Annotated in this window: 52 protein-coding genes and 1 riboswitch (2 of these 53 cut by a window edge); of the genes, 32 read left to right on the top strand and 20 right to left on the bottom strand. The window is 71.7% G+C overall.

The window, feature by feature from the left end:
* The 3 genes from sucB to OOK31_RS23810 all read right to left on the bottom strand — a co-directional run.
* Positions 1-1,102, bottom strand: the 5' portion of a protein-coding gene (gene sucB, locus OOK31_RS23820; protein ID WP_267089331.1) for a 2-oxoglutarate dehydrogenase, E2 component, dihydrolipoamide succinyltransferase. The gene continues 659 nt to the left of window position 1, outside the view; the window shows 1,102 of its 1,761 coding nt (coding positions 1-1,102); its start codon is at positions 1,100-1,102; its stop codon lies beyond the left edge, outside the window.
* 54 nt (positions 1,103-1,156) lie between these two features.
* The gene (gene lpdA / locus OOK31_RS23815) at positions 1,157-2,545 is read right to left on the bottom strand and encodes a dihydrolipoyl dehydrogenase (protein ID WP_267089330.1); all 1,389 of its coding nucleotides are present in this window, start codon (positions 2,543-2,545) and stop codon (positions 1,157-1,159) included.
* 312 nt (positions 2,546-2,857) lie between these two features.
* Positions 2,858-4,384 (bottom strand): leucyl aminopeptidase, encoded by a 1,527-nt coding sequence (locus OOK31_RS23810; protein ID WP_267089329.1) that lies wholly within the window; start codon positions 4,382-4,384, stop codon positions 2,858-2,860.
* 357 nt (positions 4,385-4,741) lie between these two features.
* Between OOK31_RS23810 and OOK31_RS23805 the strand changes: the two genes are divergently transcribed.
* From OOK31_RS23805 to cutA, 6 genes are all read left to right on the top strand, one after another.
* A complete protein-coding gene (locus OOK31_RS23805) occupies positions 4,742-6,769 on the top strand; it encodes a hypothetical protein (protein ID WP_267089328.1) in 2,028 nt (675 codons plus the stop codon).
* Between the two features lie 111 nt (positions 6,770-6,880).
* On the top strand, positions 6,881-8,410 hold the full coding sequence (pelF, locus tag OOK31_RS23800; RefSeq protein WP_267089327.1) for a GT4 family glycosyltransferase PelF: 1,530 nt from the start codon (positions 6,881-6,883) through the stop codon (positions 8,408-8,410).
* Positions 8,407-10,008 (top strand): hypothetical protein, encoded by a 1,602-nt coding sequence (locus OOK31_RS23795; RefSeq protein ID WP_267089326.1) that lies wholly within the window; start codon positions 8,407-8,409, stop codon positions 10,006-10,008. The genes pelF and OOK31_RS23795 overlap by 4 nt, the downstream gene beginning before the upstream one ends.
* Before the next feature lie 4 nt (positions 10,009-10,012).
* Complete coding sequence (locus tag OOK31_RS23790; RefSeq protein WP_267089325.1) at positions 10,013-10,717, top strand: spherulation-specific family 4 protein; 705 nt, start codon at positions 10,013-10,015, stop codon at positions 10,715-10,717.
* A complete protein-coding gene (locus OOK31_RS23785) occupies positions 10,714-11,529 on the top strand; it encodes an endo alpha-1,4 polygalactosaminidase (RefSeq protein ID WP_267089324.1) in 816 nt (271 codons plus the stop codon). The genes OOK31_RS23790 and OOK31_RS23785 overlap by 4 nt, the downstream gene beginning before the upstream one ends.
* A gap of 613 nt (positions 11,530-12,142) precedes the next feature.
* A complete protein-coding gene (gene cutA, locus OOK31_RS23780) occupies positions 12,143-12,460 on the top strand; it encodes a divalent-cation tolerance protein CutA (RefSeq protein ID WP_267089323.1) in 318 nt (105 codons plus the stop codon).
* Here cutA and OOK31_RS23775 read toward each other — a convergent pair.
* Complete coding sequence (locus tag OOK31_RS23775; protein ID WP_267089322.1) at positions 12,457-13,116, bottom strand: XRE family transcriptional regulator; 660 nt, start codon at positions 13,114-13,116, stop codon at positions 12,457-12,459. The two genes, cutA and OOK31_RS23775, sit on opposite strands and share 4 nt — an antisense overlap.
* Before the next feature lie 7 nt (positions 13,117-13,123).
* Entirely contained in the window at positions 13,124-13,732 is a 609-nt protein-coding gene (locus OOK31_RS23770) for a helix-turn-helix transcriptional regulator (protein ID WP_267089321.1), read from the bottom strand.
* Positions 13,733-14,022: 290 nt separating this feature from the next.
* On the opposite strand from OOK31_RS23770, the gene OOK31_RS23765 reads away from it, so the two are divergent.
* Positions 14,023-14,277, top strand: coding sequence for a hypothetical protein (locus OOK31_RS23765; RefSeq protein ID WP_267089320.1), 255 nt, complete (start codon positions 14,023-14,025; stop codon positions 14,275-14,277).
* A 502-nt stretch (positions 14,278-14,779) separates the two neighbouring features.
* Here OOK31_RS23765 and OOK31_RS23760 read toward each other — a convergent pair.
* From OOK31_RS23760 to OOK31_RS23740, 5 genes are all read right to left on the bottom strand, one after another.
* Positions 14,780-15,955 carry a sensor histidine kinase gene (locus OOK31_RS23760; protein WP_267089525.1) on the bottom strand — a complete coding sequence of 392 codons (1,176 nt, stop codon included), beginning with the start codon at positions 15,953-15,955 and terminating at the stop codon, positions 14,780-14,782.
* Between the two features lie 81 nt (positions 15,956-16,036).
* On the bottom strand, positions 16,037-16,717 hold the full coding sequence (locus OOK31_RS23755) for a hypothetical protein (RefSeq protein ID WP_267089524.1): 681 nt from the start codon (positions 16,715-16,717) through the stop codon (positions 16,037-16,039).
* Positions 16,718-16,770: 53 nt separating this feature from the next.
* Positions 16,771-18,663 carry a phosphatidylglycerol lysyltransferase domain-containing protein gene (locus OOK31_RS23750; RefSeq protein ID WP_267089319.1) on the bottom strand — a complete coding sequence of 631 codons (1,893 nt, stop codon included), beginning with the start codon at positions 18,661-18,663 and terminating at the stop codon, positions 16,771-16,773.
* A gap of 80 nt (positions 18,664-18,743) precedes the next feature.
* Positions 18,744-19,808, bottom strand: coding sequence for a nicotinate-nucleotide--dimethylbenzimidazole phosphoribosyltransferase (gene cobT / locus OOK31_RS23745; protein ID WP_267089318.1), 1,065 nt, complete (start codon positions 19,806-19,808; stop codon positions 18,744-18,746).
* 144 nt (positions 19,809-19,952) lie between these two features.
* Positions 19,953-21,167, bottom strand: coding sequence for a bifunctional adenosylcobinamide kinase/adenosylcobinamide-phosphate guanylyltransferase (locus OOK31_RS23740; protein ID WP_267089317.1), 1,215 nt, complete (start codon positions 21,165-21,167; stop codon positions 19,953-19,955).
* Positions 21,168-21,259: 92 nt separating this feature from the next.
* Between OOK31_RS23740 and OOK31_RS23735 the strand changes: the two genes are divergently transcribed.
* Positions 21,260-21,469 carry a hypothetical protein gene (locus tag OOK31_RS23735; RefSeq protein WP_267089316.1) on the top strand — a complete coding sequence of 70 codons (210 nt, stop codon included), beginning with the start codon at positions 21,260-21,262 and terminating at the stop codon, positions 21,467-21,469.
* Positions 21,470-21,527: 58 nt separating this feature from the next.
* On the opposite strand, the gene OOK31_RS23730 is transcribed toward OOK31_RS23735, so the two are convergent.
* Both OOK31_RS23730 and OOK31_RS23725 read right to left on the bottom strand, forming a co-directional pair.
* Entirely contained in the window at positions 21,528-22,238 is a 711-nt protein-coding gene (locus OOK31_RS23730; protein ID WP_267089315.1) for a bifunctional 2-polyprenyl-6-hydroxyphenol methylase/3-demethylubiquinol 3-O-methyltransferase UbiG, read from the bottom strand.
* Between the two features lie 110 nt (positions 22,239-22,348).
* Positions 22,349-22,957 carry a DUF3043 domain-containing protein gene (locus tag OOK31_RS23725; protein WP_267089314.1) on the bottom strand — a complete coding sequence of 203 codons (609 nt, stop codon included), beginning with the start codon at positions 22,955-22,957 and terminating at the stop codon, positions 22,349-22,351.
* A 290-nt stretch (positions 22,958-23,247) separates the two neighbouring features.
* Between OOK31_RS23725 and OOK31_RS23720 the strand changes: the two genes are divergently transcribed.
* Both OOK31_RS23720 and OOK31_RS23715 read left to right on the top strand, forming a co-directional pair.
* The gene (locus OOK31_RS23720) at positions 23,248-24,042 is read left to right on the top strand and encodes a PspA/IM30 family protein (RefSeq protein WP_267089313.1); all 795 of its coding nucleotides are present in this window, start codon (positions 23,248-23,250) and stop codon (positions 24,040-24,042) included.
* Between the two features lie 13 nt (positions 24,043-24,055).
* Positions 24,056-24,334: a hypothetical protein gene (locus OOK31_RS23715; RefSeq protein WP_267089312.1), complete on the top strand. Its 279-nt coding sequence runs from the start codon at positions 24,056-24,058 to the stop codon at positions 24,332-24,334.
* 74 nt (positions 24,335-24,408) lie between these two features.
* Here OOK31_RS23715 and OOK31_RS23710 read toward each other — a convergent pair whose 3' ends face one another.
* Positions 24,409-25,191: a hypothetical protein gene (locus tag OOK31_RS23710; RefSeq protein WP_267089311.1), complete on the bottom strand. Its 783-nt coding sequence runs from the start codon at positions 25,189-25,191 to the stop codon at positions 24,409-24,411.
* Positions 25,192-25,261: 70 nt separating this feature from the next.
* Between OOK31_RS23710 and OOK31_RS23705 the strand changes: the two genes are divergently transcribed.
* The 3 genes from OOK31_RS23705 to OOK31_RS23695 all read left to right on the top strand — a co-directional run bounded on the left by OOK31_RS23705 (position 25,262) and on the right by OOK31_RS23695 (position 30,118).
* On the top strand, positions 25,262-26,095 hold the full coding sequence (locus tag OOK31_RS23705; protein WP_267089310.1) for an adenosylcobinamide-GDP ribazoletransferase: 834 nt from the start codon (positions 25,262-25,264) through the stop codon (positions 26,093-26,095).
* A 37-nt stretch (positions 26,096-26,132) separates the two neighbouring features.
* A complete protein-coding gene (locus OOK31_RS23700; RefSeq protein ID WP_267089309.1) occupies positions 26,133-26,849 on the top strand; it encodes a response regulator transcription factor in 717 nt (238 codons plus the stop codon).
* 155 nt (positions 26,850-27,004) lie between these two features.
* Positions 27,005-30,118 carry an efflux RND transporter permease subunit gene (locus OOK31_RS23695; RefSeq protein WP_267089308.1) on the top strand — a complete coding sequence of 1,038 codons (3,114 nt, stop codon included), beginning with the start codon at positions 27,005-27,007 and terminating at the stop codon, positions 30,116-30,118.
* A 75-nt stretch (positions 30,119-30,193) separates the two neighbouring features.
* Here the strand turns inward: OOK31_RS23695 and nadA are convergent, their stop codons facing one another.
* On the bottom strand, positions 30,194-31,378 hold the full coding sequence (nadA, locus tag OOK31_RS23690; protein ID WP_267089307.1) for a quinolinate synthase NadA: 1,185 nt from the start codon (positions 31,376-31,378) through the stop codon (positions 30,194-30,196).
* 334 nt (positions 31,379-31,712) lie between these two features.
* Here nadA and erpA point away from each other — a divergent pair, with 334 nt between their 5' ends.
* A complete protein-coding gene (gene erpA, locus OOK31_RS23685) occupies positions 31,713-32,069 on the top strand; it encodes an iron-sulfur cluster insertion protein ErpA (protein ID WP_030010511.1) in 357 nt (118 codons plus the stop codon).
* A gap of 79 nt (positions 32,070-32,148) precedes the next feature.
* Here the strand turns inward: erpA and OOK31_RS23680 are convergent, their stop codons facing one another.
* The gene (locus OOK31_RS23680; protein WP_267089306.1) at positions 32,149-33,579 is read right to left on the bottom strand and encodes a hypothetical protein; all 1,431 of its coding nucleotides are present in this window, start codon (positions 33,577-33,579) and stop codon (positions 32,149-32,151) included.
* A 79-nt stretch (positions 33,580-33,658) separates the two neighbouring features.
* Positions 33,659-33,877, bottom strand: a complete 219-nt coding sequence (locus tag OOK31_RS23675; RefSeq protein WP_267089305.1) for a hypothetical protein — start codon at positions 33,875-33,877, stop codon at positions 33,659-33,661.
* 131 nt (positions 33,878-34,008) lie between these two features.
* On the opposite strand from OOK31_RS23675, the gene OOK31_RS23670 reads away from it, so the two are divergent.
* Positions 34,009-34,992 carry a carbohydrate kinase family protein gene (locus tag OOK31_RS23670; protein WP_267089304.1) on the top strand — a complete coding sequence of 328 codons (984 nt, stop codon included), beginning with the start codon at positions 34,009-34,011 and terminating at the stop codon, positions 34,990-34,992.
* Positions 34,993-35,321: 329 nt separating this feature from the next.
* Here OOK31_RS23670 and OOK31_RS23665 read toward each other — a convergent pair whose 3' ends face one another.
* Positions 35,322-36,704 (bottom strand): cysteine desulfurase/sulfurtransferase TusA family protein, encoded by a 1,383-nt coding sequence (locus OOK31_RS23665; RefSeq protein ID WP_267089303.1) that lies wholly within the window; start codon positions 36,702-36,704, stop codon positions 35,322-35,324.
* A 283-nt stretch (positions 36,705-36,987) separates the two neighbouring features.
* On the opposite strand from OOK31_RS23665, the gene coxB reads away from it, so the two are divergent.
* The 4 genes from coxB to OOK31_RS23645 all read left to right on the top strand — a co-directional run bounded on the left by coxB (position 36,988) and on the right by OOK31_RS23645 (position 41,470).
* Complete coding sequence (gene coxB / locus OOK31_RS23660) at positions 36,988-37,962, top strand: cytochrome c oxidase subunit II (protein WP_267089302.1); 975 nt, start codon at positions 36,988-36,990, stop codon at positions 37,960-37,962.
* Complete coding sequence (gene ctaD, locus OOK31_RS23655; RefSeq protein WP_267089301.1) at positions 37,959-39,686, top strand: cytochrome c oxidase subunit I; 1,728 nt, start codon at positions 37,959-37,961, stop codon at positions 39,684-39,686. Before coxB ends, ctaD begins: the two co-directional genes overlap by 4 nt.
* A complete protein-coding gene (locus tag OOK31_RS23650) occupies positions 39,683-40,081 on the top strand; it encodes a cytochrome c oxidase subunit 4 (RefSeq protein WP_267089300.1) in 399 nt (132 codons plus the stop codon). Before ctaD ends, OOK31_RS23650 begins: the two co-directional genes overlap by 4 nt.
* Before the next feature lie 141 nt (positions 40,082-40,222).
* Complete coding sequence (locus tag OOK31_RS23645; RefSeq protein WP_267089299.1) at positions 40,223-41,470, top strand: Ig-like domain-containing protein; 1,248 nt, start codon at positions 40,223-40,225, stop codon at positions 41,468-41,470.
* A gap of 86 nt (positions 41,471-41,556) precedes the next feature.
* On the opposite strand, the gene OOK31_RS23640 is transcribed toward OOK31_RS23645, so the two are convergent.
* Positions 41,557-41,958, bottom strand: a complete 402-nt coding sequence (locus tag OOK31_RS23640; protein WP_267089298.1) for a hypothetical protein — start codon at positions 41,956-41,958, stop codon at positions 41,557-41,559.
* 187 nt (positions 41,959-42,145) lie between these two features.
* Here OOK31_RS23640 and OOK31_RS23635 point away from each other — a divergent pair, with 187 nt between their 5' ends.
* From OOK31_RS23635 to OOK31_RS23605, 7 genes are all read left to right on the top strand, one after another.
* Positions 42,146-42,766 carry a heme-copper oxidase subunit III gene (locus OOK31_RS23635; RefSeq protein ID WP_008738823.1) on the top strand — a complete coding sequence of 207 codons (621 nt, stop codon included), beginning with the start codon at positions 42,146-42,148 and terminating at the stop codon, positions 42,764-42,766.
* Between the two features lie 77 nt (positions 42,767-42,843).
* Complete coding sequence (locus tag OOK31_RS23630) at positions 42,844-43,653, top strand: c-type cytochrome (RefSeq protein WP_267089297.1); 810 nt, start codon at positions 42,844-42,846, stop codon at positions 43,651-43,653.
* Positions 43,650-44,708: a Rieske 2Fe-2S domain-containing protein gene (locus OOK31_RS23625; protein ID WP_267089296.1), complete on the top strand. Its 1,059-nt coding sequence runs from the start codon at positions 43,650-43,652 to the stop codon at positions 44,706-44,708. The genes OOK31_RS23630 and OOK31_RS23625 overlap by 4 nt, the downstream gene beginning before the upstream one ends.
* Positions 44,705-46,330 (top strand): cytochrome bc complex cytochrome b subunit, encoded by a 1,626-nt coding sequence (locus OOK31_RS23620; RefSeq protein WP_267089295.1) that lies wholly within the window; start codon positions 44,705-44,707, stop codon positions 46,328-46,330. The genes OOK31_RS23625 and OOK31_RS23620 overlap by 4 nt, the downstream gene beginning before the upstream one ends.
* A 155-nt stretch (positions 46,331-46,485) precedes the next feature.
* Complete coding sequence (trpD, locus tag OOK31_RS23615) at positions 46,486-47,550, top strand: anthranilate phosphoribosyltransferase (RefSeq protein WP_267089294.1); 1,065 nt, start codon at positions 46,486-46,488, stop codon at positions 47,548-47,550.
* 105 nt (positions 47,551-47,655) lie between these two features.
* Positions 47,656-47,772, top strand: a riboswitch (SAM riboswitch).
* Between the two features lie 223 nt (positions 47,773-47,995).
* Positions 47,996-49,384, top strand: a complete 1,389-nt coding sequence (locus OOK31_RS23610) for an aminotransferase class V-fold PLP-dependent enzyme (protein ID WP_267089293.1) — start codon at positions 47,996-47,998, stop codon at positions 49,382-49,384.
* Positions 49,385-49,397: 13 nt separating this feature from the next.
* Entirely contained in the window at positions 49,398-49,991 is a 594-nt protein-coding gene (locus tag OOK31_RS23605) for a ferredoxin (protein ID WP_267089292.1), read from the top strand.
* Positions 49,992-50,158: 167 nt separating this feature from the next.
* Here the strand turns inward: OOK31_RS23605 and OOK31_RS23600 are convergent, their stop codons facing one another.
* Complete coding sequence (locus OOK31_RS23600; RefSeq protein WP_008738815.1) at positions 50,159-50,440, bottom strand: Lrp/AsnC family transcriptional regulator; 282 nt, start codon at positions 50,438-50,440, stop codon at positions 50,159-50,161.
* Positions 50,437-51,171, bottom strand: a complete 735-nt coding sequence (locus OOK31_RS23595; protein ID WP_267089291.1) for a rhomboid family intramembrane serine protease — start codon at positions 51,169-51,171, stop codon at positions 50,437-50,439. The genes OOK31_RS23600 and OOK31_RS23595 overlap by 4 nt, the downstream gene beginning before the upstream one ends.
* A gap of 112 nt (positions 51,172-51,283) precedes the next feature.
* Here OOK31_RS23595 and OOK31_RS23590 point away from each other — a divergent pair, with 112 nt between their 5' ends.
* The 6 genes from OOK31_RS23590 to OOK31_RS23565 form a co-directional block, all read left to right on the top strand.
* Positions 51,284-51,523, top strand: coding sequence for a hypothetical protein (locus OOK31_RS23590; protein ID WP_249771655.1), 240 nt, complete (start codon positions 51,284-51,286; stop codon positions 51,521-51,523).
* Between the two features lie 39 nt (positions 51,524-51,562).
* Entirely contained in the window at positions 51,563-52,927 is a 1,365-nt protein-coding gene (locus tag OOK31_RS23585) for an NYN domain-containing protein (RefSeq protein ID WP_267089523.1), read from the top strand.
* A 296-nt stretch (positions 52,928-53,223) separates the two neighbouring features.
* Positions 53,224-54,273, top strand: coding sequence for a C40 family peptidase (locus OOK31_RS23580; protein WP_267089290.1), 1,050 nt, complete (start codon positions 53,224-53,226; stop codon positions 54,271-54,273).
* A 243-nt stretch (positions 54,274-54,516) separates the two neighbouring features.
* On the top strand, positions 54,517-55,572 hold the full coding sequence (locus OOK31_RS23575; RefSeq protein ID WP_267089289.1) for a C40 family peptidase: 1,056 nt from the start codon (positions 54,517-54,519) through the stop codon (positions 55,570-55,572).
* Between the two features lie 34 nt (positions 55,573-55,606).
* Positions 55,607-56,728, top strand: coding sequence for a hypothetical protein (locus OOK31_RS23570; RefSeq protein WP_267089288.1), 1,122 nt, complete (start codon positions 55,607-55,609; stop codon positions 56,726-56,728).
* Positions 56,729-56,751: 23 nt separating this feature from the next.
* A protein-coding gene (locus OOK31_RS23565; protein WP_267089287.1) for a glycosyltransferase family 4 protein crosses the window boundary here: on the top strand, positions 56,752-56,813 show its 5' portion. The gene runs 1,081 nt beyond the window's last position; 62 of the gene's 1,143 nt are visible here — the first part of the coding sequence; it begins with the start codon at positions 56,752-56,754; its stop codon lies off the right edge, out of view.

Raw genomic sequence — 56,813 nt, 5'->3', positions numbered from 1 at the left:
TCATCATGTTGTCGCCGATGACCTTGCGCATGCGGGTCATCTTGACGGTCTGACCGCGCAGCTCGGAGACCGCGGCGGCCGGAGCCTTCGCGGCGGGAGCGGCGGCCGGAGCCGGGGCGGCAGCGGCGGCCTTGGCGGCCTCGGCGGCGGCCAGGACGTCCTGCTTGCGGATACGGCCACCGACACCGGTGCCCGAGACCGTGGACAGGTTGACGCCGGACTCCGAGGCGAGCTTGCGCACCAGCGGGGTCACGTACGCGCCCTCGTCACCGGCGGAGACCGGAGCGGCGGGGGCGGCAGGGGCGACCGCAGCCGGAGCGGCGACCGGGGCCGGAGCGGCCACGGGAGCCGGGGCGGCGACCGGAGCCGGGGCGACCGGAGCCGGGGCGACCGGAGCCGGGGCGGCCACGACCGGAGCCGGGGCAGCGGCGGCGGGAGCCGCGACCGGGGCCGGGGCAGCGGCGGCGGGAGCCGCGGCCGGAGCAGCGCCCGCGACACCGATGACGGCCAGACGGGCGCCGACCTCGGCGGTCTCGTCCTCGCCGACCACGATTTCCAGCAGGGTGCCGGAGACCGGGGCGGGGATCTCGGTGTCGACCTTGTCGGTCGAGACCTCCAGCAGCGGCTCGTCGGCCTCGACCGACTCGCCGACGGCCTTCAGCCAGCGGGTGACGGTGCCCTCGGTGACGGACTCGCCCAGGGCGGGGAGCACGACATCGGTGCCGGACGCGGCGGGCGCGGCGGCAGCGGGGGCGGCAGGGGTCTCGGCCGGTGCGGGGACGGCCGGGGCCTCGGCGACCGGCGCCGGAGCGGCGGCCGGGGTCTCGACGGCGGCCGGAGCCGCGGCCGGGACCGGGGCGCCGGAGCCGTCGTCGATGACGGCCAGCTCGGCGCCGACCTCGACGGTCTCGTCCTCGGCGACCTTGATGGAGGCCAGGATGCCGGAGACGGGGGAGGGGATCTCGGTGTCGACCTTGTCGGTCGAGACCTCGAGCAGCGGCTCGTCAGCCTCGACGCGCTCGCCCTCGGCCTTCAGCCAACGGGTGACGGTGCCCTCGGTGACGCTCTCACCGAGCGCCGGAAGGGTTACGGAAACCGACATGGTTTCTGTTGCTCCTAACGAAAGTGCGGAAGTGGTCGTCGCGCCCAGTGACGATTAGTCGTGTGCGTGCAGCGGCTTGCCGGCGAGGGCCAGGTGGGCCTCACCCATCGCCTCGTTCTGCGTCGGGTGCGCGTGGATGAGCTGCGCGACCTCGGCCGGCAGGGCTTCCCAGTTGTAGATCAGCTGGGCCTCGCCGACCTGCTCGCCCATCCGGTCACCGACCATGTGGACGCCGACCACGGCACCGTCCTTGACCTGGACGAGCTTGATCTCGCCCGCGGTCTTGAGGATCTTGCTCTTGCCGTTGCCCGCAAGGTTGTACTTCAGGGCCACGACCTTGTCCGCGCCGTAGATCTCCTTGGCCTTGGCCTCGGTGATGCCGACGGAGGCGACCTCGGGGTGGCAGTACGTGACGCGCGGAACACCGTCGTAGTCGATCGGGACGGTCTTCAGACCGGCCAGACGCTCCGCTACCAGGATGCCCTCGGCGAAGCCGACGTGCGCGAGCTGGAGGGTGGGGACGAGGTCACCGACGGCCGAGATGGTCGCCACGTTGGTCTGCATGTACTCGTCGACCAGGACGTAGCCGCGGTCCATCGCGACGCCCTGCTCCTCGTAGCCCAGGCCCTGGGAGACGGGGCCGCGGCCGATGGCGACCAGCAGCACCTCGGCCTCGAAGGTCTTGCCGTCGGCCAGCGTGACGCGCACGCCGGTCTCGGTGTACTCGGCCTTCTCGAAGAAGGTGCCGAGGTTGAACTTGATGCCCCGCTTGCGGAACGCGCGCTCCAGCAGCTTGGAGCTGTTCTCGTCCTCCACCGGAACGAGGTGCTTGAGGCCCTCGATGACGGTGACGTCGGTGCCGAAGGACTTCCACGCCGAGGCGAACTCGACGCCGATGACGCCGCCGCCCAGGATGATCGCGGACTGCGGCACGCGGTCCAGGACCAGCGCGTGGTCCGAGGAGATGATGCGGTTGCCGTCGATGTCCAGGCCCGGCAGCGACTTCGGCACGGAGCCGGTCGCCAGCAGGACGTGGCGGCCCTGGATGCGCTGGCCGTTGACGTCGACGGAGGTCGGCGAGGAGAGGCGGCCCTCACCCTCGATGTACGTCACCTTGCGGGAGGCGACCAGACCCTGCAGACCCTTGTACAGGCCCGCGATGATCTCGTCCTTGTACTTGTGCACACCCGCGATGTCGATGCCCTCGAAGGTGGCCTTCACACCGAACTGGGCGGCTTCGCGCGCCTGGTCCGCGATCTCGCCCGCGTGCAGCAGAGCCTTCGTGGGGATGCAGCCGTTGTGCAGGCAGGTGCCGCCGAGCTTGTTCTTCTCGATCAGCGCAACGTCGAGACCCAGCTGGGAGGCGCGCAGCGCCGCGGCGTAACCGCCACTGCCACCGCCGAGGATCACTAGGTCGAAAACGGTGCTGGCGTCGTTCGCCACGTCACGTCCTCCATGCATGTGCGCCGGGCACCGGTCCTCTGTGACCGGGCGGCGGCTGGTAATCGGCCGCTTGTTTCTTCGGCCCTGTGGTGGGGGCCCTGTCCTGCCGAGAACCCATCTTCGCATTTGTCGGGGGAACGCGGGACGCCGGGCCCCGGGTGTGGACCGTCGTTCCGCCCGAAGTGGGGGTTACCACTGCGTAGAAACCTACCGACCCTCCAGGTTTCTTCCAGAGCGAACGCGCCCCGGGACCCCGACGGGGGTCCCGGGGCGCGTTCGGCCGGCTGCGCGGCGTCCCGGCAGGCGGGTGCGTCAGCCCAGGTCGCCCGTGGCAGTGCGCTCGGCGAGGCGCACCAGGGTGCGCACGGCCGAGCCGGTGCCGCCCTTGGGGGTGTAGCCGTACGGGGCGCCCTCGTGGAAGGCCGGACCCGCGATGTCGAGGTGGGCCCAGGTGATGCCCTCGCCGACGAACTCCTGGAGGAAGAGGCCGGCGACCAGGCCGCCGCCCATCCGGACGCCCATGTTGGCCATGTCGGCGGTGGGGGAGTCCATGGTCTTGCGCAGGTCCTCGGGGAGCGGCATCGGCCAGGAGGCCTCGCCGACCTCCTCCGCGATCTCGTGGATCGAGGTGCGGAAGGCGTCGTCGTTGGCCATGATCCCGAAGGTGCGGTCGCCGAGCGCCAGCACCATCGCACCCGTCAGGGTGGCGACGTCGACGATCGCGTCCGGGTTGTCCTCGGAGGCCTTGGTCAGGGCGTCGCCCAGGACGAGGCGGCCCTCGGCGTCGGTGTTGAGGACCTCGACGGTCTTGCCGCTGTACATGCGCAGGACGTCGCCGGGCTTGGTGGCGGAGCCGGACGGCATGTTCTCGGCGAGCGCGAGCCAGCCGGTGACGTTGACCTGGAGGCCCAGCTTGGCGGCCGCGACGACGGCGGCGAAGACGGCGGCGGCGCCGGCCATGTCGCACTTCATCGTCTCGTTGTGGCCGGCCGGCTTCAGGGAGATGCCGCCCGAGTCGTAGGTGATGCCCTTGCCGACGAAGGCGAGGGTCTTCTCCGCCTTGGCGTGGGTGTAGGAGAGCTTCACCAGGCGCGGCGGGTTCTCGGAGCCCTTGCCGACGCCCATGATGCCGCCGTAGCCGCCCTTGAGGAGGGCCTTCTCGTCCAGGACCTGGACCTTGATGCCGTTCTCCTTCGCGGTCGCGGAGGCGACGGCGGCGAAGGCCTCGGGGGTGAGGTCGTTCGGCGGGGTGTTGACCAGGTCGCGGGCGATGTTGACCTCGGTGGCGACGACGGAGGCGCGCTCGGCCGCGGCCTTGTGCTCCTTGTCGCGCGGCTTGGCGCCCAGCAGGGCGACCTCGGCCAGGGGCTGCTTCGGGCCGGAGTTCTTGCCCTTCTTGTCGCCGCCCTGGTAGGCGGTGAAGGCGTACGCGCCCAGCAGCGCGCCCTCGGCGACGGCGGTGACGGCGGAGGCGTCGTCCAGGGGGAGGGCGAAGGCGGCCTTCTTGGCGCCGTGCAGGGCGCGGGCGGCGGCGCCGGCGGCGCGGCGCAGGGCCTCCTCGTCGAAGGACTCGTCCTGCTCGGGGGCCGAGCCCAGTCCGACCGCCAGCACGACCGGGACCTTGAGACCGGCCGGGGCGGGCAGCTTGGTGACCTCGCCTTCGGCGCCCGAGGCACCGAGGGCTTCGAGCACGGCGGCGAGCTTTCCGTCGAACGCCTTGTCCACGGCCTCCGCGCCGGCGGCCACGACCGGACCCTTGGGGCCCTTCGCGACGCCGACCACGAGGGCGTCGGCGCGCAGCGTCGCTGCGCCGGCAGTGCTGAGAGTCAGAGCAGTCACGGTGGTGAAGTCTCGCTTCCGTTTGTGTGGGTGGGGGCTGCGGTCACGTCGGGGTCGCCGGCGGCTCCGCAGCGATCGTATTCCGGCCCTATGGCCGCCGGAAATGAGCCTACGCGTACGTACTCGCCCGTACGTCACTCGAAGGTTTGTCAACTTGTTCGATCAATGCGATACCAGGTTCACCCATCTGTGGACTCTGCTCCAGGTTTGCCTCTTAGACCTGACGAGGTCCGAGAGACTCGAGCCACTCTCGCAAGGGGACGCGGGGTTCCTTTGCATGATTTCCACAGAGCCTCCCCGGTCCGGCCCTCCGCCTAGGGTCGCGACCGAGGGACGCCTGCGGGGGGAAAGGCCGAAATGGTCAACAAGAACCGGATGAACAGGGTCGCCGCCGCCATGGCCGCGGCAGCTCTGATGTCCGTGGCAGTACCCGCCGCGACCGCCCAGGCGGCCGCGGTGACACCGCGCGTCGACCTGAGGGTGCTGGTCGTCGACGACGGCGGCAGCTCCGTCGGGGCGATCACCGCGCAGCTGAAGGACACGGGCGTGCCGTTCACCCGCGTCGACCTGGGCAGCGCGAGCCGCCCGGTCATCAACGCGGCGTTCCTCAGCGACACGGTCGACGGCAGGCCGAGGGCGAAGTTCCAGGGGGTCGTCCTGCCGAACGAGAACCCCTTCGGCGCGGGTTCGGCCGAACTGGCCGCGCTCACCGCGTACGAGACGACGTACGGGATCCGCCAGGTCGACGCCTACACCTGGGCCCACCCGGAAGTGGGCCTGGAGTACACCGACAACGGGGGCTACGCCGGCACCCTCGACGGCACTCCGGCCGCCGTCACCGCCGCCGGCAAGGCGGGCCCCTTCGGCTACCTCGGAGGCCAGGTCACCTTCGAGGACAACTCCCCCCTGGTCCCGGAGAGCTACGGGTTCATGGGGAAGCCGCGCGCCGGGTACACCAGCTACCTCGACGCCCCCGTCGGCTCCGGACGGGCCTCGCTCGTCGGCGAGTACACCCACGACGGGCGCAGCGAACTGGTCGTCACCTTCGGCTACAACCAGTACCAGCAGCAGTTCCGGCTGCTCGCCCGGGGCATCGTCGAGTGGCTCACCCAGGGGGTCCACCTCGGCCAGGAGCGCAGCTACTTCGCCGTCCACGTCGACGACGTCTTCGCCCCGGACGCCCGCTGGGACAAGGCCCTCAACTGCACGCCCGGCGACTACGCCTGCGCGGGCGGCGAGGGCAAGGAGAGCACCATCCGCATGACGGCCGCCGACGCCCAGTACGCGGCGCAGTGGCAGACCGGCAAGAACTTCAAGCTGGACATGCTCTTCAACGCCGGCGCCGGCGAGGAGTGGAAGACCGAGAACGGCGGCACCGACGCCCTCACCGCGCAGCTGGTCGCCGACCGGGCCAAGTACCGGTGGATGAACCACACCTACTCCCACCCCTTCCTCGGCTGCGTCCAGGACGTCAGCACCACGCCCTGGACCTGCACCAAGAACGCCCAGGGCGCGATCAACTACATGAGCCGGGCGGAGATCTCCGCCCAGATCCGCGACAACAACAACTGGGCCGCGTCCAAGGGCATCACCACCGACCGCACCGAACTGGTCACCGGCGAGCACTCCGGCCTCAAGACCCTCCCGCAGCAGCCCCAGGACAACCCCAACCTGGCCGGCGCCCTCGCCGACAACGGCGTCAAGTGGGCGGGCAGCGACAACTCCCGCGAACCCGCGCAGCGGGCCGTCGGCGCCGCCCTCACCGTCCCCCGGTACCCGATGAACGTGTACTACAACACGGGCACCAACGCGGAGATGGCCGACGAGTACAACTGGATCTACACCAGCCGCGCCGACGGCGGCAGCGGCATCTGCGAGGACAACCCGGCGACCTCGACCTGCCTGCCGGCCCCGCTCGACGTCAACACCGGCTACCTGGACCACATCGTCCCCGCCGAGGCCCGCACCGCCCTGCGGCACGTGCTCGCCAACGACCCGAAGCCGCACTACGTCCACCAGTCCAACCTCGCCGAGGACCGCACCCTCTACCCGGTGCTCAACCAGGTCCTCGACACCTACCGCGGCCTCTACGCCCCCAGCGCGCCGATCGTCAACCAGAGCATGAAGGACACCGGCGTCGAGCTCAGCCGCCGCGCGGCCTGGGACAAGGCCCTGGCCGCCGGCCAGGTCACCGCGTACCGCATCGGCAAGGACGTCACGATCAAGGCGCCGGGCGGCGTCGTCGCCCCCGTCACGGCACCCAACGGAACGAAGAAGCAGCTCCTCCTCGGCACCGCCGACTTCGGCACCGCCTACGCCGGCACCCGCTCCACCTGGACTGCTCCCGAGCTGCTCCAGTCGGCGGTCACCCTCAAGCTCCTCTGACCGGGCCGAACCGCCAGTAAGCCCGCAAGCCGCCACTCGCACCACCCAGCGCCGGCGCTCCGCGAACCCGACGGGCGCCGGCCCCTTTCCGTCCTGGGGGGACACACACCTATGAGCCATGGGCGTCACGTCACCATGCTCACCGAAGGCACCTACCCGCACGTCCACGGGGGCGTCAGCACCTGGTGCGACCAACTGGTCCGCGGTATGCCGGAAGTCGACTTCAACGTCATAGCCCTGACCGGCTCCGGACGCGAGCCGGTCACCTGGGAACTGCCGCGGAACGTCTACCGCCACACCGCCGTACCGCTCTGGGGCCCGACACCGCCCCGCACCCGCCGTACCGCCCTGCGCGGCAAGGCCCGCCGCCGCTTCACCGAAACGTACGAAACCTTCCTGCTGTCCCTCATAGACCCGGCCGCCGGCGGCTTCTCCGAGGCCCTCGGCGAACTCGCCCAGCTGGCCCGCGCCGGCCGGCTCGCCCCCGCCCTGCGCTCCGAATCGGTCCTGCGCCTGCTGACGACCGTCTGGACCCGCCCGGGCCTGGTCACCGCCGAGGCCGCGCCCACCCTCCACGACGCGCTCACCGCCACCGACCTGCTGGAACACGCCCTGCGCCCGCTGTCCGTGCGGATCCCGCCCGACAGCGTCGCCCACGCCGTCAGCAGCGGCCTCGCCACCCTCCCCGCCCTCGCCGCCAAACGGCTCGACGGAGTGCCCTTCCTCCTCACCGAGCACGGCATCTACCTCCGCGAGCGCTACCTCGGCTACCGCACCGCCGCCCAGCGCTGGCCCGTCAAGGCCCTCATGCTGGGCTTCTACCGCGAGCTCAACTCCGAGGGCTACCGGCAGGCCGACCTCATCACCCCGTGCAACCAGTACAACCGCCGCTGGGAGGAACGCGGAGGCGCCGACTCCGACCGCATCCGCACGGTCTACAACGGCGTCGACCCGCACGCCTTCCCCGAGGCCGGCCCCGAGCCGGAGGTGCCCACCCTCAGCTGGTGCGGCCGCATCGACCCGATCAAGGACCTCGAAACCCTCATCCGCGCCTACGCGTTCATGCGCGAGGAACTGCCCGCCCTGCGCCTGCGCCTCTTCGGCCCCGTCCCGGCCGGCTGCGAGGAGTACCGGCTCCGCCTGGAGAAGCTCGCCGCCGAACTCGGCGTCGGCGACGGCATCACCTACGAGGGCCGCATCGACCAGGTCGCCAAGGCCTACGCCGCCGGCAGCGTCGTCATGCTCTCCAGCATCAGCGAAGGCTTCCCCTTCAGCATCATCGAGGCCATGTCCTGCGGCCGCACCACCGTCTCCACCGACGTCGGCGGCGTCCGCGAAGCCGTCGGCGACACGGGCCTCGTCGTCCCGCCCCGCGAGCCCGAGACCATGGCCCGCGCCACCCTCGCCCTGCTCCGCGACGACGCACGCCGCGCCGAACTGGGCCGGATGTCGCGCAAACGGGTCGTCGAGAAGTTCACCCTCCACCAGTCCGTGGACGGCTTCCGGCACATCTACATCGAACTCGCGGGCCAGCCCGTCCTGCCCGTCCAGGCGGGCGACGACTGGACCCAGCGGCTCGCCGACCCCTGGTACAAGGACCCCTGGAACAAAGAGCTGGCCGCCGACGGGAGCCTGTGGTGAGCGGATCCCTCTGGCTCAAGCCCCCCGGCCCGGAAGGCGGCTGGGTCCACGTCGGCCACGCCTCCGGCGCCCGCGCCGGCATCCGGACGGGTGCCCGCACCGACACCCTCCCCGCCCTGCCGCGACCGCGGCAGGGCGGGGGCCCGGCCGCCGACCCCATGGACGAACTCGCGACCCGCCTCGACGTGTTCATCGCCGCCGCCGTCCACCCCGACGAGATCGCCGCCATCCTCGAATCCGACGGGATGAACGACGAGTACATCCGCCTCACCTACGGCCGCCACGACTCCTTCGCCCTCGCCGAGGAACTCTTCGCCCGCGTCCCCCGCGCCTTCCCCGAACCCGAAGACCTCCCCGACCCCTGGAAGGTCTCCCTCACCGCCTGCCTCCTGCGCGGGGTGATCTTCGCCCTGCCCGGCCTCGCCTACGTCCTGGGCGCCCCGCTGCTCGAAGGCCCCCAGGACCGCCTCGGCCTGCCCGCCGGCACCCTGACCCTGCTCGCCGGAGCCCTCATCGGCTGGGTCTGGGACCAGACCCTGTCCCACCGCGCCTACTCCTGGCTCGGCCTCGGCGACCGCGCCGCCGCCGGACGCACCCTCCTCGTCGGCGCCCCCGCCGGCGCCCTGCTCGGCACCGCCGCCGCGCTCGCCGTACCGGGCGGGCCGCCGTTCTCGTACGCCTTCGCCGCCGGACAGGCCCTGTACGTCGGGGCCGCCACCGTCCTGCTCGTCCTCGGCCGGGAGCGGGTGCTGCTCGCCGCCCTCGCCCCCATGGCCGCCGGAGCCCTCCTCTCCCTCGTCACCGACCCGCCCGTACCCCTGCGGGTCGCCCTGCTGGTGCTGTCCCTGGCGGCCGCCTGCACCCTCGCCGTCCGCGAACTCCCGCTGGCCGAGGGCCTGCGGACCGCGGCGCGCCGGATCCGCGAGCGGGCCCGGCGCCGCCCCGGCGAAGACGGCGCCGTGCGCTGGCGGATGCTGCGCGGCGCCGAGGAGGACCACTACGCCCGGCGCGGCCCCCGCATCGGGGACTCCGTGCCCTACGGGGTGTTCGGCCTCGGCACCGGCCTGCTCGTGCTGTACGCCGCCCTCGGCGAGGTCCTCGCCGGAGGCCCCGCCGAAGCCGTCGCCGCCCCCTCCGCCGTGGCCCTCACCCTCAGCATGGGCCCTGCCGAATGGCTCCTGCACCGCTTCCGCAGCGGCAGCCTCGCCGGACTGCGCGCCGCCCGCTCAGCCCGGGCCTTCCGCCGCCGGATGCTCGCCACCCTGACCCGCTGCCTCGCCCTCTACCTCGTGGTGCTGCTCGCCCTCGGCGTCACCGGAACCCTGCTGTGGCCGGACGCCCCCGGCCTGACCGGACTGCGCGTCGCCACCCTGCTGCTGCTCGGCGCCGTGATGTGGACCGGGCTGCTGCTGCAGTCCTTCGGCGCGGTCCGGCCCGCCGCGGTGGTCTGCGCCTCGGCCGCCTTCGCCCAGAGCCTGGCCCTGCTGGCCGGAGCCGGACAGCCCCGGCTCGTCCAGCTGGTGGTGGCCGCCACCGCGGCGGCCGCGCTGGCCGTCCTCGTCTGCCTGCTCCTGGGCCGTGCGACGGCCCACCGGTGACCCCATGACGGACCCCGACCCGCGCCGCCCCGCCGAGAAGAAGGACCCCATGCTGCTGGTGCCGCTCTACGAGCATCCCGCCGACCGCCCCGAGGCCTGGGAGCGGCTCATCCGCTCCGCGGGCGCCGGCCTCGTGCACTCGGTGGTGCTCAACCCCGACAGCGGCCCCGGCACGGCCCCCGACGAACGGTTCGCGGCCGTCGCCGCCCGCCTCAAGGACGCCGGCGTCCCCGTCCTCGGCTACGCCGACACCGACTACGGGCGCCGCCCGCACGCAGCCGTCGTCCAGGACCTGCTGCGCCACCGCGACTGGTACGCCACCGACGGCGCGTTCCTCGACCAGGCCTCCGCCGATCCGGCACTGCTGCCCCACTACGGACGGCTCGCCGTCGCCGCCCGGGCCGCCGGGGCCCGTACGCTCGTCCTGAACCACGGCGTCCACCCGCACCCCGGATACGTACCGCTCGCCGACCTCCTCGTCACCTTCGAGGGGCCGTGGGACGCCTACCGGGACGCGGCCGCGGCCCCGCCGTCCTGGACCGCCGACCACCCCCCTCAGCGGTTCTGCCACCTCGTGTACGCGGTCCCGCCGGGCGCGCCCGCAGCCGAACTGGCCGCCGAGCGGCGGGCGGCGGTGCACTGCGCGGTCCCCGGGACCGGCGCGCACCCGTGGGGCACCCTCCCGTACGCCCTGGAGGCCACCGGATGAAGCGTTTCACCACCGCACTCGTCGCCACGCTGCTGCTGCTCACCGCCGCCTGCACCGCGGAACCCGACGAGGACGACGCCACCCCCGACCCCGGACCGGCCCCCGCCCCCGGGGACCGCTGGGTGCCCAGACCGGGCACCGCCTGGCAGTGGCAGCTCACCGGAAAGCTCGACACCTCCGTCGACGTACCCGTCTACGACGTCGACGGGTTCCTCACCAGCAAGGAGGAGGTCGACCGCCTCAAGAAGGACGGCCGCAGGACCATCTGCTACATCTCCACCGGAGCCTGGGAGGACTTCCGCCCCGACGCCGACCGCTTCCCCAAGGCGGTGCTCGGCGAAGGCAACGGCTGGAAGGGCGAACGGTGGCTGGACATCCGGGCCGTCGACGTACTGGAGCCGCTCATGGCCACCCGCTTCGACATGTGCCGCGACAAGGGCTTCGACGCCGTGGAACCCGACAACATGGACGCCTACCGCAACGACTCCGGCTTCCCCGTCACCGCCGACGACCAGCTCCGCTTCAACCGGCTGATCGCCCGCCTCGCCCACGACCGGGGCCTGTCCGTCGGCCTGAAGAACGACCTCGACCAGATCCCCCAGCTGGTCGGCGACTTCGACTTCGCGGTCAACGAACAGTGCGCCCAGTACAAGGAGTGCGACAGCCTGACCCCCTTCATCGCAGCGGGCAAGGCCGTCTTCCACGTCGAGTACGAACTCCCCACGAGCCGCTTCTGCGAACGCTCGCGCGCCCTGAAACTCAGCTCACTGGAGAAGAAACTCGAACTGGGCACCTGGCGCAAGGCCTGCTGACGCCCGGCCTCGCCGCCCGGGCCCGCTATCTCCCCTCGAGGCACCGGGCCCGGGCGGTGGTTGCCCACCCGCCTCCCCGTCTGCGGGCCGGTGGTTCGGGTGAGCGGCGTCTGGCCTGAGCGGTGTCAGGGAGGGGTTGGGGGTTTCCCGTCAGTCTCATCGTCCTTCCGTGTCGGGCCGGCCTGTCAAGGGCGCTCACTGCGTTCGCGTCGCTTCGCGATGGCCTTCGGCCACCCTTGACAGACCGTCCCGCCCCGGAAAAACGAAGCCTGCCGGGAAACCCCCAAAAGAACGGGACGGGGCAGAAGAGATGAGGAGCGGGTCTCTCAGCGATGCGGCGGGTTGCCTGCGGCCGGCAGATGCCCATCCGGGCAGCTCAGAGTCTCTTTCTGGACCTGGGGAGGGCCTACCCCGCACCAGAGGACGAAAAGACGGACACCAGCACCCGACAGACGCGTCAGATCGCTACGCGCTCCTCATTTCTCAGCGTCCGACGACCGTCTTGGGCCGACACCCGCACGAGAGGCTCAGGCGGTGCGGTGACGGGCTGTCGGCGTATGGGGGTGCTCCTGTTTCCGGTGCAACCCAACAGCTCCCGGGCTACCGTGCCCCCATGGCTGACTTCATGGTCGTGCTGACGACGACCGACACCCAAGATGCGGCCCGCGCCCTCTCCCGCTCGGCCGTCGAGAAGAACCTGGCGGCCTCCGGCCAGGTGACCGGCCCCATCGAGACCACCTACCGGCACCTTGGCGATGTGTCCCAAGGCATCGAGTGGCAGGTGATGTTCAGGACTACTGGCGACCGGAGCAAGGCCTTGGAGGACCACCTCGTGGCCCACCACCCCTACGACTCACCGGAAGTCATCACCTTCGCCATCGACGCCGGCCGCGCCGAATACCTGGAGTGGATCACCCGGGCCACCCGCTAGGCCTGCACGCGTTCCAAGAGCGATCCCACCGGGGCCAGGGCCCGGTGGGGCTCCAGCCGTTTGATCATCATTCGCACCCGCCCCGCCGGGCGTGTGGACGCGAGCCCCACAGAGAGATCCAGGACTCGGGAAGTGATCGCTGCGGCATGCTCGACCTCCCCAGCGTCGAGGTACGCCGACGCCAGCCACGACAGGTACAACGCTTTGTCCCGCGCACGGGTGTCGTCGTACCGCCCCAGCGCATCCTCCAGGGCCGGAATCGCCCGAAGCGGCCGGCGCAGCTCCGTCCAGCAGCGTCCGGTCATGATGAGGATCTCGTCACGATCCACCCAGTACGCCCAGTCCGGCACCAGGTCGTCCGTCCGGTCATGAATCGCCTCCTCAGCCAGCGACAGGGCGTAATCCGCCTCCCGCGCATGACCCGACGTCGCGTACTGCCACGCCAACCGGTCCGCCAGCAGCGCCCGGACCACCGGATCCCCGCCGCTTTTCACCGCCTCGAGCCCGGCTTGCGCGTACGCGATGCCCGAACCTCCCCCAACAGCCCACTCCAGGTAGGCCAGAAACGCCAGCGAGTTCCCTTCCAGAGACCGGTCCTCGGCGGCCTTCGAGGACGCCAAAGCGGTCATGTAATGGCTGCGCGCCTCCTGGTACATCCCGGCGTCATACGCCGCCCACCCGGCAAGCTGCGCCTGTTCCGCGATGATCCCTCGTAGCTGCCGCCCCACCTCTTCCGTGTAGACGCCCTCCCTCCCCGACCAGCCTGGTCGTTTCCGCCAGCTCACCCATGTACAGGCGGTAGGTGTCACCGCCTCCCATGAAGTCGTCCAGACGCCGCAGCCGGGCGGTTCGCTGGGCCAGATGCCGGGGCACGTCCGCAGCGAGTCTGCGACCGGGCCTCAACAACGAGGAAGGCTGTATGACAGCCAGCCCGGCCCCTGCCGAGAGGCTGATGAAATCGCGACGTTCCACGTCCTTCTCCTCGTCGTCCTGGTCCACACGGTTGTGCTGACGGCGAAGACGACGGGCGAGTTGAACGGCCCGCTTCAGCTCCAGCTCCGGCACGCCGAACTCCTCAGCCAGCAAGGCGCGAGAAACGGGGTCCGGCAGTCGCTCCTCGTTTTCCCACCGGGACACCGCCGCCTGCTCCAGCGGATGTCCGCGCCGGACCGACAGGCTCTCCGCCAGCTCCTGCTGGGTACGTCCGTCCTCCTTGCGCAGCCGCCTCAACAAGAGCCCGATCGTCTCCGCACCGGTCTCGATCCCCGCCATCGTCACTGCCTTTCGGCCGTCGCCAACGCCCGGATACCAGCCTGGCCATAAATGCTGGCCATGTCCTCGAAATGGCCATGCGGCCTGGCTCATCTCCCCAAACGCGCAGGACGGTTCACTGGTCACACGCCATAGGAGCACTGGAGGCTCACCCGTGACACCCGACACCCACGACACCCCAGACAGCCCCTGGCCAACGTTCGAGGTGAGGCTCGTGCCCAGCGAAGAACTTCTCGAGCGGGCTCACGCCGGCTGGGAGCGCTTCATCGCCTCAATGCCGGAGCTGTCCGATGACTGAACAGTACGAGTACGTGCCGCACCGCCTCTTGCGCCGCCGGGTCCGCGACATCGCATCAGGCGCAGAGGGAGTGCTGATGGCAGTGATCAACGAGAAAGTCTCGGACACCGGCATCGAGCACTGGATGGAACTTGCCTACATCCGGGGCGCCTCTGGCCGCGAATTCACCACCGCCATCGACAACGTCGAGTCGGCGTACGACCAGCCTCAGACGGACCGCAGACGCCGAGATACGAGGAGCGCGTAGCCATCTGACGCGCTTGGGTGCTCGGCAGGGCGGTCTGGTCGTCCTTGGGTGCAGGTAGACGCGCCCCGGAATCAGCTCGCAACGGGCCCGGATGCCCGGCGAGCCGAGCACCGACGGCCCGCATGGTCTCTGATGTGGCCGCTCCTCTGACTTTGGACCGTGCCGTTCTTTTGGGGGTTTCCCGGCAGTCTTCGTTTTTCCGGGGCGGGACGGTCTGTCAAGGGTGGCCGAAGGCCATCGCGAAGCGACGCGAACGCAGTGAGCGCCCTTGACAGGCCGGCCCGACACGGAAGGACGATGAGACTGACGGGAAACCCCCAACCCCTCCCTGAGACCGCTCAGGCCAGACGCCGCTCACCCGAACCACCGGCCCGCAGACGGGGAGGCGGGTGGGCAACCACCGCCCGGGCCCGGTGCCTCGAGGGGGAGATGGCGGGCCTACACCGCGAGGCCGGATGGCGGAGCCACCGCCCGGCCGGGCGCGGTGCCCCGGTACACCCGCTCACACCGGCAGGATCGCGTGGACCCGGTACCCGCCCCCGTACCGCGGTCCCGCGAAGCAGGAGCCGCCCAGGGCGCCCGTACGCTCCCGCATCCCCAGCAGCCCGTGCCCGCCGCCCGGGTCCGCCGGGGCGGGGGAGGAGTCCGCCGAGCTGCCCCCGTCGTCGAGGACGGTGACCTCCACCGAGGCCCCCACCCGCACGACGCTCACCTCGGCCCGCGCCCCCGGCCCGGCGTGCTTGCGGACGTTGGTCAGCGCCTCCTGGATCACCCGGTACGCCGCCAGGTCCACGGCCGCGGGCAGCGCGTCCCCGCCGCCCCCCAGCTGGAGCACCACCCGCACCGGCAGCCCGGCGTGCCGGAAGGTGTCGAGCAGCTCGTCCAGGACCGCCAGCCCCGGCGCCGGCTCCGTCGGCGCCTCCGGGTCGCCGGACTGCCGCAGCAGCCCGACCGTGGCGCGCAGTTCGTTCAGCGCCGAGCGGCTGGCGTCCCGTACGTGCGCGAGGGCCTCCTTCGCCTGGTCGGGGCGCTTGTCCATGACGTGCGCGGCCACCCCGGCCTGCACGTTGACGAGGGCGATGTGGTGGGCCACCACGTCGTGCAGGTCCCGGGCGATCCGCAGCCGCTCCTCGGCGACCCGCCGCCGCGCCTCCTCCTCACGGGTCCGCTCGGCGCGCTCGGCCCGCTCCCGTATGGCGTCGACGAAGGCCCGCCGGCTGCGCACCGCGTCCCCGGCGGCGGCGGCCATCCCGGTCCAGGCGAAGATGCCGATGTTCTCCTGCGCGTACCAGGGCAGCGGTCCGGCCAGCATGGCGACCCCGGTCAGCCCGGCCATCGTGAGCAGGCCGATCCGCCAGGTCGTGGGCCGGTCGGTGCGGGCGGCCACCGTGTACAGGGCGATCACCGTGCACATCGCGACGGGTGCCCGCGGCTCGCCGGTGGTCAGCTCCAGCAGGGACAGCCCGCAGGTGACGGCGAGCACCGTACGGGGCCGGCGGCGGCGCAGCACCAGGGCGGCAGCTCCCAGGACCATCAGCACCAGCGAGAAGGGTTCGGGGGTGCGCGTGCCGAAGGTGGGGCCGTGGGGGCCGTGCGGATCGGCGAAGGAGCCGAGGACCATGGAGACCAGCGCCCCGAGCGCGAGCACGGCGTCGGTGGCGAGCGGATGGGCCCGCATCCACTGCCGGGTGGGGGCGAACGGCCCGAGGTCTGTCGTCACCCCGATACGGTACGGGCTCGCCCCGGCCGGACGTACGGGTCAGGCGGACCCGGGGGGAGCGGGCGGGAGCGGCGCGGTGCGCGCCGTCCGGCGGCCCAGCGGGCCCGGCGCACGGGCCGGGCCCCACTTCGCCCGCACCAGGCACAGCACCATGACGGCGGCGATGGCCGCCAGGTGCTCCTTGCCCGCCAGGTTGTCCTTGAACAGCACCTCGCCGGTCATCACCAGGATCACCAGGGCCCCGGTGAGGTGGGCCCGGTAGCGCCAGCACACGTAGATGGCCAGGCCCACCACCGCCGCCGAGGGGCCGGTGTCGTTGACGATGCGGTCGGACACCGGCAGGCCGAAGGGGTGGTCGTGGCCCACGGACAGCCCGATCCGGGCGTAGGTGGTCCCGGCGAGGGTGGCGACGTAGCCGATGAGCAGGGTCCGCCACCAGCCGATGCAGATCTCGGCGATCCCGAAGACCAGCAGGATCTGCGCCAGCGCCCCCCACACCGGCAGGTCGAGGGCGGGCACGAACAGGGACAGCGGGGTGCGCAGCAGTGCGAGCCACAGGGGGTCGACGGCCTTGACGGAACCGAGGTTCTGGACGGGCTGGAAGCCCCAGGACGTGTTCTGCACGATCTGGAAGACGGACGTCAGGGCGACGGCTCCGAGCGTCATCGGGACCGCCCGCCACCTGTCGCGGACGAGCGCGTCCTTCAGGGTCCAGAACATCGGGCCCCACTCGCGGCGGGCGAACCGCCGCGGTGAGGCCGCCGTCCATGACGTCAACGAATCGTCTCCAGATGCTTGCGGTGCAGCCACTTCGGCAGGCCTGGTGCCTCCAGGAAGCCTTCGGCCCGGCCCGCCGCGACGCCGATCCGCAGCAGGTCGGAACTCTTCTCGAAGAGCATGAACCGCGGTTCCCAGATCGGGCGGTATTTGGCGTTGGCCCGGTAGAGGGACTCGATCTGCCACCAGCGGGAGAAGAAGCTCAGCAGCGACCGCCACATGCGCAGTACCGGGCCGGCGCCGAGCTTGGACCCCCGCTCGAAGACGGAACGGAACATCGCGAAGTTCAGCGAGACCTGTGTGACCCCGATCTCCTTGGAGCGTTCCAGGAGTTCGATGACCATGAACTCCATCAGGCCGTTCTCGGAATCGCGGTCACGGCGCATCAGATCGAGGGAGAGTCCCTTCGGGCCCCACGGCACGAAGGACAGCACGGCCCGCAGGTCGCCGTTGCCGTCGGTGCACTCCAGCATCACGCACTGGCCGTCGGCGGGATCACCCAGACGGCCCAGTGCCATGGAGAACCCGCGCTCGGTCGCGCCGTCGCGCCAGTCGTCGGCGCGCCGCAGCAGGACCTCCATCTCCTCGGCGGGGATGTCGGCGTGGCGGCGGATGCGGACGGAGTACCCGGCCCGCTTGACGCGGTTGTAGGCCTGGCGGACGGTGCGCATGGCGCGGCCGTCGAGGGTGAACTCGGCGGTCTCCACGATGGCTTCGTCGCCCAGCTCCAGGGCGTCCAGGCCGTGCCGGGCGTAGATCTGCCCGGCTTCCTCGCTCGCGCCCATCACGGCCGGGACCCAGCCGTGTTCACGGGCCTCCGCGAGCCACGGCTCGATCGCGCCGGGCCAGGCCTCGGGGTCGCCGATGGGGTCGCCGGAGGCCAGCGAGACCCCGCCGACGACGCGGTAGGTGACGGCCGCCTTGCCGGTCGGGGACCAGATGACGGACTTCTCGCGGCGCAGCGCGAAGTAGCCGAGGGAGTCGCGGTCGCCCTGCTTGGCGAGCAGCGCGCGCAGCTTCTCCTCGTCGTCGGGGGTGAGCGGGTCGACGGCGCGGCGCGAGCGGAACGCCGCGAACAGCACGGCGAGCAGCAGCAGCATCGACATCACGTTGACGAAGACGTCCACCCAGGCGGGCGTGGTGATCGACTGGTACGCCTTGTCGTCGGGCGCGAGCGTGATCAGCCGCATCACGCCGTACCGCCAGCGCGCCAGGAACGTCGCGTCGGCCCGGTCCGGGTCGGTGTTGGTCGCGCCGACGAGCAGGGCGGCGATCAGCGAGGTGACGAGCAGGCCGACGGCGGCGACGACGGTGGCCAGCTTGGGGTTGGAGCGGTCGCCCTTGGCGTAGAACTCGTGGCGGCCCAGCAGCAGGGCGCCGACGAAGGCCGCCGTCAGGGCGAGGGAGACCCAGTTCTGCGCGTGGTCGCGGAACTCCGGGTAGCAGACGCTCAGGTCCCCGCCGACGCACGGCGCGAAGGCGGCGACCGCGAAGGCCAGCAGCAGCATGCCGCTGACCACCAGGTTCAGGATCCACGCGGCCCGCTTGCGGCGGCCCATGGTGACCGCGAGCAGCAGCGAGAACAGCCCGGAGGCGAAGCCGGCCGTCAGCAGGTACGGGGTGTAGAAGTCGGCGGTGTTGTGGCGGCGCAGGTCCTGCCCGAGCGAGAGCCACACCGCGCTGAGGAAGTTCACGAAGGTGACGGCCCGCAGGTACCAGACGGCGAAGGCCGCGGCGCGCTTGGAGCGTTTGCTGCCCCTGCGGGTCTCCCGGGCCTCCGGCCTGCCGGCCGGATCGCTGCCGGAGTCCTTCCTGCTGGTGGAACCCTTGCCGGAGGCCTGGTCGAGGCTCCGGTCGGTGTCTGCGCTGGTCAAGCCGACCTCTCCCATGAAAAGCGATGATATGGGGCGTCACCGTCCACAGGCAGTGCGTGCACTGCGGACTGGTCAGGCCCGTAGTGCCCGGTGTGTCAGTCGTTCTGCTGTTCCACGGCCCGTTCCGGGAGGTCCGCCGCGAGTGCGGCGGCCGCCTGGACCAGGGGGAGCGCCAGCAAGGCCCCGGTTCCTTCTCCCACTGTGACGCCGTGGTCGAGCACGGGGTTGAGTGCCATCCGGTCCAGTGCCTTCGCCTGGCCCGGCTCTCCGCTGGTCTGCCCGGCCAGCCACCAGTCCGGGGCGCGGAAGGCGGCCCGCTGGGCCACCAGCCCGCAGGCCGCCGAGACGACCCCGTCGAGGATGACCGGTGTGCGGCGCACCGCGCACTGGAGCAGGAACCCGGTGATCGCGGCGACGTCCGCGCCGCCGACCGCCGCCAGCAGCGCCATCTGGTCGCCCAGCACCGGGCGGGCCCGGCGCAGGGAGTCGCGGATCGCGGCGCACTTGCGCATCCAGGCCAGGTCGTCGATCGGTACCCCGCCGCGGCCGGTGACCACGGAGGCGTCCGTCCCGCACAGCGCGGCCACGAGGGTGGCGGCCACCGTGGTGCCGCCCACGCTCAGGTCACCGAGGACGACCAGGTCCGTACCGGAGTCGGCCTCCTCGTCGGCGATCCTGATGCCGAGCCGCAGGGCGTCCTCGGCCTCCTGCGCGGTCAGCGCGTCCTCCACGTCGATGCGCCCGCTGCCGCGCCGTACGCGATGGCGGACCACGTCCTCGGGCAGCAGCTCCGGGTCGCAGTCCAGCCCGGCGTCCACAACCCGCACGCCCGCGCCGAGGCGCGCGGCCAGGATCGACACCGGGCTGGTGCCGTCCAGGACGGAACGCACCAGCTCGTACGCGGTGCCGGCGGCCCGGGCGGAGACGCCTTCGGCGGCGATCCCGTGGTCGGCGGCGAACAGCACGACGCGCGGCCGTTCGATCGGCGCGACGGGCACCCGCCCCTGAGCGGCGGCGAGCCACTCGGCGAGCTCGTCGAGCCGGCCCAGCGCACCGGCCGGCACGGCCAGCCGCTCGCGGCGATCCTCGGCGTCACGCCGGACGCCCCCGTCGGGGCGTTCGATCAGATCGGAGAACTCGTCGAGATTCAGCGTGGTCATTTTGCAGAGAGTACAGCGGGTGAGGCTCTGCCTCAGGGCGTGTCCCGGCCTTCCCCGGGCGGCCCGGGCGCCGTCTCGCGCCGAGCGCCGGGGCGGCGGCCCGGCCCCAGGAGGGCTCGGGGCCGGCTCGGGGCCGCCTCGGGGTCAGCGAGGCGGTTCCTTGAGGGCGAGGGACTGGCCCGCGACGACCAGGAGGACGTGTTCGCACTCGGCCGCGACCGCGTTGTTAAGGCGTCCCAGTTCGTCGCGGAAGCGGCGGCCCGACGCGGTCGCGGGGACCACCCCGGAGCCCACCTCGTTGCTGACGAGCACCACCGTGCGGCGCGTCGCGCGGACCGCCGCGACCAGCTCCGCGGTCCGCTCCCGCAGGTCCTTCTGCCCGGTGGCCGCCCAGACCGCGTCGTCCCAGGCCCCGGCCCGGTCCATGGCGTCGGTGAGCCACAGCGCCAGGCAGTCGATCAGCAGCGGCGGCCCGGGCCGCCCCAGCAGCGGGGCCAGTTCGCAGGTCTCCGCCGTACGCCAGCTGCCCGGGCGGCGCTCCCGGTGCAGGCCGACGCGCTGGGCCCATTCCGTGTCGCCGTCGCGGGTGCCGCCCGTGGCGACGTAGACCACCTCGGGGAAGGCCGCCAGCCGGCGTTCCGCCTCGAAGGACTTCCCGGAGCGGGCCCCGCCCAGCACCAGGGTGCGGCGCGGCACGTCCGGCGCCGGGTGGTACTCGCCGGTGACCACCGTGGTGCCGTCCGGCACCGCGCGGGCCCCGGCGGCCGCGCACCGGCGCTCCAGCTCCCGGCCCGGCGGGGTGTCGTGGTCCAGGTGCACGGCGATCACGTCGGTGCCCGGGCCGACCGCCCCGCTCGCGCGCAGCCGGGCCAGCGCCTCCGGGCGGCCCAGCACGTCCGCGACGACCATGTCGTACGGGCGCCGCTCGCGCGTCCCGTCGGTGCCCGCCGGGGCCCCGCCCGGCGGCAGGTACAGCAGCCGGCTGCCGTCCGGGCCCGTGACCTCGTACCCGGTGCCCGGCGCGTCCATCGGTACCGCCCGCACGCGGTGCCCGCTGATCACCGAGAGCTCCCGCCCGTCCGGCACCCGCCCGGCGGCGGGGAGCCCGGGGGGCAGCTCGACGGCCGGCCCGTCGTGCGGGTGCGTCAGCAGCACCTGCCGTACGCCGCTCAGCGAGTGCCCGGCGCGGGCCCCGGCCAGCACCGCCCCGGGCGTCAGGTCGAGCAGCAGTGCCCCGTCGACGAGCAGGGCGGTCGCGGCGCGGGAGCGGGTGCCCACGGAGACCGCGCAGGCGGCGCAGGGACAGCCGGGGCGGGGCAGTCCTTCGGGTGTACCGGTGCCGAGGAGAGTGAGTTCCACACGGAGATCCTCCCGCGTCGCCGGTACTGGTGCGCGCCTGGTTACTCTGCGGGCACACTCAGGGTGAGAGACGGACCAGCAACGGAGGCGACATGGTGTGGGTGTGGCGGTTCGAGAAGGCCGACGGCAGCGAGACGGCTCCGGCGGTGGAGCCGGAGGAGTTCACCACCCAGGGGGACGCGGAGTCCTGGATCGGTGAGGTCTGGAAGGAGCTCCTGGACGGGGGTGCCGAGAAGGTCACCCTGTTCGAGGACGACACCCAGATCTACGTGATGAGCCTGCGCGCGGCCGCGGAGGCCTGACCCGCGTTCCTGGGCCGGGGGTTCCCCGGCCCAGGGGCCGGCCGGTCGGCCGCGCGTCCTACTGGCCCCGGACCCCGCACAGGTGCAGCAGCGCCGCCACCGCGCGGTAGGGGTCGGTGCGCCCGGCGCGTTCCTCGGCGGCCAGCAGCCGGGTCAGTTCCTCCTCCGGCGGGAGCGCCTCCCCGGCCTCGGTGCCGTCGGTGAAGACCCGCACCCCGTACCAGGTGTGCAGCGGCGCCCCGATCCCGGAGAGGGTGGCCGTCAGGTCGGCCAGCCGGTCGGCGCGTACGTCGAGGCCGAGCCGGTTCGTGTAGTCGACGGTGTCGAAGGCGCCGAGGGCGCCCGTCCAGTCCCCCGCCAGGCCCGGCCGCAGCGCGAGCGCGTCGCCGTTGCGCACCAGCAGGGACAGCAGTCCGCCGGGGGCCAGCATCCGGGCCAGCCCGGCGAGCATCGCGTCCGCCTCGGACACGTACATCAGCACCCCGTGGCACAGCACCACGTCGAAACTGCCCGGGACGAAGTGCGCGCCGGTCTCGCGGCCGTCGCCCTCCAGTAACTGGACCCGGTCGCGGATCCCGGCGGGCTCGGCGGCCAGCGCGGCGTGCGCGACCGCCAGCATCGCCGGGTCCTGCTCCAGGCCGGTGACCTTGTGCCCGGCACGGGCGAGGCGCAGCGCCTGGGTGCCCTGGCCCATGCCGACGTCGAGGACACGCAGCCGCTGCCCGACCGGGAAGCGGTGCGTGATCTGTTCCTCGACCTGCCGGCCCACGAGTTCCTGGCGGACGGCGTTACGCAGTCCCCCCAGACCCTCCAGCCACAGCCGGGCTCCCCCTGAGAAGCCCTCCGGCGACGCCCCGTCCAGTCCGGGCGTCGCTCGGCTCAGGGCCGTTCCCCGCGCTTGACCTGCGGCTTGGGCAGGCGGAGTCGGCGCATCTGGAGGGTGCGCATGAGGCCGTACGCGACGGCGCCGCGGCGGGGCTCGTCCGGGAAGCGCTCGGTGAGCGCCTTGCGCAGACGGAACACCAGGCCGATGGAGTCGAGGATGATCAGGACGATCACGCCGAGCCACAGCAGCAGCGCGATGTTCTGGATCGACGGGACCCGGACCATGCTCAGCACCAGGATGATCACTGCCAGGGGCAGGAACATCTCGGCGACGGAGAAGCGGGAGTCCACGAAGTCGCGGACGAACTTGCGGACCGGGCCCTTGTCACGGGCCGGCAGGTACCGCTGGTCGCCGTTGGCCAGCGCTTCGCGCTGCTTGGCCATCTCTTCACGGCGGCGTTCACGGGCTCGCTTGGCGTCCTCCTTGCGATTGCCGGTCGAGGCCACCACGGCCTTGCGCTGCGACTGGGCCACAGCACGCTTCGGCGTCGGGCGGCCCTTCGGGGCCTGCGGGTCACGGGGCTGCGAGAGGTCGGCGCTCACCTTGTCGGTGGCGGCGGCCTTCTCTTCCTTGGAGGAGCGGCTACCAAACACAAAACCCAAGCCTACGTGGTCGAGGGCACGGGCCCCACCTCGGTGGGGAACGATCCGGCAACGGCGGGCGTCTAACCCGTTACGTGGTTCTCGTCGGGGACCCGGAGCGCCTCAGGGCTCTCAGGGATCACCGCCTCAGGGATCACCTACTCCTTACGCCTGACACGGCTCCGGCCCAGTCGTCCTGGAGGAGGAGCGCATCCGTGCTCGAACAGTGCGGTAATGGAAGCAGGGCCCGTACTGTGGGTCCTGTCGGTGACCTGGAACACAGTCCGTCTAGAAGGGGGCGCGCGAAGCCCATGAGCGGTGTCATGAAGCGTATGGGGATGATCTTCCGCGCGAAGGCGAACAAGGCCCTTGACCGGGCCGAGGACCCGCGCGAGACCCTCGACTACTCGTACCAGAAGCAGCTGGAGCTGCTGCAGAAGGTGCGCCGCGGCGTCGCGGACGTGGCGACCTCCCGCAAGCGCCTGGAGCTCCAGCTCAACCAGATCCAGGGGCAGTCCGCCAAGCTGGAGGACCAGGGCCGCAAGGCCCTCGCCCTGGGCCGCGAGGACCTGGCCCGCGAGGCCCTCTCGCGCCGCGCCTCGCTCCAGCAGCAGGTCAGCGACCTGGAGGTGCAGCACCAGACCCTCCAGGGCGAGGAGGAGAAGCTGACGCTCGCCGCGCAGCGCCTCCAGGCCAAGGTGGACGCCTTCCGTACGAAGAAGGAGACCATCAAGGCCACCTACACCGCGGCGCAGGCGCAGACCCGCATCGCGGAGTCCTTCTCCGGCATCTCGGAGGAGATGAGCGACGTCGGCCTGGCCATCCAGCGGGCCGAGGACAAGACCGCGCAGCTCCAGGCGCGGGCCGGCGCGATCGACGAGCTGCTGGCGTCGGGCGCCCTGGACGACCAGAGCGGCCTCGGCTCCAAGGACGACATCCAGGCCGAGCTCGACCGGCTCTCCGGCGGTACCGATGTGGAGCTGGAGCTCCAGCGCATGAAGGCCGAGCTGGCGGGCGGCCCGTCCGCGCAGCAGCAGGCCCTCGAGGGCGGCGCCCCGGGCGCTGCCCAGCCGTCGCAGACCCAGCACCGGTTCGACAAGCAGTAGGACGGGGTCCGTCATGATTGTCCGCATCATGGGGGAGGGCCAGGTGAAGATGGCCGACAGCCACCTCACCGAGCTCAACGCGCTGGACGACGAACTGCTCGCCGAGATGGAGAGCGGCGACGAGGAGGGCTTCCGGCGCACGCTGGGCGCGCTGCTCGACGCCGTACGCCGCCTGGGCACGCCCCTGCCGGACGAGGCGCTGGAGCCGTCCGGGCTGATCCTGCCGGGACCCGGCGCCACCCTGGACGAGGTCAGGCAGATGCTCAGCGACGACGGCCTGATCCCGGGCTGACGGCACCGCCCACAGGCAGCCACCGACATGCGCAGGGCCCGTCCCCCGGTACCGGGGGACGGGCCCTGCGCATGTCATTCGGGGCGCTCGGGCGGCGGCCCCGCCTCCAGGGCCGCGCGGTCCGGGTCGGGGGTGCCGCCGATGAAGTTCTCGAACCTGCGGCGCGGCCGCGCCCAGCGCCGGTCGTGGTGGAAGGCCCGCAGCCCGGCCTTGGCGCGGGCGCGCGGGCGGTTCGCGTAGAACCGCTTGGCGTACGGGGAGTCGGGCCGGGCCAGGCGGACCGCGCCGATCAGCGCCACGAAGGGGATGACCGTGCCGAAGACCGCGGTGCGCGGCTTCCCCTTCCACAGGGCGACCAGGGCGAGGAAGAAGTTGGTGGCGGTGTTCATGACGACGAGGCCGCGGCTGTGCCGTTCGTCGACGGTGAGCTCGTTGACCCCGAAGGGCAGGAAGCCGCCCAGCACCAGCGCGACCACGGCCGCCGTCAGCACCACGATCTCCACGCTCTTGCGGCCCTGCTCGCTCCAGTAGACGTCGTCCAGGTGCAGGAGCAGCGCGAACTCGTCCAGCACCAGGCCCGCGCCCAGCCCGAAGAGCACCGCCGAGAGCCCGGCCCCGAAGCTGTGCCGGCCGCTGCCGACCGCCCCGAACCCGCCGATGATCACCAGGACCACGCCCGGCACCACGTGGTGGACGTGCAGCCCGCCCGGGGTGATGTTCTTGAAGGGGCCCTTCCCCGCCCTGATGAGGCGCGTGATCACCCGGGTGACCAGGAACGACAGCACGAAGGACAGCAGGGCGAGCAGCAACGGGAGCTTGCCCGGCTCGATGATGTTGCGATACCACCAGTGACCCACGACACCAGCTCCCGATTTCACATCTAATGCGCAATTTACCGCTCACCGTAAGCGGGTAGCGTTCGCGCCGATGACAGATTCGATCGATGATCCAGAGCACGGCCAGGAGCCGGCACCCCCGGCCGAGCGGGCCTCCCTCCTCGACGGAATGCGCTTCGCGTTCGGCACGCTGACCGTGCTGCCCGCGCGGATCACCCGCTGGGACCGGCCCGCCGCCCGCACCGGGATGGCCTGCGCCCCGCTCGCCGGTCTCGCCGTCGGTCTGCTCGCCGCCCTGCCCGGGACGCTCCTGCTGGTCCTGGGCGGCGGACCGCTGCTCGCCGCCGCCGTCACCGTCGCGGTCCCGGCGGCCCTCACGCGCGGGCTGCACCTGGACGGCCTCGCCGACACCGCCGACGGCCTGGGCAGCGCCAAGCCCGCCGAGGACGCCCTGCGGATCATGAAGCAGTCCGACATCGGCCCGTTCGGGGTCGTCGCGCTGCTGCTCGTCCTGCTCGTACAGGTGGCCGCGCTGGCGGACGTGTACGCCGACAGCTGGATCCGGGGCGCGCTCGCCGCCACCGCCGCCGCCGTCACCGCCCGCCTCGCGATGACCCTGGCCGCCCGCGACGGCATCCCCGCCGCCCGGCCCGGTGGACTGGGCGCGGCCGTCGCGGGCGTGGTCCCCGTCCGCGCGGCGGCGGCCGTGACCGCCCTGGTCCTGGCCGCGGTCACGCTGGCCGCCCTCCCGGCGGGCCCGCTCGCCGCCCTCCAGCACGCGGCGGCCGTCCTGCTGGCCCTGCTGAGCGCCGAACTCCTGCTGCGCCGCTGCGTCCACCGCTTCGACGGAGTCACCGGCGACGTCTTCGGCGCCCTCAGCGAGACCGCCGCCACCACCGCCCTCGTCGTCCTCGCCCTGGGCTGACCCGGGCCCGGACCGGGGCGCCGCGTACGCTCGGGGGGTGGACCAGACGGTGGAGCAGGCGGGGGGCGAGGCGCCCATCAGGGTGCTGCTCGCCGACGACCAGGCGTTGCTGCGCAGCGCGTTCAAGGTGCTCGTGGACTCCGAGCCCGACATGCGGGTCGTGGGGGAGGCCTCCGACGGCGCCCAGGCGTACGCCCTCGCCAAGGACCGGCGGGCCGACGTGGTCCTGATGGACATCCGGATGCCGGGCACCGACGGGCTCGCCGCCACCCGCATGATCAGCGCGGACCCGGAACTGTCCGGCGTCCGCGTCGTCATGCTGACCACCTTCGAGGTGGACGAGTACGTGGTGCAGTCCCTGCGCGCCGGGGCCTCCGGCTTCCTCGGCAAGGGCGCCGAGCCCGAGGAACTGCTCAACGCCATCCGCGTCGCCGCCGCGGGCGAGGCGCTGCTCTCCCCGGCCGCGACCAAAGGGCTCATCGCCAGCTTCCTCGCCCAGCGCGGCCCCGACGTCCCCGCCACCGGCTCGGCCCACGCCGAACGGCTCGCCGCGCTGACCGGCCGCGAGCGCGAGGTCCTCGTGCACGTCGCCGCCGGCCTGTCCAACGACGGCATCGCCGCCCGCCTCGAGGTCAGCCCCCTCACCGTGAAGACGCACGTCAACCGGGCCATGGCCAAGCTCGGCGCCCGCGACCGGGCGCAATTGGTGGTCATCGCGTACGAATCGGGACTGGTCCGGCCCCGCGCCGACTGACCTGCGGTGCGGCGGGCGCGGCCGGCAGTAGCGGGGACTACTGCGGACGCGGTATGCCGCGCGTGAGGACGGCACCTGGGAGCGACGCAGCGGCGCCGCGCCCTGGGCGAAGCTGAGGAGCCCTCGCGTCAGCATCTGCAGAGAGATCCCTACCCATGTCCTGGCTGTCCCGCTTCAGCCTTGCCCAGAGAGCGCTGATCGGCCTCGTGTCGATCGTCGCGCTCCTCTTCGGCGCCATAGCCGTCCCCCAGCTCAAGCAGCAGCTGCTGCCCTCCATCGAACTGCCGATGGTCTCCGTGCTCGCGCCGTACCAGGGCGCCTCGCCCGACGTGGTCGAGAAGCAGGTCGTCGAGCCGATCGAGGCCACCCTCAAGGGCGTCGACGGCATCACCGGCATCACCTCCACCGCCAGCGAGGGCAACGCCCTCATCCGGGCCACCTTCGACTACGGCGACAGCGGCACCAAGCAGCTCGTCGCCGACGTCCAGCAGGCCGTCAACCGGGCCCGGGTCCGGCTGCCCGCCGAGGTCGACCCGCAGGTGGTGGCCGGCTCCACCGACGACATCCCGACCGTCGTCCTCGCCGTCACCTCGGACAAGGACCAGCAGGCCCTCGCCGACCAGCTGAACAAGTCCGTCGTCCCCGTCCTGGAGGACATCGAGGGCGTCGGCCAGGTCAGCGTCGACGGCGTGCGCGACGTCCAGATCAGCGTCACCCCCGACGACGCGAAGCTCGCCGCGGCCGGCCTCGACGGCGCCAAGCTGGCCGAGGGCCTCAGGGCGGGCGGCGCGACCGTCCCCGCCGGCTCCTTCGACGAGGAGGGCAAGAACCGCACCGTGCGGGTCGGTTCCGGCTACACCTCCCTCGCCCAGCTGGAGGACCTCCGGCTGACCGCGGGCCCCGGCAAGCCGGCCGTCCGCCTCGGTGACGTGGCCGCCGTCAAGCAGGAACCCGCCAAGGCCGACTCCATCACCCGCACCAACGGCAAGCCCAGCCTCGCGCTCGTACTGACGATGGACAAGGACGGCAGCGCCGTCGCCATCTCCGACGCCGTCAAGGACAAGCTGCCCGAGCTGCGCTCCACCCTCGGCTCCGGCGCCGAGCTGACCGTCGTCAGCGACCAGGGCCCCGCCGTCGCCCGGTCCATCTCCGGCCTCACCACCGAGGGCCTGCTCGGCCTGGCCTTCGCGGTCATCGTGATCCTGGTCTTCCTGGCCTCGATCCGCTCGACCCTGGTCACCGCGGTCTCCATCCCGCTGTCCGTGGTGCTCGCGCTGATCGTGCTGTGGACCCGCGACCTGTCCCTGAACATGCTGACGCTGGGCGCGCTCACCATCGCCATCGGCCGGGTCGTCGACGACTCGATCGTGGTCCTGGAGAACATCAAGCGCCACCTCGGCTACGGCGAGGAGCGCGAGGCCGCGATCATCACCGCGGTCAAGGAGGTGGCCGGCGCGGTCACCTCGTCCACGCTCACCACCGTCGCCGTCTTCCTGCCGATCGGCCTGGTCGGCGGCATGATCGGCGAGCTGTTCGGCTCGTTCTCGCTCACCGTCACCGCCGCCCTGCTGGCCTCGCTGCTGGTGTCCCTGACGGTCGTCCCCGTGCTGTCGTTCTGGTTCCTGCGCGCCCCCAAGGGCACGTCGGCCGACCCGGAGCGGGCCCGCCGCGAGGCGGAGGAGAAGGAGGCCAACAGCCGCCTCCAGAAGCTCTACGTACGGGTCCTGGGCTTCGCGACCCGGCGCCGCCTGACCAGTGTGGCCATCGCGGTCGTCGTCCTGGTGGGCACCTTCGGGATGACCCCGCTGCTGAAGACCAACTTCTTCGACCAGGGCGACCAGGACGTGCTGACGGTCCGCCAGCAGCTGCCCGCCGGGACCTCCCTGGCCGCCTCCGACGAGGCCGCCCGCAAGGTGGAGAAGGCCCTGGACTCCGTCGAGGGCGTCAAGGACCACCAGGTCACCGTCGGTTCCTCCGGCTTCCTCGCGGCCTTCGGCGGCGGCACCGGCACCAACCAGGCCTCCTTCCAGGTCACCCTGGACGACGCGGGCGACTCCGAGGCCGTCAAGCAGCGCATCCAGGACGCCCTGGCGAAGCTCGACGGCATCGGCGACACCTCCCTCTCGGCGGGCGGCGGCTTCGGCGGCCAGAACCTGAGCGTGGTCGTCAAGGCCGGCGACGGCGCGGTGCTCGCCAAGGCCGCCGAACAGGTCCGCGCCGAGGTGGCCACCCTGAAGGACGTCACCGACGTCCAGAGCGACCTGGCCCAGTCGGTGCCCCGGATCTCCGTCACCGCCACCCCCAAGGCCGCCGAGGCCGGCATCAGCCAGGCCGCGCTCGGCGGGATCGTCGCGCAGGCCGTCCGGGGCAACCCGGTCGCCAAGGCCGTACTGGACGACACCGAGCGGGACGTCGTCGTACGCTCCGCCCAGCCGGCCACCACCCTGGCCCAGCTCCAGGCCCTGCCCGTCGGCCCGCTCAAGCTCGGCGACATCGCCGACGTCAAGCTGGTCCCCGGCCCCGTCGCGATGACCCGGATCGACGGCGCCCGCGCCGCCACCGTCACCGCCAAGCCGGTCGGCGAGAACACCGGAGCCATCAGCTCCGCGCTCCAGACCAAGCTCAAGGCCCTGGACCTGCCCGAAGGGGCCACCGCCTCCATCGGCGGCGTCTCCTCCGACCAGGACGAGGCCTTCGGCTCCCTGGGCCTGGCCATGCTCGCCGCCATCGCGATCGTCTTCATGCTGCTGGTCGCGACGTTCCGCTCGCTGGTCCAGCCGCTGATCCTGCTGGTGTCCATCCCCTTCGCGGCCACCGGCGCGCTCGGCCTGCTCATCGCCACCGGCACCCCCATGGGCGTCCCGGCGATGATCGGCATGCTGATGCTCATCGGCATCGTCGTCACCAACGCCATCGTCCTGATCGACCTGGTCAACCAGTACCGGGCCCAGGGGCTGGGCGTCGTCGAGGCGGTCGTCGAGGGCGGCCGGCACCGGCTGCGCCCGATCCTGATGACGGCCCTGGCGACGATCTTCGCCCTGCTCCCGATGGCGCTGGGCGTCACCGGCGAGGGCGGCTTCATCTCGCAGCCGCTCGCGGTGGTGGTGATCGGCGGCCTGGTCAGCTCCACGCTGCTGACGCTGCTGCTGGTCCCGACCCTCTACACGATGGTCGAGCTCCGCAAGGAACGCCGCAGGTCCAGGAAGACGGCCCGGCTGACGGTGGTCCCGTCCCGGCCGGCCGGTGAGGACACCCCCGTCAAGGTCTGACCCGTCGGAGAAGGCCGAAGGGGCGCCCCCGGACCGGGGGCGCCCCTTCACGCGTACGCGCGGGACTGTGCGGGACTACAGGGCGAGCATCCGCTCCAGCGCCAGCTTGGCGAAGCTCTCGGTCTCCTTGTCGACCTGGATCTGGTTGACGAGGTTGCCCTCGGCCAGGGACTCCAGGGTCCACACCAGGTGGGGGAGGTCGATGCGGTTCATCGTCGAGCAGAAGCAGACCGTCTTGTCGAGGAAGACGACTTCCTTGTCCTCCGCCGCGAAACGATTCGCCAGGCGCTGGACGAGGTTCAGCTCGGTGCCGATGGCCCACTTCGAGCCGGCCGGGGCCGCCTCCAGCGCCTTGATGATGTACTCCGTCGAGCCGACGTAGTCCGCGGCCGCCACGACCTCGTGCTTGCACTCGGGGTGGACCAGGACGTTCACACCGGGGATGCGGGCGCGGACGTCGTTGACCGAGTCCACCGAGAAGCGGCCGTGCACCGAGCAGTGGCCGCGCCACAGGATCATCTTGGCGTTCCGCAGCTGCTCGGCGGTCAGGCCGCCGTTCGGCTTGTGCGGGTTGTAGAGCACGCAGTCGTCCAGGGACATGCCCATGTCGCGGACGGCGGTGTTGCGGCCCAGGTGCTGGTCCGGGAGGAAGAGGACCTTCTCGCCCTGCTCGAAGGCCCACTCCAGGGCCTTCTTCGCGTTCGACGAGGTACAGATCGTGCCGCCGTGCTTGCCGGTGAAGGCCTTGATGTCGGCGGAGGAGTTCATGTACGAGACGGGCACCGTCGTCCCGGCGACGCCGGCCTCGGTCAGCACGTCCCAGCACTCCGCGACCTGCTCGGCGGTGGCCATGTCGGCCATCGAGCAGCCCGCGGCCAGGTCGGGCAGGACGACCTTCTGGTCGTCGGAGGTGAGGATGTCGGCCGACTCGGCCATGAAGTGCACGCCGCAGAAGACGATGTACTCGGCCTCCGGCTTGGCGGCCGCGTCCTTGGCGAGCTTGAAGGAGTCACCGGTGACGTCGGCGAACTCGATGACCTCGTCACGCTGGTAGTGGTGGCCGAGGATGAAGACCTTGTCCCCGAGCTTCTCCTTGGCCGCGCGGGCGCGGGCCACCAGGTCCGGGTCGGACGGAGAGGGCAGGTCGCCGGGGCATTCCACCCCGCGCTCGCTCTTGGGGTCGGCCTCGCGGCCGAGCAGCAGCAGGGCGAGGGGCGTCGGCTGGACGTCCAAAGGCTGGGCGGTGGTCACGACACGCACCCTTTCTGTTCTGCGACAAGGGACTTCTGAAGGCTTCACGCGAAGCCCTCGCTTCGACTTCTCGTCTATTTGACGTTATCTATCATAACTGCTTCACGTCACTTTGACGATGCCGATAGTGTCGATGTGACGCATTCGCCCGTCCTGGGACGCCCCGCTCCACCCGCCCTCTTCGCCGGGTCCACCGCTCCGCGTGGGTGTGCGAGCATGAATGTCTGAAACAAGGCGCCGGCCCCGGAATGAATCCGCGGTCCAGCTGGTTGCCACCGACGGCAAGAGTCCGACGTATCCCCAGCCTCCGGCGGGGAGCCGCCCACTTCGGGAGTGAATGCAGATGTCCGTACAGGACGACAAGACCACTGTGAGCGACGGCATCCTCCTGTCCGACGCCGCCGCCGAGAAGGTCAGGACCCTGCTGGAGCAGGAGGGCCGCGATGACCTGGCGCTCCGCGTCGCCGTCCAGCCCGGTGGCTGCTCCGGCCTGCGCTACCAGCTCTTCTTCGACGAGCGCTCCCTCGACGGCGACGTCGTCAAGGACTTCGACGGAGTCAAGGTCGTCACCGACCGGATGAGCTCCCCGTACCTGCACGGCGCCTCGATCGACTTCGTCGACACCATCGAGAAGCAGGGCTTCACCATCGACAACCCGAACGCCACCGGCTCCTGCGCCTGCGGCGACTCGTTCAGCTAGACCCGAACGCACGAAGGCCTCGGCGCCGGTCGCATCCGACCGGCGCCGAGGCCTTTCGCGTTCCCCGACTACTCGTTGCTCACTGGCGGGGGAGCGGCTTGCCCGTCGTGGCGTCGACCACCTTCCGCGCACCCACCGGCTGCTGGAGGGTCACCGTGAGGGACATCTCCTGCGCCAGCATGATGCAGGCCTGCCCCGGACTGTTCGGCGTGTCCGTGATCTTCACCATGACGGACGCGGACTCCTCCCGCGCCTCCAGGGTGTAGGTGCTGCACACCCCGCCCCAGAAGTTCACGGTCAGCTTCCGGTCCCCGTCCGCGTACGAGAACCCGGGCACCGTACGGCCCGCCGGAGGCACCGGCGCCGTCGTCGCACCGTCCTCGGCCGCGGCCGGCTGGGCCACCGTGCGGCCCGGCCCGCCGTCCTTGCCCGCCACCTCGAACAGCCAGGCCGGCACCAGCCCCCGCGCCCCGTCGACCGTCCCCGGGACCAGGCCGAGCACGGCCCCCCGTACGGTCTCCGTCCGCGGCGGCTTCATCGGCCGCGGGTCCGGGTTGCAGGGCAGGGTGTCCGTGGCACCCGTCGGCGTGTCCGGGGTCAGCGGCACCGAGGTCGCGCAGCCGCTCGGGCCCGGACCGCTGCCGTCACCGCCCTTGCCCGCCGCGTTCAGCCGGGCCAGCGCCTCGACCGCCCCGACCACCGGCTGCTCCGCCGCGCGCACCGGGGCCTTCAGCTCCCCACTGCCCGCCACCACCTGCGCGTCACCGCCCACGCTCACCTTGCTGGACCAGCCCTGCGTGGGCAGCCCGCCCACCACCGGGTCGGCGCTCACCACCCGCACCGCGCCCTGCGTCAGCCGGGCGTCGACCTTGGCGTCACCCTGCCCGGCCGCCGCGAGCACCGGCGCGGCCGCCGCCTTCGCCGCCTGCTCGGAGACCGGCTGCGCCCCGCCGCCCTCGCCCTGGGGCAGGGTGGCCGGGCCGCAGGTGTCCTTGCCGCGCACGCAGTCGTCCCCGGCCCCGGCCGGCCGGAAGCGGCTGAAGCTCCAGGTGCCGGGGGCCTTACGGGTCACCGTGAGCCGGGGACCGGAGCCGTCGCCGGTCTCCCCGGCCTGCCAGGTGTCCCCGCTCAGCCGCGGGTCCCCGGAGATCCCGAGGGCCTTCGCGAGCCGGGCCACCTCCTCGGAGGTGACCTCCCCCGACGCGGCGAAGGACGGCGCCGCCGCCGGGCCCTCGGGCAGCTTCACATCGGCCCGGTAGACCACCCCGCCGCCCGACGGATCCGGCTCCCCGGGGGCGATGCCGGGCCCCGGCGGGGACCCGGCCGCCCGGGGCGCGGCCGCCGCGGTGTCACCCGTACGGGCGCCGCCGCCCGAGGCGTCCCCGTACGCCGTCGACGCCCAGTAGGCCGTACCGCCGCCGGCCAGCAGGACGGCGGCCGCGATCGAGCCGACGGCCCAGGACGGCCGCCGACGAGTGGCACGTGATGTCTCGGGTAGTTCGCTGGTCACCGATTCGCTCCTTCGCGTGTCCCGCCGTACGTGATGCGGGTGTGACGCGGCGGCCGCGAATCCGGTTCCCGCCCTTCCTCTACTGGTCCCCGTACGCGGCGGTGGAGGCGATCAGCCGGGCCGAGGCGGGCGGGACACGGACGCCGTGGATCTGGGAGGGGGCCACCCGGTCCGCCCGGGGCTCCTCCGGGACCGCCCAGTGCGGGGCCATCCGCGCGCAGTCGCCCAGCAGACGGGCGAAGCCGGGGCGCGCGTCGGCGGTGTACTCGGCGTAGCCGAAGCCATCGGTATAGGTCATGGGGCACGGTAGGCACGCCACACCAGGCGAAGGAAGTCCTACTACGGGGTAGTTTCAGCCGTTCGGACTCGAGCCCATGACCGGGTAGTTTTGAATGTCCCCTCGCCGTCATTCGCAGGAGCATCCACGCCGTGCGCATCGCAGTCACCGGCTCCATCGCCACCGACCACCTCATGACCTTCCCGGGCCGCTTCGCCGACCAGCTGGTCGCCGACCAGCTCCACACGGTCTCCCTCTCCTTCCTCGTCGACAACCTCGACGTCCGGAGAGGCGGAGTCGGCCCGAACATCTGCTTCGGCATGGGGCAGCTCGGCACCCGCCCGATCCTCGTCGGCGCGGCCGGCTCGGACTTCGACGAGTACCGCGCCTGGCTGGACCGGCACGGCGTCGACACCGAGTCCGTACGGATCTCCGAGGTGCTGCACACCGCGCGCTTCGTCTGCACCACGGACTCCGACCACAACCAGATCGGCTCCTTCTACACGGGCGCGATGAGCGAAGCCCGCCAGATCGAGCTCAAGGCCGTCGCCGACCGGGTGGGCGGACTCGACCTCGTCCTCATCGGCGCCGACGACCCCGAGGCGATGCTCCGCCACACGGAGGAGTGCCGCACCCGCGGGATCCCCTTCGCCGCGGACTTCTCGCAGCAGATCGCGCGCATGGACGGCGAGAACATCCGCACCCTGATGGAGGGTGCGACCTACCTCTTCTCCAACGAGTACGAGAAGGGCCTCATCGAGTCGAAGTCCGGCTGGACCGACGCGGAGATCCTCGCCAAGGTCGGCACCCGCGTCACCACCCTCGGCTCGCAGGGCGTGCGCATCGAGCGGGTCGGGCAGGAGCCGATCGTCGTCGGCTGCCCCGAGGAGACCGCGAAGGTCGACCCGACCGGCGTCGGCGACGCGTTCCGCGCGGGCTTCCTGACCGGGCTCGGGTGGGGCGTCGGCCTTGAGCGGGCCGCGCAGCTCGGCTGCATGCTCGCCACCCTCGTCATCGAGACCCTGGGCACCCAGGAGTACACCCTGGCGCGGGCGCACTTCATGGACCGCTTCACCAAGGCCTACGGCGACACGGCCGCGGCGGAGGTCCGCGCGCACCTGCCCGTCTCCTCCTGACGCGCCGCTCGGCGCCTGGGCGCCTCCCCGGCTTCGCGCCGCTGCGCCGGACTCCGTCCGGCGGTGGCGGGGCGGGGCCGGTTCGGGTGGCCGGGGCCCGTCTTCCGTCCGCGGACCGTTGCCGCTGCGCGGGGCGGGGTCCCCTACCCGCCCTTCCACCGTTCCCTGGGCTCCGCCCAGACCCGCGCCTCAAACGCCGGCACAGTCCAGCCCCGCCGGCGTTTGAGGCGCGGGGGTCCGGGGGCTGGCCCCCGGCAACGGACCCGCACACGAACGGGGATCCGCAGCCGCGCCGGCGCTTGAGGCGGCGGGTACCGGTGCGCAGCCCGTCAGGAGAGGCGGCGGACGTGGTACGCCGTGCCCCTCGGGCGGGGGGATTCGCCGAGGTACGCGTGGCCGCGGATGCCGCACCACGCCGGGATGTCCAGGCGGGCCACCTCGTCGTCCGACAGGACGGTCACGGTGCCCCCCACCGCGACCCCGCCGATCGCCCGGGCCAGCTCGATCACCGGCTGCGGGCAGCGCAGTCCGAGGGTGTCGAGTTCCAGGGAGTCCGCCACCGGTGTCACCGTCACCGGTTCGGTGACGCCCAGCTTCGCCCGGACCCCGGCCACCGCGCCGGGCAGCACCTCCAGGAAGCCGTTGACCTCGTCGGCGGAGGTACCGGCCGGCAGGGACACCCGTACGTTCCCCTCCGACAGCACCCCCATCGCCCGCAGCACATGACTCGGGGTCAGCGTCGAGCTGGTGCAGGAGGAGCCGGAGGAGACGGAGTACCCGGCGCGGTCGAGTTCGTGCAGCAGGCTCTCGCCGTCCACGTACAGGCAGGAGAAGGTGACCAGGTGCGGCAGCCGCCGGTCCGGGTCGCCGACCACCTCCACGTCCGGCACCAGCCGGGCGACGCGCCGCCGGATCCGGTCCACCAGGACCCGCAGCCGCGCGGCCTCCGTGTCCGCCTCGGCCCGTACCGCCCGCAGCGAGGCGGCCGCCGCGACGATCGCGGGGAGGTTCGCGTAGCCGGGGGAGCGGCCCGACTCCCTTTCGTCGGCGGGGCCTTGGGGGGCGAAGCGCACCCCCTTGCGGACCGCGAGCAGACCCACCCCGGGCGGGCCGCCCCACTTGTGCGCGCTGGCGGCCAGGACCGACCAGCCGTCCTCCACCCGGCCCCAGCCCAGCGACTGCGCCGCGTCGACGAGCAGCGGCACCCCGGCCTCGGCGCAGACCTCGGCGACCTCCGCCACCGGCTGGACGGTGCCCACCTCGTGGTTGGCGGACTGGAGGCAGGCCAGCGCGGTGTCGGGGGCGAGGGCGGCCGCGTACCCGGCGGCGGACACGGCGCCGAGCCGGTTCACCCCGACCTCCGTCAGCCGGCCGCCCCCGGTGGCCGCGTGGGCCTCGGCCGCGTGGAGTACAGAACTGTGTTCGACGGCCGATACGACGAGATGACCGCCGACGCGCCGGCGCCCGGCCAGGGCTCCCGCGATGCCCGAGTGAACCGCGTGCGTCCCCGAAGGAGTGAACACGAGCTCGTCGGGGCGGCATCCCACCGCCTCGGCCGCCGCCTCCCGCGCCGCGTCCAGCAGCAGCCGCGCCCGGCGCCCCTCCCGGTACAGCCGGGCCGGGTCCGCCCAGCCCTCGTCGAGTGCGGCCTGCAACGCCTGCCGGGCGACGGGGTGCAGCGGAGCGGCGGACGCGGTGTCGAAGTAGGGCATCCGGCCACGCTAACCCGCGCGTTCGCGGAGCCGGGGTCAGGGCCCGTCAGATGTCCTGCGGAGCCTGCCGTTCAGGGCCGTATGGCCCGTCCCCCGTACGGCGGATCCATCCCTTCGGGGGCAGTAGCGGCGCGTTGGGCACCCTCCCCGCGCGACCCCAAATAGCGTCCAGTAGGGTTTGGTCCGCATAAACATCCAAACCCCTGCCTGCGTCAGGGCCGGCGACCGACCCGAACACGGCCGCGGCCGGCCGCGCGGGCCGAGACTCTCGGGAAGGCGCTACGTGAGTCCCTACGGCTCCGACCGCTCGCCGCGGCGCCCGATGCGGCGGAAGCTGCTGCAGGCGCTGACTGCGGGCGTGGTCCTGGCGACCGCCACTGGTTGCTCGTACACCTGGAAAGACTTTCCCCGCCTCGGATTGCCCACCCCGGTCACGGAGGAGGGTCCTCGCATCCTCTCCCTGTGGCAGGGTTCCTGGGCGGCCGCTCTCATCACGGGCATCCTGGTGTGGGGCCTGATCATCTGGAGCGTCATCTTCCACCGGCGCAGCCGGACGAAGGTGGAGGTTCCCCCGCAGACCCGGTACAACATGCCCATCGAGGCGCTGTACACCGTGGTCCCGCTCATCATCGTCTCGGTGCTCTTCTACTTCACCGCGCGCGACGAGTCGAAGCTGCTCGCCCTCACTCCGAAGCCGCCCCACACGATCAACGTGGTCGGCTACCAGTGGAGCTGGGGCTTCAACTACGTCGAGAACGTCGACGGTGACGCGGCGACCCCGAAGGCGGGTGCGGTTCCGAAGGAGCTCGCCTCCATTCCGGACCGCTTCACGAAGGCCTTCCCCGCGGGCGCCGAAGGCGTCTACGAGAAGGGCGTCCCCGGCGACCGCAACCCGGACACGAACAACCCGGGCCCGACCCTCTACCTGCCCGCAGGTGAGAAGGTCCGCTTCATCCTGTCGTCGAACGACGTCATCCACTCCTTCTGGGTGGTCCCCTTCCTGTTCAAGCAGGACGTCATCCCCGGCCACACCAACGTCTTCGAGGTGACCCCGAAGACGGAGGGCACCTTCATGGGCAAGTGCGCCGAGCTCTGCGGTGTCGACCACTCCCGGATGCTCTTCAACGTGAAGATCGTCTCGCCGGAGAAGTACCGGGCACACCTGAAGGAGCTGGCGGAGAAGGGCCAGACCGGCTTCCTCCCCGCAGGCATCAAGCAGACCGACCCGGCCCGGAATGCGGAAGTGAACAAACTGTGAGCATCCTCAACGAATCCCAGGGTGCCGCCGCCGACTCGTACGAGAACGAGCTGCCGGTACGGCGCAAGCAGCCGGGCAATGTGGTCGTGAAGTGGATGACCACGACCGACCACAAGACCATCGGCACGATGTACCTGGTCACGTCGTTCGTGTTCTTCCTCATCGGCGGCCTGCTGGCGCTCTTCATGCGCGCCGAGCTGGCCCGTCCGGGCACGCAGATCATGTCGAACGAGCAGTTCAACCAGGCGTTCACCATGCATGGCACGATCATGCTGCTGATGTTCGCCACCCCGCTGTTCGCGGGCTTCGCGAACTGGATCATGCCGCTGCAGATCGGCGCGCCCGACGTGGCGTTCCCGCGGCTGAACATGTTCGCGTACTGGCTGTACCTCTTCGGCTCGACCATCGCGGTGGCCGGCTTCGTCACCCCCTCGGGTGCCGCCGACTTCGGCTGGTTCGCCTACTCCCCGCTGTCGGACGCCGTCCGCTCGCCGGGCATCGGCGCCGACATGTGGATCATGGGTCTGGCCTTCTCCGGCTTCGGCACGATCCTCGGCTCGGTCAACTTCATCACCACGATCATCTGCATGCGCGCTCCCGGCATGACGATGTTCCGCATGCCGATCTTCACCTGGAACGTGCTGCTGACCGGTGTCCTGGTCCTGCTCGCCTTCCCGGTGCTGGCCGCCGCGCTCTTCGCGCTGGAGGCCGACCGGAAGTTCGGTGCGCACGTCTTCGACGCGGCCAACGGCGGCGCCTTGCTGTGGCAACACCTCTTCTGGTTCTTCGGACACCCAGAGGTGTACATCATCGCGCTGCCGTTCTTCGGAATCGTTTCCGAGGTCATCCCGGTCTTCTCGCGCAAGCCGATGTTCGGTTACATCGGTCTGATCGCCGCGACGATCGCGATCGCCGGCCTCTCCGTGACCGTGTGGGCCCACCACATGTACGTCACCGGTGGTGTGCTGCTGCCGTTCTTCTCCTTCATGACCTTCCTGATCGCGGTACCGACCGGTGTGAAGTTCTTCAACTGGATCGGCACCATGTGGAAGGGCTCGCTGTCCTTCGAGACCCCGATGCTCTGGACGATCGGCTTCCTGGTCACCTTCACCTTCGGTGGCCTGACCGGCGTCATCCTGGCCTCGCCCCCGATGGACTTCCACGTCTCCGACTCGTACTTCGTCGTCGCGCACTTCCACTACGTCGTCTTCGGCACCGTGGTCTTCGCGATGTTCGCCGGCTTCCACTTCTGGTGGCCGAAGTTCACGGGCAAGATGCTGGACGAGCGCCTCGGCAAGATCACCTTCTGGACGCTGTTCATCGGCTTCCACGGCACCTTCCTGGTCCAGCACTGGCTGGGCGCCGAGGGCATGCCGCGTCGTTACGCGGACTACCTCGCGGCCGACGGCTTCACCGCGCTGAACACGGTCTCCACGATCAGCTCGTTCCTGCTCGGCCTGTCGATGCTGCCGTTCATGTACAACGTCTGGAAGACGGCCAAGTACGGCAAGAAGGTCGAGGTCGACGACCCGTGGGGCTACGGCCGTTCGCTGGAGTGGGCGACCTCCTGCCCGCCGCCGCGGCACAACTTCCTCACCCTGCCGCGCATCCGCAGTGAATCGCCGGCGTTCGACCTGCACCACCCGGAGATCGCGGCCCTCGACCACCTCGAGGACCACACCCCGGCCAAGGCCGTCACCGGTGGCAAGGAGGCCGGCAAGTGAAGATCCAGGGCAAGATGTTCCTCTGGCTCGCCGTCTTCATCCTGATCATGACCGTCGTCTACGGCGTCTGGTCGAAGGAGCCGGTCGGAACCACCGCTCTCGCGCTGGCCTTCGGCCTGAGCGCCATGATCGGCTACTACCTGGCCTTCACGGCCAAGCGCGTGGACGAGATGGCCCAGGACAACCTGGAGGCCGACGTCGCCGACGAGGCGGGCGAGCTGGGGTTCTTCTCCCCGCACAGCTGGCAGCCGCTCTCGCTGGCGATCGGTGGCGCGTTCGCCTTCATGGGCGTCATCTTCGGCTGGTGGCTCATGTACTTCTCGGCCCCGATCATCCTGATCGGCCTGTGGGGCTGGGTGTACGAGTACTACCGCGGTGAGAACGCGAACCAGTAGTTCGTAGCGGTACAGCGGTACAGCGGTACAGCGGTCCATCAGGACGTCGAGGGGCCCGGACACCTTTTCGGAGGAGTCCGGGCCCCTCGTTTGCAGTCACCCCGCGCGCCGTAATTGTCATACCTTCATAGCGTTAGCTCCATGAAGCACTCACCGCGTCTTTGGACGGTACTCAGCTGCTCCCTGCTGGTCGCGTCCCTCGGGGCCGGCGCCACCGCATGCGGGTCCGGCGAGCACAACCCGCTGTCGGCCCGCCCGTACGACGCGGGCGATCAAGTCGCCTTCAACCAGGCCTCCGGCGGCCGCGCCGTCGACCCCGAGAAGCCCCTCGAAGTCACCGCCAAGGGGACCGGGTCACGGATCACCGACGTGACCGTCGTGGACACCCACGGACGCCGGCTGGCGGGTGAACTCTCCGTCAAGGGCGACCGCTGGCACAGCACCGCCCCGATGGCCGCGGGAGTCCACTACAGCGTCACCGTGGGCACCGAGGACGAGCACGGGGCCCCAGGGCGCCGCACGATGGCCTTCGACACCACCCCGGCCGAGAAGGTCCTCAAGGTCGAATTCGGCCCGGACGAGGGCAAGTACGGCGTCGGACAGCCCCTCACGGCCGAACTCAACGAACCCGTCAAGGACAAGGCCTCCCGCGCCGTCGTGGAGCGGGCCCTGGTCGTCGACGCGCCGAGCGGGGTCGAGGGCGCCTGGTACTGGGTGGACGACAAGACGCTGCACTACCGCCCGAAGGACTACTGGCCCGCCAACACCAACGTCTCCGTACGGAGCAACCTGGAGGGCATCAAGATCGGCGACGAGCTCCACGGAGCCGCGTCGAAGCCGCTCACCCTGGAGATCGGCGACCGCGTCGAGGTCACCACCGACGCCTCCTCGCACTACCTGACCTTCAGGCGCAACGGAGAAGTGATCAACACCATTCCGGTGACCACCGGAAAGCCCGGCTTCTCCACCCGCAACGGGGTCAAGGTGGTGCTGGGCAAGCAGTACTTCGTCCAGATGCGCGGCGACACCGTCGGCATCGGCGGCAGTGAGTACTACAACTTGCCCGTCTACTACGCCACACGGGTGACATGGAGCGGTGAATACGTGCACGCCGCGCCGTGGTCGGTCGGCTCCCAGGGCTACGAGAACGTCAGCCACGGATGCACCGGCATGAGCACCGGCAACGCCGCCTGGTTCTACGAGAACATCACCGAGGGCGACATCGTCCGGGTGATCAACAGCATCGGCGACGACATGGACACCTTCGGCAACGGCTACGGCGACTGGAACATGGACTGGAAGGACTGGCGCGAAGGCAGCGCCCTCCTGAAGGGTACCCAGGAGGGCCGCAGCCCCATGGACCAGGCGCGCCTGAGGCCCCAGGTGTAACCGTTCGGCCCCCGACCGGCCCCGGAAGGCCCCACGCGCCCTCCGGGGCCCCGGAACGCCCCCGTGAGGGCGCCCGGGGCGGCCGCTCAGGCGTCGAGGGACAGCCGGGCCCGCAGGAGCCCCGCCAGGGCCTCCGGGAAGTCCACCGGGTCCACCGGGAGGGTCACGGCGGCGTCGGCCCGGCTCCAGGTCGCCAGCCAGGCGTCCTGGGGGCGCCCCATCAGCAGCAGCACCGGGGGGCACTTGAAGATCTCGTCCTTGATCTGCCGGCACACGCCCATGCCCCCGGCCGGAACCGCCTCGCCGTCCAGCACGCACACGTCGATGCCGCCCGCGTCCAGCTCCTTGAGGACCGCCGGAAGCGTCGCGCACTCCAGGAACTCCACCGGCGGCAGGTCCGCCGCCGGCCTGCGCCCGGCCGCAAGCCGCACCTGCTCCCGGGTGCCCGCGTCGTCGCTGTAGACCAGAACCCGCGCAGTCGCCCGCATTTCGTTCCTCCACGTGTCCGTGAATCACGCTGATGATGCGCGGGATGCTACTCCTCCCGACCCGCTGTCAACATCGGTTCGCGCAGGCTCCGGATCACTCATCTGATGGGCCGTTCGGGCCTTGCACACGCCCCTGACACTCCGAACGGCACCCCCCGGGGTGAGGGCGGGATAAGCGACCGACATAATGTCGGTCGTGGCGACAGCAACGACAGTAGATACCGGGCACGCGCACCCGACGGTCAACCGGCCGAACCTCGTCAGCGTCGGAACCATCATCTGGTTGAGTTCCGAGCTGATGTTCTTCGCGGCCCTCTTCGCGATGTACTTCACCCTGCGATCCGTGACAGGCGCCGAGTACTGGACAGAGCAGGCTTCGGCCTTGAATCTGCCCTTCTCGGCGACGAACACCACGATCCTGGTGCTCTCCTCGCTCACCTGCCAGCTCGGCGTATTCGCCGCTGAGCGCGGTGACGTGAAGAAGCTCAGGACGTGGTTCATCATCACGTTCGTCATGGGTGCGATCTTCATTGGCGGCCAGGTGTTCGAGTACACCGAGCTGGTCAAGCACGAGGGCATGTCTCTCTCGTCAGGCCCGTACGGCTCGGTCTTCTACCTGACCACCGGCTTCCACGGTCTGCACGTGACGGGCGGTCTCATCGCCTTCCTGCTGGTCCTCGGCCGGACGTACGCGGCCAAGAGGTTCACCCACGAACAGGCCACGTCGGCCATCGTCGTGTCCTACTACTGGCACTTCGTCGATGTCGTCTGGATCGGCCTCTTCGCCACGATCTACCTGATCAAGTAGCGAACACGTCGCCGGGCCCGCGCCCGGCACTCCATCCAGAAACACCGACGCAGAAGATCCTGACACCGGGGTAATCCGTGAAAAAGCTCTCCGCACGACGACGCCATCCGCTGGCGGCGGTCGTCGTTCTACTCTTCGCGCTGGCGGTCACGGGGGGGCTGTACGCCGCCTTCGCGCCCGCGAGCAAGGCGCAGGCCGATGAAACCGCCCAGTCCCTCGCCATCGAGGAGGGCAAGAAGCTCTACGCCGTGGGTTGCGCAAGCTGCCACGGAACCGGCGGTCAGGGTTCCTCTGACGGCCCGAGCCTGGTCGGCGTCGGCTCCGCGGCCGTGGACTTCCAGGTGAGCACGGGCCGCATGCCCGCCCAGCAGCCCGGCGCCCAGGTGCCGAAGAAGCCGAACATCTACTCCCAGGCCCAGATCGACCAGCTCGCGGCGTACATCTCTTCGCTCGGCGCCGGTCCGATCACGCCGCACGAGAAGCAGTACGACCCGGCCGGCGCCGACATCGCCGCTGGTGGTGAGCTGTTCCGCAACAACTGCGCGCAGTGCCACAACTTCACCGGCGAGGGCGGCGCGCTGACGAACGGCAAGTACGCCCCGAACCTCGAGGGCGTCGAGCCGAAGCACATCTACGAGGCCATGCTCACCGGCCCGCAGAACATGCCCTCCTTCCCCGACAGCACCATGCCGGAGAAGCAGAAGAAGGACATCATCGCGTACCTCCAGAACGTCAACGGCGAGAAGTCGACCAGCCCCGGTGGCCTCAAGCTCGGTGGCCTCGGCCCCGTCTCCGAGGGTCTGTTCGGCTGGATCTTCGGTCTGGGTGCGCTGATCGCTGTCGCCGTCTGGGTCGCGGCCCACACCGCTAAGGCCAAGAAGTCATGAGTAGCCAAGACATTCCCGAAGAGAAGCACCTGCCGAGCGAGCAGGGCGACGCGCACCACGGTGGTGTAGCGGTCGCGGACGACCCGTTCGCCGACCCCGGCCTCCCGGTCCACAAGCCGCGCATCCAGGACATCGACGAGCGGGCCGCCAAGCGGTCCGAGCGTACGGTCGCGATGCTGTTCACGCTGTCGATGCTGGCCACCGTCGGCTTCATCGCCTCGTTCGTGACCCTGCCCGTCGACAAGATCGTCTACATCTTCCCCATCGGGAAGGTGAGCGCCCTGAACTTCGCCCTGGGCATGACCCTGGGCGTGGCTCTGTTCTGCATCGGCGCGGGCGCGGTCCACTGGGCCCGCACCCTGATGTCCGACGTGGAGGTCGCCGACGACCGTCACGAGATCGCGGCTTCGCCCGAGGTCAAGGCGCAGGTCATGCAGGACTTCGCCGACGGTGCGAACGAGTCCGGCATCGCCCGCCGCCCCCTCATCAAGCGCACGATGTTCGGCGCGCTGGCCATGCTGCCGCTGTCCGCCGTCGTGATCATGCGCGACCTGGGGCCCCTGCCCGAGGACAAGCTGCGCAAGACGCTCTGGTCCAAGGGCAAGCTGCTCATCAACCAGAACACGATGGAGCCGCTGCGTCCCGAGGACGTACTCGTCGGTTCGCTGACCTTCGCCATGCCGGAAGGCCTGGAGGAGGAGCAGCACGACTTCCAGGTCCAGATCGCCAAGGCGGCCCTGATGATCGTCCGGATCCAGCCGGAGGACATCAAGGACAAGAAGGAACTGGAGTGGTCCCACGACGGGATCGTGGCCTTCTCCAAGATCTGTACCCACGTCGGCTGCCCGATCAGCCTGTACGAGCAGCAGACGCACCACGTGCTCTGCCCGTGCCACCAGTCCACCTTCGACCTCTCCGACGGCGCCCGTGTCATCTTCGGCCCGGCCGGTCACGCGCTTCCGCAGCTGCGGATCGGCGTGAACGCTGAAGGCTTCCTCGAGGCGCACGGCGACTTCGAAGAGCCCGTCGGTCCTGCATTCTGGGAGCGCGGATGAGCACCAGCGACAACAACGAGCGCAAAGCGCCGGCCGGCGAGCGCGTAGCGGACTGGGCGGACGGCCGCCTGGGCATCTACAGCCTCGCCAAGGCGAACATGCGCAAGATCTTCCCGGACCACTGGTCCTTCATGCTGGGTGAGATCTGCCTCTACGCCTTCGTCATCATCATCCTCACGGGTGTGTACCTGACGCTGTTCTTCCACCCGAGCATGAACGAGGTGGAGTACCACGGCTCGTACGTGCCGATGCAGGGCGTCATGATGTCCGAGGCCTTCGCCTCGACGCTCGACATCAGCTTCGACGTCCGCGGCGGTCTGCTGATCCGGCAGATCCACCACTGGGCGGCGCTGATCTTCGTCGCGGCCATGGTCGTGCACATGATGCGCGTCTTCTTCACGGGTGCGTTCCGCAAGCCGCGTGAGGTCAACTGGATCTTCGGCTTCCTGCTGCTGGTCCTCGGCATGTTCACCGGTTTCACCGGTTACTCCCTGCCGGACGACCTGCTCTCGGGTACCGGTGTCCGCTTCATGCAGGGCGCCATCCTCTCCGTCCCGATCGTCGGCACCTACCTGTCGATGTTCCTGTTCGGCGGCGAGTTCCCGGGCGGCGACTTCGTCGCACGCTTCTACTCGGTGCACATCCTGCTGCTGCCCGGCATCATGATGGGCCTGCTGGTCGCCCACCTGATCCTGGTCGTGTTCCACAAGCACACCCAGTACGCCGGCCCCGGCAAGACCGAGAAGAACGTCGTCGGCATGCCGCTGCTGCCGGTCTACATGGCCAAGGCCGGAGGCTTCTTCTTCCTGGTCTTCGGTGTCATCGCGGCCATCGCGGCGCTCGCCTCGATCAACCCGATCTGGGCGCTCGGCCCGTACCGTCCGGACCACGTGTCCACCGGTGCGCAGCCCGACTGGTACATGGGTATGCCGGAAGGCCTCATCCGTGCGATGCCGGGCTGGGAGATCAACCTGTGGGGCCACACGCTCGTCCTGGGCGTGTTCATCCCGCTGGTGCTCTTCCCGCTGGTCCTGGGTGCCATCGCCGTCTGGCCGTTCATCGAGTCCTGGGTCACCGGGGACAAGCGCGAGCACCACATCCTGGACCGCCCGCGCAACGTCCCGACCCGTACGGCCTTCGGTGTCGCCTGGATCGCGGAGTACATCGTGCTCCTCATCGGCGGCGGCAACGACATGTTCGCCCAGTACTTCCACCTGTCGATCAACTCGATCACCTGGTTCGTCCGGATCGGCTTCTTCGTCGTCCCGGTCCTCGCCTTCATCGTCACCAAGCGGATCTGCCTCGGCCTCCAGCGCCGGGACAACGACAAGGTGCTGCACGGTCGCGAGACCGGCATCATCAAGCGTCTGCCGCACGGTGAGTTCGTCGAGGTCCACGAGCCGCTGTCGCAGGGCAAGCTGCACACCCTCACCTCGCACGAGCAGTACGAGCCGCTCGAGATCGGCCCCACGGTCGACGAGAACGGTGTCGAGCGCAAGGTGAGCGGCGCGGAGAAGCTCCGGGTCAAGCTCAGCAAGGGCATGTTCGCGGAGAACAACCAGATTCCGAAGCCCACGGTGGAGGAGTACAAGGAGATCCAGAGCGGCCACGGCCACCACTGATCTCCGGCACGACAGCTTGAGGGATGGGTTTCGGCCAATCCTGGTGTCGCCACGGTGAGAGCCCCGTCCAGTGTCTGGACGGGGCTCTTCGCCGTCCCCGGGGCTGGATAGGCTGAGATCCTTCCCATTCAGACGTGGACCATCAGGAGCGGACCATGAACGTTGTGACCCCGGCAGGCGGCGACAGCGTGGCGGCCCGTGGCTGGCCGGGCGTCCTCGACGCCCTGCTGACCGGCCAGGACCTCGGCGCGGACGACACCGCCTGGGCCATGGACCGGATCATGCGGGGAGAGGCCACCGACGCGCAGATCGCCGGTTTCATGGTCGCGCTGCGGGCCAAGGGGGAGACCGTCGCGGAGATCAACGGCATGGTCCGCGCCATGTACGATCACGCCAATCTGATCGAGGTCCCGGGCCGCACGGTGGACATCGTCGGCACCGGCGGCGACGGCGCGAAGACGGTCAACATCTCCACGATGTCGGCCCTCGTGGTGGCCGGTACGGGCGCCAAGGTCGTCAAGCACGGCAACCGGGCCGCGTCCTCCGCGAGCGGCTCCTCCGACGTGCTGGAGAAACTCGGCGTCAACCTCGGCCTGACCCCGGCCCGGGTCGTGGAGGTGGCCGAGGAGGCCGGCATCACCTTCTGCTTCGCGGTGAAGTTCCACCCGGCGCTGCGGCACGTGGCGGCGGCCCGCAAGGAGCTGGGCATCCGGACCACCTTCAACTTCCTGGGCCCGCTCACCAACCCGGCCCGGGTCCGCGCGCAGGCCACCGGCGTGGCCGACCCCCGGGTGGCCCCCATCGTGGCCGGGGTCCTCGCGGAGCGGGGCTCCTCGGCGCTGGTCTTCCGGGGCGACGACGGCATGGACGAGCTGACCACCACCGCCACCTCCCGGGTGTGGTGGGTGCGCGAGGGCACCGTGACCGAGCTGCCCTTCGACCCGCGCGACGTCGGGATCCCGGTCGTCGACGTCTCCCGTCTGCGGGGCGAGGACGCCTCGTACAACGCGGACGTCGCCCGCAGGCTGCTGGGCGGCGAGAGCGGCCCCGTACGGGACGCCGTGCTGCTGAACTCGGCGGCGGCCCTGGTGGCGCTGGACCCGGGCACGGGGTCCCTGGAGGAGCAGCTCGCGGCGGGCATCGTCCGGGCGGCCGAGTCCATCGACTCCGGTGAGGCGCAGGCGGCGCTGGACCGGTGGGTGGCGGCCAGCAACCGCTGAGCCGCGCCCGGCGCCGTCGGCACTGATCGTTTTCGGCCTCGAGCCCGGTCCGCCATGCGGACCGGGCTCTTGCGTTCGGCGGATCATGTGGCAGGATGCTGACCAGGTCACGAGTGACAGCGTTTAGGCCCCGGCTTGCTGTCCGGCAACCCTCCTTCCGTGGCGGGGTGCCCCGGGTGATGACCAGGTCGTAGGCAGCAAGGCCTACGGCAAGCGCGGATCCCTCGACACCAGGGGTCCTGGTCTCTCGAGGAGCTTTTCCGTGAGCAAGCGAATGCGATAGGGCGGATCCGCCCCTTCTTCAACCCTCGGAACAGGGTCACTTCCGTGTACCCGTCACTCCTTTCCGAGGACTTTCCCGTACCCCGGACGGCCTTCAGCGCCGCCGTACCCGCGTACGGGCACACCGAAGCCATTCACCTCTGCCCTGCCGGGAGACACCGCCATGTCCGCATCCCTGAACGCCGTCGCCACCGCCGCTGCCGCCACCGCCGAGGGCCCCGCCTGTGCCGGGCCGCTGCCGGTCCTCGGCCGCGACGTCACCGTCCCGCTCGTCACCGGCGGCGAGGTCACCTACGCCGCCCTGGACTACGCCGCCAGCGCCCCCGCCCTCCAGCGGGTCTGGGACGACGTCGCCGCGTACGCCCCGTACTACGGCAGCGTCCACCGCGGCGCCGGGTACCTCTCGCAGCTCTCCACCGACCTGTTCGAGCAGAGCCGCACGGCCGTCGCCGAGTTCCTCGACTGCCGGCCCTCCGACCAGGTGGTCTTCACCCGGTCCACCACCGACTCGCTGAACCTGCTCGCCGCCACCCTCCCGGCCGGCTGCCAGGTCTTCGTCTTCGAGACCGAGCACCACGCCTCGCTGCTGCCCTGGACCGACGCGCGGGTCACCTACCTCAACGCCCCCCGCACCCCCGGCGAGGCCGTCGCCACCCTGGAGCGGGCCCTCGCCGACCGCGAGCCCTACGGGCCGGCGCTGGTCTGCGTCACCGGCGCCTCCAACGTCACCGGTGAGCTGTGGCCGGTCAAGGAGCTGGCCGCCGCCGCGCACGCCCACGGCGCGCGGATCGTGCTGGACGCCGCCCAGCTGGCCCCCCACCACCCCGTCTCGGTGCGGGAGCTGGACGTGGACTGGGTCGCCTTCTCCGGGCACAAGCTGTACGCGCCCTTCGGCTCGGGCGTGCTCGCCGGCCGGGCCGACTGGCTCCAGGAGGCGCAGCCGTACCTCGCCGGTGGCGGTGCCTCCCGCAAGGTCGCCCGCCGTGAGGACGGCGGCGTCGACGTCGAGTGGCACACCACCGCCGCCCGCCACGAGGCCGGCTCGCCGAACGTCATCGGCGTCTACTCCATCGCCTCCGCCTGCCGGGCGCTGAAGGAGGCCGGGTTCGAGAACCTGGTCGCCCGCGAGAACCAGCTCATCGCCAAGGTCCGCGAGGGCCTCGCCGAGGTCCCGGCGGTGCGGGTGCTGTCCCTCTTCGGGGACGACGCCCCGCGCGTCGGCGTCATCTCCTTCGTCGTCGACGGCTGGAACAGCTCCCACTTCGCGGCCGCCCTGTCCGCCGAGTACGGCATCGGCGTCCGCGACGGCCTCTTCTGCGCCCACCCCCTGGTCCGCACCCTGCTCGGCAGCGAGCCGCAGGAGCCGGGCGAGTGCGGGGCCCCCGAGGCCGCCCCGGGCGAGCGCTCCCTGAACGCGATCCGCGTCAGCTTCGGCGCGGGCACCCCCGACGAGCACGTCGAGCGCTTCGTCCGCGCGGTGCGCGAACTCGTCGCGGACGGCGCCAAGTGGCAGTACCGCACCGAGGAAGGCCGCTGCGTCCCCGCCGTCTGACAGGCTGTCGCCCATGACGTACTGGGATCCCCTGCCGACCCTGCGCGCGGCGGTGGGCGGGCCGATGCCGCAGGACTGGGCGCCGGTCGGTCCGCTGCTGGGGGACTGGTCCGGGGCCGCGCCCGGCGGCTGGGAGCGGCGGGACTGGCGTACCGTTCCGGGCCCGGTGTACTCGTCGGAGACCGACACCTGCTGGACCGGGCGGGGCTGTGCGCCGGACAACGTGCTCTACGAGGACGCGTACGGGGCCGAGATCGTCTACCGCCAGCCGCGGACGCCGGCCGAGGTGTACGCGGTGATCCACGCCGCGGAGTGCGACCCCTTCGGCGGCTACGGCGGCGACGGGGACCTGCACTGGAGCCCGGAGCTCGTGCGGGAGTGGTGGAGCGGGCGGGGCCGCGTGCGCGAGTGGGCCGTCGGCGCGGGGCGGGGGCCCTGGGCCCGGTCCGGGCGCCCGGAGGAGCGGGACGCGGCCGCCGGGGCCCGCGCGTACGCGGCCTACGTCGACAGCGGCCTGGGGGAGTACCTGCGCGGTTACCTCTTCCGGCTCCTGGAGGGCCGCCCGGCCCTGGCCGGCGAGCGGCTGCCGGAGCTGGGCCGGGGCTGAGCGGGACCGGGGTCGGGGCGAGCCTGCCGGGACCGGGCAGGGGCGGACCCGCGCCGGGCCGGACCGGGCGCGGGGGCAGCGGCCGGGCGGGGCCGGGAGGCCCGGTGCGGGTCCCGGGCGTGGCCCGGGCGTGGCCCGGGGTGTTGCGTTCCCCCGCCGGCCAGGCGTCAGGCGTCGAGGCCGATGGCGAAGGCCGCTTCCAGGTCGTGCTGGGAGTAGGTGCGGAACGCCACGTGGGTGTCGGTGGCCTCGACGCCCGGGATCTTGCTGATGCGGCCCGGGATGATGTCCGCGAGGTTCTCGTGGCGGGCCACGCGGACCAGCGCGATCAGGTCGTACGTACCGGTGACGGAGTAGACCTCGCTGACGCTGTCCAGCGCGGCGATGGACTCGGCGATCTCGGGGATGCGGTCCACGCTGGTCTTGATGAGCACGATCGCGGTGATCACGGTTGGCTGTCTCCCTCGCCGGCAGTCACTGGTCGTCTCACTCTAGTCGTACGGCGATAGCGCACCCACGCGTAGAGGAAGCCCACCGAGAAGCCCACGACATGGGCCAGGTAGGCCACTCCGGGGCCGCTCCCCGCCCGGTGCGCCGCCAGCCACTGGAGCCCGAACCAGAACATCAGGACGATCCACGCGGGGAAGCGCAGCGGCAGGAAGAGGAGGAAGGGGAACAGGCTCGTCACCCGGGCCCTGGGGAACAGGCACAGGAACGCGCCGAGGACCGCCGAGATCGCGCCGGACGCCCCGACCAGGGTCTGGTCGGAGGAGGCGTTGGCCGCCGCGTACGCCGCGAGCGCGAGGTAGCCCGTGCAGACGTAGAACACCAGGAAGGGCGCCCGGCCCATCCGCTCCTCCGTCATCGCGCCGAAGACGTAGAGGAAGAGCATGTTCCCGAGCAGGTGCAGCCAGCTGCCGTGGACGAAGAGGGCGGTCAGCGGGGTCAGCAGCGGGCGGCCCGCCCCGGAGAAGAGCTCGACGGGGACCACCCCCCAGTGCCGGAAGTAGGCCGTGCCCGTCTCCAGCAGCCGCTCGCCCGTCCCGTAGGCCGGGTTCAGGCCGGACGCCGGGCTGAACAGGAACGCCACGCAGCATCCGGCGATCAGCGCGTACGTCATCACCGGGCCCCGGGCGGCCTCGCGTACGGTCCGCCACCTTACGATCATGCGACAGAGCATGACGCAGACGGACCCACCTGACGGTGGTGCCAGGCCGTAGGGTTACGGCTGCGGTCCGTGGACCGCCGCGGAAGGCTTTAATTGAATGAGCTACGAAGGAGAGAGCGGCCCGATGACGGTTCCCCTGCCGACCGACACCACCCGGTGGCGCTGCACGCTGTGCGGCAACCTCACGCGCTTCGACGTCACCCGTTCGTCGAAGGTCGTGGAGTACGTCCACCTGGACCTCGCCGGGGAGCCCAAGGTCGAGGAGCGCGAGGTGGTCAGTGAGACCATCGAGTCGGTCCGCTGCCGCTGGTGCAACGCGGTGGACCAGATCGAGCTCGTGGACAGGCCGGGCGCCGACTCCTGACGGAGCGGGGCCCACAGTAGATCACGGTAGGGGTGACGGATTGTGGAGCCAGCAAGCGGCGCTGAGCCGGCCGACGCGGCCGGCGACGCCGCAGAGGTGCTCGACCGCCCGCTGCCGGAAGGCGTGCGGCGCCGGGTCGTCGCGCTCGTGTCGGACGCCTTCGGCGGGCTGACGGTCGCGGACCTCCCGGCGCAGCTGCGCCAGTACGCCCGTTTCACCCCGACCCGGCGCGCCAAGTTCGCGGGCAACGCCATGGCCGCCGCCGTGGAGACCGACGGGGTCTTCCGAGGCCGGATCGCGGAGAAGCTGCGCGAGGCGCAGTCGGAGCTGGCCGGGGCGCTGGAGGCCGGGGCCCCGCCCGCCGCCGCCGATCCGCTGGACGTGGCGGCCGCGGCGTACGTGCTGCGCCCGGCCGGCTGGGTCAAGCTGGTCGCCGCCGCGGGCGAGGAGGCGCAGCGCGCCGACGCCGAGCGGGTGGGCGACGAGACCCGCCGGGAACTGGAGCGGCTGCGCGAGGAGCTGGCCCAGGTCCGCGAGGCGCAGCGGTCCGGCGGGGAGCAGGTGCGGACCGAGCTGGAGGCCGCGCGCAAGGAAGCGGAATCGCTTCAGCGCAAGCTGCGCAGTGCTCTGAGCGACGTCAAGCGGGGCGAGGCGGCGCTGCGCAAGGTGGGCGCCGAGATCGACGGGATCCGCGGTGAGGCGGCCGCGCAGGTGGCCGCCGCCGAGAGCGAGACCCGGCGGCTGAAGTCCCGTCTGGCGGAGGTGGAGTCGGCGCTGGAGACCTCGCGCCGGGCCACCCGCGAGGGGCGCAGCATCGAGGACATGCGGCTGCGGCTGCTGCTGGACACCGTGCTGGACGCGGCGGCGGGGCTGCGGCGCGAGCTGGCGCTGCCGCCGGTCTCGACGCGGCCGGCGGACACGGTGGAGGCGGTGGAGCCGGGCCGGATGACCCCGAAGGACATCGCGGCGCGGGCCCTGTCGGAGACCGATCCGGCGCTGCTGGACCAGCTGTTGGCGCTGCCCCAGGCGCATCTGGTGGTCGACGGCTACAACGTGACCAAGACCGGCTATCCGACGATGCCGCTGGAGAAGCAGCGGCTGCGGCTGCTGGGCGGGCTGTCGATGCTGGCCGCGCAGACGGGCGCCGAGATGACCTGTGTCTTCGACGGGGCGGAGCTGGCGGCGCCGGTGCTGCTCGCGCCGCCGCGCGGGGTGCGGGTGCTGTTCTCCAAGGCCGGGGTGACGGCGGACGAGTTGATCCGCCAGCTGGTGCGGGCCGAGCCGCCGGGCCGGCCGGTCGTGGTGGTCTCCACCGACCGCGAGGTGGCCGACGGGGTGGCGAAGGCGGGAGCCCGGCCGGTGACGTCCGCGCTGCTGCTGAAGAGGCTCGCGCGGGTGTCCTGACCCGTCCCGCTTCGGGCGGGTCGGTCCGCTTTCCCAACATCTGTTCCCCATGCCGGAATTGGCGGTGCGCGGGGAGGACGGACCGTCAACTCCCCGGCACGCAGCGTGCGCCGTAGGTAAAGAACCCGCTCGGGAAGCGGAATTTTGCTGCCGGGGATTTGAAGTGATCACAGGCGGGTCACTAGGGTCTGCTCAAACCTTCGTGCGATAGGTCACCCATTCGGGGTGTCGGCGGAGGCCCGCTGCCGAGTGTGCGACCCGTCTTCGGCGGCTCCAGGGAGAAGGAGCACGCGTTCGTGGCGTCCCACCGTCGACCCAAGCCGCCGACCCGCACCCGCGTGAGCGTCCTCACCGCCCTCGCCACCGCCGCCGTCGCGCTCTCCGCGCAGTCGGCCTCCGCGGCCCCGGACAAGCCGACCAAGGACGAGGTCAAGGCCCAGGTCGACGCCCTCTACGAGGAGTCCGAGCAGGCGGGCGAGAAGGCCAACGCGGCCAAGGACCGTCAGGACAAGCTGGAGAAGGAGATCGCTCAGCTCCAGGACCAGGTCGCACGCGGCCAGGACGAGCTCAACAGCCTGCGCAACACCCTCGGTTCGATGGCCACGGCCCAGTACCGCGGCGGCGGCCTCGACCCGTCCGTGGCGCTGCTGCTCTCCGCCGACCCCGAGACCTACCTCGACAAGGCCTCCACGCTCCAGCAGCTGAGCGGCAAGCAGGTCGACGCGATATCCCAGATCCAGGCCAAGCAGCGGTCCCTCGCCCAGCAGCGCGCGGAGGCCACCGGCAAGCTCGCCGACCTCGACGCCACCCGTAAGGAGCTGGCCGAGAAGAAGAAGGCCTCCCAGGACAAGCTCGCCGCCGCCCAGGCCCAGCTCAACTCGCTCACCGCGGAGGACCGCGCCCAGCTGAAGAGCGAGGCGGCCAAGGAGGGCGCGGACGCCGCGAAGGCAGCGGGCGGGAGCGACGGGAGCGCCAAGCCCGGTGCGGTGAAGGGCTCGGGCCGGGCCGCGGCCGCCCTCGCCGCCGCGGTGACCCAGGAGGGCAAGGGCTACAACCTGGGCTCCACCGGCATGGCGTACTGGGACTGCTCGAGCCTGGCGCAGTGGGCCTACGGGCAGGCCGGCGTCCAGATCAGCCGCACCACCTACACGCAGGTCAACGACGGCACGCGCATCGGCATGAGCCAGCTCCAGCCCGGAGACCTGGTCTTCTTCTACGACGACCTGCACCACGTCGGCCTCTACGCGGGCAACGGCCAGGTCTTCCACGCCTCCAACCCCAGGGGCGGCGTCAAGTACGAAGCCATGAGGAACATGCCCTTCCAGTTCGGCGTCCGGGTCGGCTGACCCGCCCCGCCCCCCCGGGGACGCGCCGTGCACCGCCCATCCGGGCGAATTGCACGGCCCCTCCCTGACCCCGCGCCCCGCCGGTGACCTGCGTCTGAGGCGGGGCGTCGCCGTGTGCGCCCGCCGGGGGTCGTTGGCCGGTGCGTGACGCTGCGGCTACTGTCTGCCAGCGCGGAACCCCGGTACACGGCCGTCCACGGGGGGCGGACCCGGGCCCCGCGCAGCGGAAGGGAGCGGTTCCACGTGGCGTCCCATCGCCGGACCGGGCTCAACGGCCTCGACCGGAACACCAAGGTCACCGTCTTCACCGCCGCCGCCGCGGCCACCGCCGCCGTGGCCATGGCGGGCGCGCCGGCCGGCGCGGCCCCCGCGCTCCCGCAGGAACCCCAGGGCTCCCGCGCCCAGGTCGACCGGCTCTTCGAAGAGGCGGAGCAGGCCACCGAACGGTTCAACGAGGCGGGCGAGAAGGCCGACCGGCTACGGGCCGAGATCGGCCGGGCCCAGGACGCGGTGGCCCGGGGCCAGGACCGCATCAACACCATGCGCGGGGTCCTCGGCACCTTCGCCGGGGCCCAGTACCGCTCCGGCGGCCTCGACCCCGCCGTCGAGCTGATGCTGTCCGACGACCCCGGCGACTACCTCGACAAGGCCGCCGTCCTGAACCGGCTCAGCGGCCGCCAGGCCCAGCAGCTGGGTGAACTCCGCGAGGAGCAGCGCCGGATCGGCCAGCAGCGCGAGGAGGCCTCCCACAAGCTCGCCGAACTCGACGCCCTGCGCTCCGACGTGGCCCGGCACAAGCGCTCCGTCACCGCGAAGCTCGCCGCCGCCCGCCGCCTGCTGGAGACGATGCCCTCCGCGGAGCGCGCCGACTTCGAACGGGCCTCGCGCTCGGGCGGCCGCGCCGAGGGGCTGCCCGAGCCGCCGGGAGCCTCCCACGGGGGCGGCCGGGCCTCGGGGCGGGCGATGACCGCCGTGATGGCGGCCCGCGCCGCCGTCGGGCGGCCGTACGTATGGGGCTCCACCGGCCCCACCGGCTTCGACTGCTCCGGGCTGATGGTGTGGTCGTACCGGCAGGCGGGCGTCGCGCTGCCGCGCACCTCGCAGGCCCAGCGGCACGCCGGCCGGCAGGTGCCGCTCTCGCAGGCCCAGCCCGGGGACCTGGTGACGTACCGCTCGGACGCCAGCCACGTCGGCATGTACGTGGGCAACGGCCAGGTGGTGCACGCCCCCTACCCGGGGGCGCGGGTGCGCTACGACCCCGTCGGGATGATGCCGGTGTCCTCCGTCACCCGGCCCTGACGGCCCCGGCCGTGCAGGTGCGTACGATCGGCTGATGTTCCCGGTCCCGCGCCCCGTACGCCTGCTGGCGCTGCTGCTGTGCGCGCTCCTCGCCGGGTGCGCGGAGCAGGCTCCGCCCGACGGCGGCGCCGGGCGGGAGGTCCGGGAGGCCGTCGCCGCCTGGTCGCGGCAGCCGCCGGCCGCGCTCGCCGGGATCCCGCTGGAGGACTGGTCGTACGAGGTCACCGACGTGCCCCGGGCAGTCGGCGCGCAGGGCGGCCGGGTGCCGGCCCGGCTGCGCTACCGGCTCCAGGGCTACGACGCGGCGCCCGTCGAGGCGCGGCGCAGCGTCGAGGTCCGGCGCGTCGGGGACCGCTACGAGGTCCTCGGCGACCGGCCCGCGGAGCACGCCCCGCCGCAGCTGTGGGACCAGGGGCCGGTGGAGACCGTCAAGGGCGAGCACTCCCTCGTCCTGGGCACCGGCCGGCCGGCCGGAGAGCTGGCCCGGGTCGCGGGTGAGGCCGACCGGGCGGTGCCCGCCGCGAGCGCCGCCTGGCCCCGCGCGTGGGCGCGGCGGGTGGTCGTCCTGGTCCCCGCCTCCCTGGACGCCATGGCCTCGCTGCTGGGCCGCCCGGCCGCCGAGTACCGGGGCCTGGGCGCCGTCACCACCGGCAGCACCGGCGGCGGGCCCGCCCCCGCCGACCGCGTCGTGATCAACCCCGAGGGGTACGCGGAGCTCAGCGAGGCCGGCCGCGGGATCGTCCTGACCCACGAGGTCACCCACGTCGCGACCCGCGCCGCCACCTCGGCCTCGACCCCGCAGTGGCTCTCCGAGGGCTTCGCGGACTGGGCGGCGTACCGCGGCTCCGCCACCACCGCGGCGCGGGCCGCGCCCGCGCTCGCCCGGGCCGTACGGCGCGGCGAGGTGCCCGCCGAACTGCCCCGGGAGGCCGACTTCGCCTTCGGCGGGGACCAGGACACCCTGGCCCGGGCCTACGAAGGGGCCTGGCTGGCCTGCCGGCTCGTCGCGGACCGCTGGGGCGACGAGGCCCTCGTACGCCTCTACGAGCACGCGGGCCGGGAATCGCTGCCCGCCGCCCTGGACCGGACCCTGGGCGTGGACGAGGCCGCACTGACCCGGGACTGGCGGGCGGCACTGCGGGAGGAACTGCGCTGAGGCCGTCCGGTACGTTGGCAGCGATGCACAAGACGCTGATCGTGACCAACGACTTCCCGCCGCGCCCGGGCGGCATCCAGGCCTT

Origin of the sequence: Streptomyces sp. NBC_00249, from assembly GCF_026342355.1 — a bacterium.
GTDB lineage: Bacteria > Actinomycetota > Actinomycetes > Streptomycetales > Streptomycetaceae > Streptomyces.
This window is presented reverse-complemented; position numbering and strand designations above follow the sequence as displayed.

What these genes read in the sequence shown, in the direction of transcription:
- cobT (WP_267089318.1), bottom strand. Translation starts at nt 19,808, where the DNA reads ATGACCACGCTGAATCTCGACGAGTTCTCCGATCTGATCGAACGCCCC.
- erpA (WP_030010511.1), top strand. Translation starts at nt 31,713, where the DNA reads ATGTCCGTACAGGACGACAAGACCACTGTGAGCGACGGCATCCTCCTG.
- OOK31_RS23750 (WP_267089319.1), bottom strand. Translation starts at nt 18,663, where the DNA reads ATGGGAGAGGTCGGCTTGACCAGCGCAGACACCGACCGGAGCCTCGAC.
- OOK31_RS23620 (WP_267089295.1), top strand. Translation starts at nt 44,705, where the DNA reads ATGAGCACCAGCGACAACAACGAGCGCAAAGCGCCGGCCGGCGAGCGC.
- OOK31_RS23775 (WP_267089322.1), bottom strand. Translation starts at nt 13,116, where the DNA reads ATGTACCAGGAGGCGCGCAGCCATTACATGACCGCTTTGGCGTCCTCG.
- OOK31_RS23705 (WP_267089310.1), top strand. Translation starts at nt 25,262, where the DNA reads ATGACAGATTCGATCGATGATCCAGAGCACGGCCAGGAGCCGGCACCC.
- OOK31_RS23675 (WP_267089305.1), bottom strand. Translation starts at nt 33,877, where the DNA reads ATGACCTATACCGATGGCTTCGGCTACGCCGAGTACACCGCCGACGCG.
- pelF (WP_267089327.1), top strand. Translation starts at nt 6,881, where the DNA reads ATGAGCCATGGGCGTCACGTCACCATGCTCACCGAAGGCACCTACCCG.
- trpD (WP_267089294.1), top strand. Translation starts at nt 46,486, where the DNA reads ATGAACGTTGTGACCCCGGCAGGCGGCGACAGCGTGGCGGCCCGTGGC.
- OOK31_RS23625 (WP_267089296.1), top strand. Translation starts at nt 43,650, where the DNA reads ATGAGTAGCCAAGACATTCCCGAAGAGAAGCACCTGCCGAGCGAGCAG.
- OOK31_RS23805 (WP_267089328.1), top strand. Translation starts at nt 4,742, where the DNA reads ATGGTCAACAAGAACCGGATGAACAGGGTCGCCGCCGCCATGGCCGCG.
- OOK31_RS23595 (WP_267089291.1), bottom strand. Translation starts at nt 51,171, where the DNA reads ATGCTCTGTCGCATGATCGTAAGGTGGCGGACCGTACGCGAGGCCGCC.
- OOK31_RS23610 (WP_267089293.1), top strand. Translation starts at nt 47,996, where the DNA reads ATGTCCGCATCCCTGAACGCCGTCGCCACCGCCGCTGCCGCCACCGCC.
- OOK31_RS23695 (WP_267089308.1), top strand. Translation starts at nt 27,005, where the DNA reads ATGTCCTGGCTGTCCCGCTTCAGCCTTGCCCAGAGAGCGCTGATCGGC.
- OOK31_RS23605 (WP_267089292.1), top strand. Translation starts at nt 49,398, where the DNA reads ATGACGTACTGGGATCCCCTGCCGACCCTGCGCGCGGCGGTGGGCGGG.
- OOK31_RS23790 (WP_267089325.1), top strand. Translation starts at nt 10,013, where the DNA reads ATGACGGACCCCGACCCGCGCCGCCCCGCCGAGAAGAAGGACCCCATG.
- OOK31_RS23640 (WP_267089298.1), bottom strand. Translation starts at nt 41,958, where the DNA reads ATGCGGGCGACTGCGCGGGTTCTGGTCTACAGCGACGACGCGGGCACC.
- OOK31_RS23785 (WP_267089324.1), top strand. Translation starts at nt 10,714, where the DNA reads ATGAAGCGTTTCACCACCGCACTCGTCGCCACGCTGCTGCTGCTCACC.
- OOK31_RS23755 (WP_267089524.1), bottom strand. Translation starts at nt 16,717, where the DNA reads ATGTTCTGGACCCTGAAGGACGCGCTCGTCCGCGACAGGTGGCGGGCG.
- OOK31_RS23590 (WP_249771655.1), top strand. Translation starts at nt 51,284, where the DNA reads ATGACGGTTCCCCTGCCGACCGACACCACCCGGTGGCGCTGCACGCTG.
- OOK31_RS23760 (WP_267089525.1), bottom strand. Translation starts at nt 15,955, where the DNA reads ATGCGGGCCCATCCGCTCGCCACCGACGCCGTGCTCGCGCTCGGGGCG.
- cutA (WP_267089323.1), top strand. Translation starts at nt 12,143, where the DNA reads ATGGCTGACTTCATGGTCGTGCTGACGACGACCGACACCCAAGATGCG.
- OOK31_RS23665 (WP_267089303.1), bottom strand. Translation starts at nt 36,704, where the DNA reads ATGCCCTACTTCGACACCGCGTCCGCCGCTCCGCTGCACCCCGTCGCC.
- OOK31_RS23645 (WP_267089299.1), top strand. Translation starts at nt 40,223, where the DNA reads ATGAAGCACTCACCGCGTCTTTGGACGGTACTCAGCTGCTCCCTGCTG.
- OOK31_RS23635 (WP_008738823.1), top strand. Translation starts at nt 42,146, where the DNA reads ATGTCGGTCGTGGCGACAGCAACGACAGTAGATACCGGGCACGCGCAC.
- OOK31_RS23735 (WP_267089316.1), top strand. Translation starts at nt 21,260, where the DNA reads ATGGTGTGGGTGTGGCGGTTCGAGAAGGCCGACGGCAGCGAGACGGCT.
- OOK31_RS23720 (WP_267089313.1), top strand. Translation starts at nt 23,248, where the DNA reads ATGAGCGGTGTCATGAAGCGTATGGGGATGATCTTCCGCGCGAAGGCG.
- OOK31_RS23570 (WP_267089288.1), top strand. Translation starts at nt 55,607, where the DNA reads ATGTTCCCGGTCCCGCGCCCCGTACGCCTGCTGGCGCTGCTGCTGTGC.
- OOK31_RS23770 (WP_267089321.1), bottom strand. Translation starts at nt 13,732, where the DNA reads ATGGCGGGGATCGAGACCGGTGCGGAGACGATCGGGCTCTTGTTGAGG.
- OOK31_RS23715 (WP_267089312.1), top strand. Translation starts at nt 24,056, where the DNA reads ATGATTGTCCGCATCATGGGGGAGGGCCAGGTGAAGATGGCCGACAGC.
- OOK31_RS23765 (WP_267089320.1), top strand. Translation starts at nt 14,023, where the DNA reads ATGACTGAACAGTACGAGTACGTGCCGCACCGCCTCTTGCGCCGCCGG.